Below are 56,812 nucleotides of genomic sequence, written 5' to 3' on the forward strand. Positions count from 1 at the left end.
CGCAGCGTGCCATTCGCCACCGTCATCCTGCTCGCGGCGATGCAGGGGGTTCCCGAGACCGTCTACGAGGCGGCCCGAATTGACGGGGCGGGCGAGATACGGCAGTTCACGTTCATCACGGTGCCGCTGATCCGCGGGTCGATATCATTTGTCGGCGTCATCTCGATCATCCACGCGTTCCAGGCTTTTGACATGGTCTACGTCCTCAACGGCGCGAATGGCGGGCCCGAAACCGCCACGTACGTCCTGGGCATCATGCTGTTCCAGCACGCGTTCTCGTTCCTGGAATTCGGGTACGCGTCCGCACTGGCGTGGGTGATGTTCGCCATCTTGCTGGTGCTGACCGTGGTGCAGCTGCGAATCACTCGGCAACGGTCCTGGGAGACTTCTCGTGGCCTCAGCTGAGCGCTTGTTCACGCGCAACGTCGTCCGGGGAGTCCTGGTCTACACCGCGCTGATCGCCATCGCCTGGTGCTGGTTGTTCCCGATCGCCTGGGCGGTATCGGGCTCGTTGAAGCGGGAAGGTGAGATCACCGAGCCGAAGCTGTTGCCTGCGCATCCGCGGTGGTCGAACTACACCGAGGTGTTCTCGTTGATGCCCTTCGCGCGGATGTTCTTCAACACCGTGCTGTACGCCGGGTGTGTGACCGCCGGGCAGGTCTTCTTTTGCTCGTTGGCCGGGTACGCGTTCGCGCGATTGGAGTTTCGCGGACGCGATACGCTGTTCGTGCTGTATCTGGGCACGCTGATGGTGCCGCTGACCGTGACGGTGATACCGCAGTTCATCCTGATGCGGACCGTCGGGTGGGTCGACACACCCTGGTCCATGATCGTGCCGGGCCTGTTCGGCAGCGCTTTCGGCACCTACCTGATGCGTCAGTTCTTTCGGACGCTCCCGACCGACCTGGAGGAGGCGGCGATACTCGACGGTTGTTCGCCATGGCAGATCTACTGGCGAATCCTGTTGCCCCACGCCCGTCCCGCGGTCATGGTGCTCGCGGTGCTCACCTGGGTCAACGTCTGGAACGATTTCCTGTGGCCGCTGCTGATGCTGCAGCGCAACAGCCTGGCCACGCTGACCCTCGGCCTCGTACGACTGCGGGGCGAATACGTCGCGCGCTGGCCGATCATCATGGCGACGTCGATGCTGATCATGCTGCCGTTGGTGCTCATCTATGCCCTCGCGCAGCGGTCCTTCGTCAGGGGCATCGCCGTCTCGGGACTCAACGGATAAGGCATGGCCTCAGTAACTTTCGAGCAAGCGACGCGGCGCTACGCCGGGACGGATCGCCCAGCATTGGACAGCCTCGATCTGGAAGTCGGCGACGGAGAGTTCGTCGTCCTGGTCGGCCCCTCCGGATGCGGCAAGACGACGTCCCTGCGGATGGTGGCCGGGCTGGAAACGCTGGACTCCGGTCGCATCAGGATCGGCGATCGCGACGTCACCACCGTCGATCCGAAGGACCGTGACGTGGCGATGGTCTTCCAGAACTATGCGCTCTACCCGCACATGACCGTCGCGCAGAACATGGGCTTCGCCCTGAAGATCGCCAAGACACCGAAGGCCGAAATTCGTGACCGCGTCCTGGACGCGGCCAAACTGCTTGACCTGCACCCGTATCTGGACCGCAAGCCCAAGGACCTTTCCGGTGGACAGCGCCAACGGGTGGCGATGGGGCGGGCGATCGTGCGCCGCCCGCAGGTCTTCCTGATGGATGAGCCGCTGTCGAACCTCGACGCCAAGTTGCGCGTGCAGACCCGCAACCAGATCGCGGCGCTGCAGCGGCGGCTGGGCACCACCACCGTCTACGTCACCCACGACCAGGTCGAGGCGATGACCATGGGGGACCGCGTCGCGGTTCTGCGCGATGGCGTGCTGCAACAGTTTGCCGCCCCACGCGAGCTGTACCGCAACCCGATCAACGTCTTCGTCGCGGGGTTCATCGGGTCGCCCGCGATGAACCTGTTCACGCTGCCGATCGTCGATTCCGCTGTGTCGTTGGGGGATTGGCACATCCCGATACCGCGGGAGCTCACCGATACCGCGAGTGAGGTCGTCGTGGGGGTGCGTCCCGAGCATTTCGAGCTGGGCGGTCAGGGCGTCGAGATGGAGGTCGACGTGGTCGAGGAGCTGGGAGCGGACGCCTACCTGTATGGCCGAATCACCGGTTCCGGTAAGGTCATCGACCAGCCCGTCGTGGCGCGCGCCGACGGGCGCCGGCCTCCGGAGAAGGGCAGCCGGGTGCGCCTGCACCCGGAACCGGGACACCTGCACTTCTTCGGGGTCGACGGTCGACGAATCAGCTAACGGGGCACGGCCATGGCCGACGTGAGCACATCCCGCGCCGATCTGGTTTGCGAAGGCGGTGGCGTCCGGGGCATCGGGCTGCTCGGGGCGGTGGACGCGCTGGCCCAGGCGGACCAGGAGTTTCTGCGGACGTGGAGCCACCCGGATTACCTGGCGGCGTGCAGCGGCCCGACGAAGGGCGCGCCTGCGCAGGGTCAAAACCCGCGGTGAGGGCTATCCCCGCGCGCAGCGGATCTCATTGAGCCGGTGTTCGACCCGCTCGACGTCGGCGGGCAGCGGCAACTGGTTGGTGACCCGGGTGATTTCCACGCCGATATCAACGGGATTGATCGGCCAGAATTGGCGCTTCATGAGTTTGCTTGCGATGGCGCGGATCTCGTCGTCGCACAGTCGTCGGCGAGCCAGGGCTGCCAAGGGGGAATATCCGGTCGTCGGCATGCCGGCGGGGTATCCGGCCCGCACAAAAGCCACGATGCTCGACACCCACAGGGCCAGGTCCATCATCCCACCTCGCTCACCGCCGCTTGAGAGTGAGCAGCAGTTCTTACGACTAGCAACGTACCATCGGCAACGCCATCAGCTCAGTAACGCCACACAGTTAAAACGCACTTTTTACACGTCCGCGAAAGTCGGCAGTGACGAGCGATCTTCGCCACGTTGCGCCCGGGCGCGCCGTAACGACGTTTGACCGCAAGGCTTTCTACTATTGCCGCGTGGCTGATCGCTATGGAACCGATGTCCTTGCCGCGGGCCGGCGCAAGCCCCGCTCGACCGAGCACCCAGCCGAGCTCGGCCTGGTGGTCGAGGACGCGCAGACGGGTTACGTCGGTGCGGTGGTGCGAGTCGAGTACGGACGGGTCGACCTGGAGGACCGGCGCGGGCACGTGCGCGGCTTTCCTTTGGGCCCTGGCTATTTGCTCGAGGGCAGGCCGGTGATTCTCACGGCGCCACGCCGTGCGGCGCCGGCGGGCCCGACACGAACGGCGTCGGGCTCGGTGGCCATGCCGGGCGCTCGCGCCCGGGTCGCTCGCGCCAGCCGGATCTACGTCGAGGGCCGCCACGACGCCGAGCTCATCGCGCAGGTGTGGGGCGAGGACCTGAAGATCGAGGGGGTCGTCGTCGAGCACCTCGGCGGCGTGGACGACTTGGTGGACATCGTGGCGGAATTCGACCCCGGTCCGGGCTGCCGGCTCGGGGTGCTCGTCGATCATCTCGTCGCGGGTTCGAAGGAGGCGCGGATCGCCGACGCCGTTCGACGGGGGCCGGGTGGCAGTCACACCCTGGTGGTCGGTCATCCCTACGTCGACATCTGGCAGGCCGTCAAGCCGCAGCGGCTGGGCCTGACGGTCTGGCCGGACGTGCCCCGCCACATCGAGTGGAAGCGCGGCGCATGTCACGCGCTCGGCTTGCCGCACGCGAACCAGGCGGACATCGCCAGGGCCTGGCGCCACATCCGTTCCCGGGTCCGCGATTGGAACGACCTCGAGCCGGAGCTGATCGGCCGGGTCGAGGAGCTGATCGACTTCGTGACGCAGCCGGCCCCATGACTGACCGGCGTCCGGCCCGAAGGCGACGCTGTCGTGGATTACCGCCGGCGGCAGCGGTCTTGGTCGTCGCCGCAGCGACCGCCTGCAGTCCGTCCGGCGGCAACGTGAGCCGCGCGGAAGCGGAGAAACCCCGCGACGCAAACGGCGTCAGGGTGACCCTGGCGAACCGGGGCGGCAAAGACGCCTGCGGGCTGGACCGCACGAACGTCGCCGCCGGCCCCGTGACATTCACGGTCGTCAACACGAGCGCGCCCGGCATCAGCGAAGTCGAGTTACTCAGCGCCGAGCGGATCGTCGGCGAGAAGGAGGACCTGGCCCCCGGGCTGGACCCGGTTTCGTTCACCGTGACCCTCGACGGCGGCACGTATCAACTGTATTGCCCCGGCGCGAGCGACGAATACCAGACGTTGACGGTCACCGGCAGGGCGGCGGTGGGGCCGACCGGCGGCGTGGCCGACGCCCTCAACCAGGGCACGAAGGACTACGCCGCGTACGTCGTCCAGCAGATCGGCCAGCTCGGCGGCGGCGTCAAGGCACTCGACGCGGCCGTGCGGGCGGGCAACGTCGACGCCGCGAAGGCTGCTTACGCCAGAGCGCGCGTCTTCTGGGAGCGTTCGGAGTCCGCCGTCGAGGGCTTCATCTTGATGGGCTTCGCGGTAGGCGACAATGCGGGGCGCCTCGACTACCTGATCGACATGCGGGAGTCCACTCCAGTCGATGCGAAGGTCGGCTGGAAGGGCTTCCACGCCATCGAACGCGACCTATGGCAGGGCGGGGGGATCACGCCTGGCACGAAGGCCCTCAGCTCCGAATTGGTCGGCAACGTGGGCAAGTTGACCGCCATCGTCGCCCTCCTGCAGTACAAGCCCGAGGACTTGGCCAACGGCGCCAGCGACCTCGTCGAGGAGATCCAGAACACCAAGATCACCGGAGAGGAAGAGGCCTTCAGCCACATCGACCTCGTCGACTTTGCCGCCAACGTGGAAGGCGCCCGGCAGGCCTACGCATCGCTGCGGCCGGGCCTGGAGAAGATCGACGCCAATCTCGTCGGCCAGATCGACCGCCAATTCCGCACGGTGCTGGCCACTTTGGATGGATATCGCGATCCGGCCGCGTTGGGTGGCTTCCGGGCTTACACCCCGGCGCTGCAAGCCGCCGACGCCGCCAAGCTGACCGCGGTCATCCAGCCGCTGCACCAGAGCCTGTCGGCGGTTGCCCCAAAAGTGGTGTCGGCGGGCTGACCGTGAGCGAGGCTGCGGCCAAACCCGATGGAGGCGAGCAGGTTTCGCGTCGGCGCATGATCGGTGGCGCCGTGTTGGCCGGGCTCACCGGCGCCGCCGGGGGAGGAGTGGCAGGTTACGCACTGGCGGCCGGACGCGATGGCGTCGGCGCGGCCGGCGGCGATGACGACAACGTCGACTTGCGCCGTAGCTACCCCTTCTACGGTCAGCCGCATCAGGGTGGAATCGCCACGCCGCCACAGCGTTATGCCGAGTTCATGTCCTTTGCGCTGGCCACGGGCGCCGGTCGCACCGAGCTGCAAACGCTACTGGCGCGCTGGTCGGCCGCGGCCGCGATCCTGCAGCAGGGTAAGCCCGTCGGCACCGTGCAGCCACGCGTCGACGTGCAGCCACCCATCGACACCGGGGAGGCGTTCGGACTGAGTCCGGCCGGCCTCACCGTCACCATCGGCTTGGGACCGTCGCTGTTCGGCGATCGGTTCGGGCTCGCCGGGCGGCGGCCCGCCGCGTTCACCGACTTGCCGCCGCTCAACGGGGACAACCTCGACCCCCGCCTGCGCGGCGGCGATCTGTCCGTCCAAGCGTGCGCCGACGACCCGCAAGTCTGCTACCACGCCGTGCGAAACCTGGCCCGACTGGGCCGCGACATCGTCTCGCCGTCCTGGGCGGTGCTGGGATTCGGGCGGGCCTCGGCCGGCCCGGGCCAGCACACCCCACGAAACCTGATGGGGTTCAAGGACGGAACCCGCAACGTCGTCACGGATGCCGAGTACGACCGATTCGTCTGGGTCCGGGACAGCGACCAGCCGTGGATGAACGGCGGAACGTATCAGGTGGTGCGCAAGATCCGGATGCTCCTCGAGACGTGGGACGTCGACCGCATCGGCAACCAGCAGCGCATCTTCGGCCGCACCAAAGAAGAGGGCGCACCACTGAGCGGCAGGGGCGAGTTCGATGCCCCCGACTTCGCAGCCAAGGGCGCCGACGGTAACCCGCTCATCGATCCGATGTCTCACGTCGCCCTGGTCGCCCGCGAGAACAACGACGGCATCATGATTCGGCGCCGGTCCTACAACTACACCGACGGCCTCGATACCAATGGTCAACTCGACGCCGGGCTGCTGTTCGTTTCGTATCAAAAAGATCCGCAAGATTTTATTCGGTTGCAGAACCGGTTGGGCGCCCACGATCTGCTGAACGAATACGTCCGCCACATCGGCTCAGCAATCTTCGCGGTGCCGCCCGCGCCCGCCGAAGGCCACTACGTCGGGCAAAGCCTCTTCGGCTAAGCAAATCTCGCCGAGCGCGAGCGGCCGTTCGACGGTGCCGCGTTTCGGCTGTGTGAGGAATCGTGTCGGTCAGGTAAAACAAAGCCGTCCGCCGTCACACATCGGCCGCCGCCGAGCACTAACTCCGTGAAGCCGCAAGATCAGCACAAACGGAGGGATCACATGACCGACGCGCTCGTCATCGACGCCGAAGGCCTCGACAAGCTGTCGTGTACCGCCAGGGCCAACCCGGCGACCGGCAAGAAGACCCTGAAAGCCAAGACGGTCTGCGAGACCGGGTTCCGCAACATGACCTACGTCCGCGACCTGGCGCCGATGCTAGTGGGCGAGCCGCCCGCGCTGCTCGGCGACGACTCGGCGCCCAACCCGTCCGAGACGGCCCTCGCCGCGCTGGGTTCGTGCGTGTCGGTGGGCTTGCTGGCGAATGCGACGCACCGCGGGGTGACCTTGACCAAGATCGAGGTCGAGATGGAAGGCGACATCGACATCTCCGCGGTGTGGGGCGTGGGTGACACCCCCGAGGGAAAGCACCTCGGCTTCAGCGCGGTCCGCTGCAAGGTGACGCTGGCCGGAGACGCCGACGAGGCGACCCTCAAGGAGATCCACGACAACGCCGTCGCCTGGTCACCCGTGGTTAACACGTTCCGCAACCCGGTCACCGTCGACTCGACGCTGGCCACGGAATAGGTATCGGGACGGGGAAGCTGCTGTGCCAACGGTATTGACGAAGACCGATCTCGCCCAGGTCGTCAGGGTGGCCCGCGCCAAGCGGGGCGTGAGCTGGGCGAAAATCGCCGAATCGATCGGCAAAGACCCGGTGTGGACGGTCGCGGCGCTGCTCGGGCAGCACCCGCTGACCGCCGGCGAGGCGTCAACGGTCGCATCGCTGCTCGACCTCGACGACGAGGCGGTCGCGGTCCTGCAGCTGATGCCGTATCGGGCCTCCGATGCGACCATGGCAACAGACCCGACAATCTACCGATTCCATGAGGCGCTGGCCGTCTACGGCCCGGCGATCAAGGAACTCATCCATGAGGAATTCGGGGACGGCATCATGAGCGCGATCAACTTTAAGCTGAGCGTGCAGCGGCGCCCGCACCCCGAAGGCGACAGGGTGGTCGTCACGTTCGACGGCAAGTTCCTCGACTACGCATGGAAGCACTCGGCCAAGGAGGTCTCATGACTGCCACGATGAACCCGGCGGCGGGCCAGTTGGATGTCGGACTGTTGGAGGACATCCGGGACCACGCGGGAGGGCTGGACCGCGGCGAGCATCAGTCCCGCCGCAGCTTCACCGCGTTGGGCGCGGCCGGTCTGCTCGGGATGGGCGCACCCGCCAACACCGACGGCAGCCTCCCCGAGATGGCCGAGGTGATCCGGCTGATCTCCGGGGAATGCATGAGTACCGGGTTCTCGTTATGGGCACACCGGATGGCGGTGGAATATTTGCTCACGGCGGCAACGCCTTTCGGTATCGGCGCCGCCGAGCCACTCCTCGCCGGCACCACACTGGGGGTAACCGGAATGGCGTCGGCGTTCAAGGAGGGGGCGGGATGCGGCAGCATCGAGTTGACGGCCACCGCGATCGACGGCGGCTACCGGGTGTCCGGTCCGATCAGGTGGGCCAGCAACCTTTACCCCGACTCGACCATGGTGACCGCGGTGCGCACCGATGCGGGTGAGCGGCTGATCGTCGCCCTGCCGCTCGATACGCCAGGCGTGGTGGTGGGAGACCACTTCGACCTGCTGGCAATGGGTAGCACCGCTTCGTCATACCTCAACCTGACCGACGCTTACGTCCCCTCGGCCCAAGTGTTGTCCGGCGATTTCGGGGGCTTCCTGCACGCGGTCCGCCCGACGTTCCTCATCCTGCAGTCGGCCATGTGCCTGGGCCTCACCAGGACCGCGGTGCAGCAGGCCAAAGACGGCCTCTCCGGCGTCAACTCGGTGTTCAGTGCCCAAGTTGACGACGTCGCCGAAAAGCTCGCCACCGCGGAGGCCAGACTCGCGGATCTGGCTGCTGCGGTGGGCGGGGATGAGTCGCCAACCAAGAGGGAGCTGTTGTCCCTGCGTCTCACCGCGGCCGAACTCTCCAGCGCCAGTGCGGATCTCGAGATCCGCACTGCCGGCGGTAAGGGTTATGCGAGCAGGACGTCGGCAAGTCGCCGCTACCGGGAGGCGGCGTTCATCCCCGTCCAGTCCCCATCCGAAGGGCAGCTGCGCTGGGAACTGGCCGCATGCGGTTGAGTGCGAGACGATGGTGACCCCGGTGGCGGTGCCGCCGGGGGGCACCGAATCGGAACCGGCGGTCGCAGGCATTCCGCTGGCCAGTCTGGTGCGCGACTTTCATCGGCCGATGGTCAATTTCGCCCGCACCATGGTGGATTCGCCGACGGTGGCGGAAGAGGCCGTCCAAGAAGCGTGGGTGCAGGTACTGCAGTCCGCGGATTCCTTCGAGGGCCGCTCGTCGGTCGGGACGTGGCTGTTCGGGATCGTCAAGAACACCGCCTCACGGCACCGGCGCCGCGAATCCCGTATCCGCGACCACGAGGTGCTGTCTGCCGACGACGTCGACCCCTTGGCGGGCCGCATGCATCCCGCCGGCCACCCCGATGCCGGACACTGGAGTTTTCCGCCCTCACGGCGCTTCCTGCCGGAGGACCGCGCCACGGAGAACGAGCTCGTCGGTTACGTCCGTACGGCGCTGGACGCGCTGCCGGAGCGGCAACGGCAACTGGTCATCCTGCGTGACATCGTCGGCACCTCGGCCGAAGAGGCGGCCGAACTTCTCGAACTGACCGCCGAAGGGCAGCGCGCGCTGCTCTACCGCGCCCGGGGAAATCTTCGCAACGAATTGGAAAAGCGGTATCGCCGATGACCGTCCACGACAACACAGTTCCCGCCATCGACTGCGTCGACTTCGTCCGACTGGTCGACGAACTCGTCGATTCCGACCCCCGACAGTGGGGCCCCATCGTCGCCAAGCACCTCGACGAGTGCCCCCCATGCCTGGTCTACCTGCAACAGATGCTCGATCTCAAGATTCTGCTCAACCACGCCTTCGAGGGGGAGCGGCTCAGCGAGGAGCACATCTCCGGGGTCATCAACGCGATCAACGCTTTACGGAAGGGCGAACACCGATGACGATCAACGCGCAAGCGCCGCAACTGGATGGCGAGGCGGCCCCACCAAACGTCTTCACGGACTTGCCTTCTGACGCCACACCGAAGGTTCCCGACGATCCCTTCGAGCCGCTCAGCGTGGGCGCCATGGTGGACAGGGTGGCCGCCATGGCGGTCGAGAAGGCGACGCACCCGTGGGCGTTCCTGGTGCGCTCCCTGGTCGGCGGTGCGATGGTCGCGTTCGGAGCGCTGCTGGCACTGATGGTGAGCACCGGGGTAAAGACCCCCGGCGTCGCGAGTTTGTTGATGGGCCTGGCATTCGGCATGTCCTTCGTGCTGATCCTGGTGTCGGGCATGTCATTGATCACCGCCGACATGGCTGCGGGATTCCTCGCCGTCCTGAACCGGGCCATGAGCGTCGGTAGCTATGCCTTCCTGGTCGTCGTGGGCCTCGTCGGCAACGTGTTGGGGGCGCTGCTGTTCGTCACCGTCTGCGGCGCCGCCGGAGGGCCGTACCTGGGCGCCTTCGCCGAGCGGGCGGCCACCGTGGGCACCCAGAAGGCCGGCCAGCCGTTCTGGACCGCACTGCTCCTTGCCGTGGTGTGCACGTGGTTCCTGCAGACCTCGATGTGCATGTTCTTCAAGGCGCGTAGCGACGTCGCCCGAATGACATTCGCGTTCTACGGTCCGTTCGCGTTTGTCATCGGCGGCACCCAGCACGTGATCGCCAACGTCGGCTTTCTCGGTCTTCCCCTGCTGCTCAACCTGTTTCACCCGATCGCGCCCCGCGGAACGATCGGTTGGGGATTCGGCGACCACGGCTTGCTTACCAACCTCGGCGTCACCACCGTGGGCAACCTGATCGGCGGCACACTGTTTGTGGCGTTGCCGTTTTGGATCATCGCCCAGTTGCAGCGCCGCCGGATCTAGCCGGCGAGTGAAGACAGCGTTACGGGCGCCTTAACGCGCGCCGGTAACAGCCCTCCGTCCCGTTGGTTAGGGACTTAAGCCTCACGACCGACGGTGGCGCGTGTTTATAGCGTCGTCCGTGATGGAGGGAGAACGAAATGTCAGCACCTGATCAACGGCGCGGCATCGTCGTCGCGGTCGACGGCTCGCCGGCGTCGGATGCCGCGGCACGTTGGGCCGCGGACGAGGCGGCCATGCGGAAAGTCCCACTGACCGTCGTGCACGCGGTGACGACGCCGACCGCCACCTGGCCGCCGGTGCCCTACCCCGACTCGCTAGCGGTGCAGCTGGAAGACGAGGGCAAGAAGGCGATCATGCACGCGATCAAACTCGCCGAGGAGACGCTGCCGGCGGACCGCGAGGTCACCATCAACAGGGAGCTCGTGTATTCCAGCCCCGCGCTGGCCCTGATCAAGATGTCGGACCAAGCGGAGATGGTCGTGGTGGGCACGGCCGGGCGGGGATTGCTGGCCCGCGGCGTGCTGGGCTCGGTCAGTGCGACGGTGGTGCGGCACGCGAGTTGTCCCGTCGCCGTCATCCATGGCGATGATCCGTCGGACAAGCGGGACGCTCCCGTCCTGGTGGGAATCGACGGCTCGCCGGCTTCCGAGCTCGCGACCGCCGTCGCGTTCGACGAGGCTTCCCGCCGCGGAGTCGATCTGATGGCCTTGCACGCATGGAGTGACATCGCGATCAGCGAACTCCCCGAAGCGGATTGGTCGTCACTGGAAGAGGAGGCGCAGCGCAGCCTCGCCGAGAACCTGGCGGGTTGGCAGGAGCGCTACCCCGATGTGACGGTGCAGCGGCTGGTCGAGCGTGACGGGCCGGCCCGGCAGCTCACCGAGAAGTCGGAATTCGCACAGCTTCTCGTCGTGGGCAGTCACGGCCGAGGTGGCCTGTCCGGCATACTCTTGGGATCGGTCAGCAACGCGGTCTTGCACTCGGTGCGGATACCCGTCATCGTCGCCCGGCCGTCCGCATCAGGCTGACTTTGACCGGGCGACAGGACGGTCGCGGTCCACGCACAAAGGGCGGGGAGGTCGCGTCCGGCGCGCGCCACCGTGCGGTCGGGGCGCACCAGCGCGGCGATGACGCGCCCTCCTCGCAGCCACGCCCTTAGTGCGCTGCCGGGTTCGGCGACCAGCACGGTGACGTCGCGCTGAAGCAGCGCCGCCTCGTCGGCCGCACTGGGGCGGGCGGTGCTGATCAGCGCAAAACCGGTGCCAAGGACGTCGTCCAACCGTCGACCCTGGCCGAACGGCGCATTCGGGCAGAGCGTGCCGCCGAGCCCACGCCGTCGCCGGGACGTGCACACCAATGCCGAAGGGTGCAGTGCCGGCGTCCTGGAGTCGACCACCTTTTCGCGCAGGCCCGGGATGAGCCGCAGCCTCGGCAGCACAGCCCGGCGCGCCACATTGCCCAGGCGGCCGCCACCGGTCATCGCCCAACCGACACCCAGCGCCAGCCGGATCATGGAAAGGGTATGCGGTTTGCGTTCCCGCTCATAGCTTTCCAACACCTCCGGGGCCAGGGTGCCGTGGTGGACCGCGGCGATCTTCCACGCGAGATTGTCCGCGTCGCGCAGCCCCGCTCCCATGCCCTGGCCGATGAACGGGGGAGTGAGGTGCGCCGCGTCGCCGAGGATGAAGGCGTTCCCACGGCGCCAGCGGTCGGCGATCTGCGCGCGGAAGGTGTACTCGGCGACGCGCACCAGTGTCAGCTCACCGACGGGCACAGTGCTGGTCCACGGGCTGATCAACGGGCGCAACGCGTCCAGGGAGTCGAAGTCGTTCGCCGTCTCACCGGCGAGCAACTGGAATTCCCACCGGTAGCGGGCCGGCCCGATGCGCATGTAGGTTCCGGCGCGTTGCGGGTCGCAGACCTGGTGCACCCCGTCCCACTGGCCCAGATCCGCGTCGCTGGCGATGTCGACGACCAGCCAGCGTTGCTGAAAGTTTAAGTCCCGCATGGTCGAACCGATCCGTGCGCGCACCAGGCTGTTGGCGCCGTCGCAACCCAGCAGGTAGTCGGCCTCGACCTGATGCAGCCCGCCGTCGGTGCGGTCGGTGAACGTGACGTGGATGCGTGTTCCGTCCGTTACGACCTCGGTGACTTCGGCGTTGCCGCGCAGTTGGGCGTTGGGCTGGCGCTTGAGGTTGGCCCGCAGCAGGGCCTCCAATTCCGGCTGGTCGAACATGTTGGCCTGCGGGAATCCGTGCACACTGTGCTCGGGGTCGCGGTTGAACTCGGCCAGGGTGCGCAGCCGGCGGTCCACCAACCGCAAACCCAGTGTCGGCCGCGATATCGCGGCGAACTCGTGGGCCAACCCGAGGCGGGCGATGATGCGATAGATCTCGTCGTCCAGGTGCACGGCTCGTGGCTGGGGGTACACGCCGGGCCAGCGGTCGAGCACAAGGCAATCCACGCCGTGCTGCGAAAGCCGCGTCGCCGCCGTGACGCCGGTCGGTCCGGCGCCGACGATGACCACGGGAACCCGCTGAGTCGTCACGCGAATCGGACTGCGGTGCGCTGCGTTCCGAGATCGATCGCCCCGTCGTCGGTGGCCACCGACGCCTCCACGATGTCACCGTCGTGTAGATAATTGCGGTTAGCGGCCTGCCGCGAGAAGAACATCTTCCATTTCAGGGCCGGCGGCAAGAGGTTTCCGACGAACTGCACCGGCTTCGGCGGGGCGCTCAGCGCGGTGCCGGCCGGGGTGCCCGTGAGGACCAGGTCACCCGGGGCGAGTTCTTGAAACTGAGTGAGCGACTGAAGCGCCTGCAGGGGCCGGTACAGCATGTCGCCCTCGACGAGCGCGTTCTGTCGTTCGTGGCCATTGACGCTGAGCCGCAATCGGAGGTCGCCGAAGCGCTTGAGTTCGTCGGCGGTGAGCAGCACGAGTTCCGGGCCGACCGGGGTGAACGTCGGATACGACTTTGCTTCGTAGAACTGGGTTTGCGGGAGTTGGATGTCGCGCGCGGAGACGTCGTTGGTGACCACCAACCCGGCGACGAAATCGCCGAGGTTGGCGTCGGAGATGGTGGTGCCGACCGGGACGGCGCGGCCGATCACCAAGCCGATCTCGACTTCGTAGTCGAGCAGTCTCACGTGTGCGGGCTTGACGATGTCGTCATAAGGCCCGGTGATGGAGGCGGACGCCTTGCGGAAGAAGGTGAGGGGGATGGACGCCGGGTCCATGCCGGCGTCTTTGACGTGCGACTCGTAGTTGGTCATCTGAGCTATCACTCGGCATGGGCGGGTCACCGGTGAGACCAAGTCGAGGGTGTCCAGGGCAACCGCTTCGGTTTTCGTTGCCGCACTTTCGATGGCGGTCCGGTCGGCCAGCAACGCGGCGGTGCTGGTGGCGGTGGTGTCGATCTTGACGGCGCCCTCGGCGGTCTTGAGCCACCAGGCGTGGCCGGTCTCAGAGGCGGTGTGCAGCACGGAAAGGGTCATGAGGTGGGAACTTTCAGTAGGCCGACCAGGCGGTTGAAATCAAATTCGTTGTTCGAGCGGAGCGCGGTGATCATCGAAACCAGTTCGCGGCGTGCCGCCTTGGGGTCCGTTCCGAGGAAATCCCTGGTTGCCGGCGGCCCCCACTGGGCCAACCCGGATGCGGCGAAGGGCGCCCAGCCCGGCTCGAGTGTGTTGTCGAACAGGTCGCCATCGGTGAAGTGTTCGAACAAGTCGCCATCGGGGTCGCGCCAGTAGTCGAAGATCTGACTGCCCTGGATGTGTCTGCCGATGCCCCAGGACCGGGAATAGCCTCGCGCGCCGAGGTATTCGCCGCCGGCGGCCAGCGCGTCGAGATCGCTGACCTGATACGCCGAGTGGACGTAACGGTTGGCCGGCCCCAGGGCCATCGCCAGTGTGTGATGGTCGGCCGGCATCGACCCGCGGTCGCAGCGGATGAAACTCATACTCGGACCGCGGTGCCGCTGGCCGGGGAAGTACAGAAAGTCACTGACGATCATGCCGAGGGTGTCGAGATACCAGTTCAGGGTCTCGAGGTACTTGGTCGACTGCACCACCAGGTGCCCCAGGCGCTCCACCCGGGCGGGCACCCGCGCGGGACGCTGGCCGGCATTGGTACGCCGCACCTCCGGGCCGAAGTTGAAGACGTGGGCCTGTTGGCCGGGCAGATCCGGGAGCTCGTGCATGCCGGCGACGACCCGAACCAACATGCCGCTCGGGTCGCACAAGTCGACCGACACCCCGCCGATGGCATCCGGCAGCCGTCGCATCGGCGCGCCTGTGTTGCTCGCCAGCCGAAGCACGTCGGCCTCGTCACCGGCCCGAAACGCGGCGCCGGTGAACCGGCTTCGCCGGCCGCGACGCAGAATTACGCACGGCGTACCCGCCCGGGTGCCGCGCAACTGCACCTCGTCCGCGCCGTGCTCGGCAATGTGGAAGCCAAATGCCCGGGCGAACGCCTCGGCGCGCGTCAGGTCTGGCCGCTCGAACTCCAGCCACGCGATGTCGGCGACCCTGATGACGGGGTTGCGGGACCGCCCGGGATGCTCCCCGCGCAGCGCGCCCTGCTCGCTGTGTGCCTCCGGACGTGCACTTTCGGTCAAATTCATCGGTACTCCCATACTAACTGACGAAATCGTCACATACGAGAGAACGTTCAGTCAAGAGGCTGACGAAATCCTCATGAGTGATGCATACTGCGGGGGTGAGCGCGATGGTGGACCCGGCCAACCGGCTGGAGCGGCGCAAGCGGCGCACCCGCGCGGCGCTGGTCAAGGCCGCGCAGCGACTGATCGCCGAGGGCAAGGTGAACGTGCCGGTCTTGGAGATCACCCAGGCCGCCGACGTCGGCATGGGCTCCTTCTACAACCATTTCGACAGCAAGGAGCAGCTGTTCGAGGCCGCGGTCGCCGACGTGCTCGACGCCTATGGGGCGATGCTTGACCGGCTCACCGAGTCCATCGAGGACCCGGCAGAGATCTTCGCAACCAGCTTTCGGCTGACCGGCCGGCTGTTTCGTCGCCGTCCACAAGAGAGTCGGATCCTGTTGGCCAACGGGCTGCAGCTGCTGTCGTCGGAACGCGGTTTAGCGCCGCGCGCCCTGCGTGATATCCAAGCCGGCGTCGCGGCCGGTCGGTTCGACGTCGAGGATCCCGAGTTGGCCCTTGCCATGGCCGGCGGCGCGCTGCTGGGGCTCGGAAACCTATTGCGGGACAACCCCGATCGCGACGATGCGGGCGCCGCCGACCTGGTAACCGAGAACGTCCTGCGGCTGTTCGGGCTCAGCGCCGACGAGGCGCGGGCGATTTGCCAACGGCCGCTACCCGAGGACGGATTCCTTGAGGAGATCAGCGGTTCCCCACGGTGACCACGGCGCCGACCGAGAATGCGACGTTCCTGCCGACGCCGCCGTCGTCCCCTGGGGCACCGCGAATTGTCCACCGCACGTGTGCGGTTCCGGTGACGTGCAAACTGGCGCCCGTATCGAAATCCAGGAAGAGCAAGGCGGCCTCGTCGTCGACGGCCAGGTTGCCGTAGCTGTTGAACATGTTGTTGCCCGGAAAGTCCGGCCACCAGAGGCGGTCGGGGGCGTCGACTCGGACGAATCCGGGTGGGCCGCCGCGGTGTGACGCGTCACTACCCCGGGTGGGATGGGTTGTGCCCAGAAAGAAGGTGTCGGACCTCGCGATCATCGCCTGATCGGACGGGTCCAGCGCTGCGTGTCTCGCGCGCAATGAGTGCGGCGCGGCGAGGGCGGCGGTATCTATGGCATGGTGGTGAATGTACTTGGGGCAGTTGCCGTATGACTGGTCGACACGGATGGTCAAGCCCGCGAGGTCCGAGCCGACGAGCTCGCCATTCACCCGTAGCCGGCGGCGGGTGGCGAAGTCGATGGCGATCAGTCCGATCTGCTGGCCGGCCGGGAGCTGGTGCAGCGGGTCACCCTCGCGGGGAGAGGTCGCGACGTGCAACACGCCGTCCCGGCCGCGGAGGAAACCCGGCGGGGCGGTCACGGGCGAAACCCACAGCACCCCGTCGTCGTCGCGTCCGGTCAGGGCGGCGAATCGCTGTGACGCGAGAAATGTTGCGGCGCCGTGGGACAGGCCCGACGAATCGAGCATGCCCTCGAGCCGCTTGGCCTCGGCTTCCACACCCGCTCGGCGCTGTGTCGCGGTCTCTCCTTCGTGGAAGCCCGACACAGTCATGCCTGAGGGAACAACGTGACCACCGGAAAGCTTCCGGGGTATCCGCCGGCGCCGTTCCTACGCGACCGACACGATGCGGGCTACCAGCTTGCCGCCGCGGACGACCTCGATCGTCTGCCCTGCCGCGACCTCATCGAAGTAGCGCCCCGCGCGCTTGCGTAGCTCGCCGAGCTCGATCGCGCCTTGGGGGTCCGCCGGAGTGCGGCTGCTCGCGCTCTCCCCGGCGGACACGATCTGCGCCAATAACCTGCCGCCCCGCACGACGTTTAGCGTTTCCCCGGCCGCCACCCGGTCGAAGCACCGGCCGGCGCGAGTGCGCAGTTCGTCGAGGCCGACCCAACCACCGGCCTCGGGCCCGGTGGGTTTCACCGACCGCGCCGGGATCGGGGCCACCCGCCAGTCACCCACGGGCAGGATCCGCGCCACCAGCTTGCCGCGACGGATGACGTCGATCGCCTCCCCGGCGGCGACCCGCTCGAGATACGTGCAGGCGTCACTTCGAAGTTGGCCAAGGCCAATGGCTTCCGGCATGTCACTCCAATCTCTACCGGCTGGCCGGCGGCGCCAGCATGTCCTTCCAGCCGTCGTCTCCGGTCTTGCTCGAGTTTTCGACCGCGTACTTGACTCCGTCGGGCCCCACCAGTTCGCCGCTCTGGGGGAGGTAGACCGCCGGAGGAGGGCCGCCGGGCGTGTAGACGCACGGATTTGGTTGCTGCCCATTGCAATTGACGGTGCCCGATCCCGGCCGTTGCAGCGGATCGCTGGTAGGTGGCGGCGTCCCGGCGACCCTGTCGGCGGGCGCCGGGTTCAGGCCGTTGTCGACCGACGGCGCCGGCATCACGAGCCCCGGTTTCACGGGCTGGTCGCAGCGCGCCGCCGGCGCCGGGCAGGTCACGATCTGGTTGGGATCGCCGTACCACGGGTTGGTGCCCAACGGGACGTACGGTTTGGGGTCGCGGCACTCCCGTGGCGTCGCGGCGCGTTTACCCGGGACGTCGACGCACGGCAGATTGCGTGCACCGCGCACGGCGTTGGAGGGGGTGTCTTGCGGGATCTTGCAGTAGGTTCCGGACGGCATCGGCGCGAGGCTGGTGTCCGCGGGAGACCGCCACTCGGGTGCCGGGAGAAACCCGGTCAGACAGGGCGGGGGCTGGTTGATCGTCAGCGAGGTGCCGAGTGACGCGTAGCCCGGGAAGGCCGACGTCACGGTTTGGCCCTCCGAGGCGCCCTGCGGGTAGGCGACCAGGAGTTGCTCGACGCCCTTGTGGTAGCGCTTGAGCATGTCCAGCACGATCTCGAGATTTGCCAGTGTCTGCGGCAGCGACTCGCGGATGTCGCCGAACACCGCGTTGACCTGATCGGCGGTTGGCGCCGCCTGCGTCAGGATGCTCTGCACGTGCCGGTCGTTTTCTGCGCTCTCCGCGGCCAGGATGTTCAGGTTGTGCGACCAGCGCTCGATCGAGTCGGCGGAGTTGACCTGGCTGTCGATGACCGGCCCGGAGTTTTGCACGATGTCGTTGATGTCGGAGATGTTGGTTTTGAAGTCGCCGGCGATGGCCTGCGTCGCGTCGACCAGGCGTTGCAGCGCGGGGCCCAAACCGCCTACGGCTTGGGCTGTTTCGTCGAGCAGCGAGGCGATCTTGTCCTTCGGCAGCACGGCCAGCCCGCGGTTGGCCGCGTCCAGCGCCGGGCCGATCTCGGTGGGTATGGTCCCCTTCGTGATGGTCTGACCCGGGGAGAAGTATTGGCCCGGGTTCCCCACCGACACCAGGTCCAGATACTGCTCACCGACCGCCGACACCGAATGCACGTTCGCCGACGCGTCAATCGGGATCCGGTAGCGGTCGCCGATGCTCATGATCACCCGCGCGCCCGTCGCGGTCGGCTCGACAGCGGTGACCGTGCCGATGGTTTCACCTCGATAGGTCACGTTGGAGGTCTTGTACAGCCCGCCCGACGCGGGCAGGTCCGCCTTGAGCGTGTACTGCCCGATCCCTACCGCGCTGGGAATCTGCAAGTAGTACCCGCCCAGCGCGACCGCCGTGATCGCGGTCAGGATGGTGAACGCGACCAGCTGACGCTTGATGAAGCGGGTCAGCATTGCCGGTCCGCCCTTTCGACCAGCGGGCCGCCCGGAACGTCGTTGGGGTTCGGCGTGTACCGGACGTCGGGGATCATCGTTTCGGGGTCGCGGCCCCACGATTGCTCGAGCGCGCGCAGCGCTCCGGAGAAGCCGGTCCCGGTGAGGACCGCATTGTCGACGGCGCTCATGGTCAGGTCGAGCGTCAGCGACAGGTTGAAGTAGTCGCCGCGGAACGCCTTGGGCACGGCGTCGATGTCGAACGGCCGGACGAGGATCAGCTTGAGTGCGCGAATCAGGTATGGCGCCGACCGGCCGAGCTCCCGCAGCGGGCACTGCAGCGACAGCAGGTCTTGGTGGATGTCGCCGCGAGCGGCCGACAGGTATTGGTCGGCGACCCCGCTGAGCCGTCCCGTCGCGTCGACCGCGTCGATCAGAAGGTTTTGTTTGTCGGCGAAATGCTTGAGCAGTGGCGGGAACTCAGTGAGGACCCGATCAAGCACATCGGAGCGGGGGCCGACATACGCCAGCAGCCGGTTGGTGGAATCGATGGCTCGGGTGATGTCGGCACGCTGCTCGTCGAGCCGGGCGGTGAACGTGTCCAGCTTGCCGAGGAAGGCGCGGATCTGGTCGGCCCGCCCGTTCACGATGTTGTAGACCTCGTTCTGCAGCACTTCGAGGTTGGGGATGCCACCTCCGTGCAGCACGAGGGCGAGACTGGCGAGCGTCTGCTCGGTCGTGGGATAGGTGGACGCATTTTTCAGCGGGATGGTGTCGCCGTCCCGCAGCGGTTCGGGGGAGGGGTTGGGCGGCGCCGCCAGCTCGACGTGCTGGGAACCCAAGAGGCTGGTCTGGCCGATCTTGGCGGTGGCGTTCCTGGGCAGCTTGACGTTCTTGCCCAGCCGCAGCGTCAGTGTCGCGACCCAGTTCTTGAGTTCGATCGCGCGCACCGTGCCGACGAAGACATCGGCCACCCGTACCCGGCTGTTGTCGTTGAGGGCCAAGGTGTCGGGCATCTGGACGTAGACGGTGTAGGAGCCGGGCCCCGAGCCCGGACCGCCGGGCATCGGCACATTGGCTATTCCGTGCCACTTCGCGCACGACGTCAGCACCGCCGCGGTGCTCACCACAGCGAGGCCCTTCCAGGTCAGGTGTCGGACACGAATAGCCAAGGCGCGCATCACGATCCCCCTCCCGTAGCGGCGGCCGCGGGCGTCGGCGCAACCGGACCCGGCACTACAGCGGGCCCCGGCGGCGGTGGCGGGATCGGCACCTGCGGCGCCCGCAGGCCGATCGGTGGCACCACCGGGTTCTCGTCGTAGGCGTTCGGCGGGCCCGGCGGTGTTTGCAAGCCCGGGGGAGGCGGCGGCGCGTCGGGGCCGCCCATGAGTTCGGCCAGGGATTCGGGGGTCATCAGGCCCCCGGTCACCGGCCCCACCTGAGTACCTTGCATGCCCGGCGCGGCCACCCAGCCGGGCTGCGTGTTGCGGTGCGAGAACGGGGTGTCGGGCACCCAGATCCCGGGTACCGTCGTGTCCTTGTACCCGTTGGGCGGTTGCAGCCGGGGTTCGGAGTAGGCGATTTCCTTGGGCAATGCCTCGGCGGTGCTGAACAGGTTCAGCCCGAACGGCAGGTAGTTGAACTTGATCGCATCGAGGATCGGCGCCAGATACTGCGCACACAGTTCGGCGGATTCCTGGTAGCCAAGCCGGCTGCCGGCCTGAATCATGCTGCACATGAACTGCATTGGGTTGGCGAAGTTCGGGATCGCCGGGATGGACATGACGGCGCCGTGGGACGGGTGGTAGATCTGACTGAGATTCGTCTCCAGGGTCGGCAGGACGTGCAGTGCGGTCTCCAGGCCGTTCAGCGGGTCGGGCTGGACCAGCGTGGTGGTGAGCGTGTCGAGGTTTCCGATGTCGTGGGCGAGCACCTCGCGGTTCTTGTCCAAGAACGGTCGCAACGTGGAAAGCAGGCTGTCGAACTGCTGGATCGCGCTGGACAGGTCGTGGTCTGACCCGGTCAACTTGTCGGTGAACTGGGCGAGGTTCTTGTTCAGCGCGACGAACTGCTGGTCGTCTTTGTGCAGGGCGTTGACGAACTGCGCCAGGCTGCGCACCACCGCGAAGAAGTCGCCCCGGCCTTCGTTCAGGGCGGTGAGCGACCGCGACAGGCTGTTCAGTGTGGTGTTGATCTGCTTGCCCTTGCCGGACAACCCATCCGCGAACGACTCGATGGCCTCCCCGAACGGGCCCTTGGGTTGTTCGGGCGTGGGGCCGAGCTTGGAGATGATGTTGGCGACGCTTTCGCGTAGTTCGTCCCACTCCGTCGGCATCTGCGTGCGCTCGATCGGGATCACCGCGTTGTTGCCCATTACCGGGCCCCCCTTGTAGGGGGGCTCGAGCTGAATGCTTCGCGACGCCACCAGGGTTGGGTTGACGACCACGGCGGACGCGTTGGCGGGCACCTTGTATTTGTTGTCGTAGTGAAACGTCACCTTCATCTTGTCGCCGGCCGGCTCGATCTTGTCGACTGAGCCCACCCGCACGCCCATGATCTGAACCTTGTCCCCGGAATAGAGCGCGTTCGCGGTTGGCAGGTAGGCGATTACGGTGTTGGTGGTCAGCTTCTGGTAGAGCTGCCAGCCGACGATCCCCGCGACCAGGGCGACCAGCACCACCACCGCCCCGACGACCGTGCGGCGCTGCGGTTTGCGGATCTTAAAGGCGCTGCTCAATTCTGGCTACCTCCGGTGATACCGCTGCCACCCGTGCCACCGGGGTTGATGAATGGCGCCGGCAATTGCTGCCCGGGTCCCGGTGGCGCCGCCGGCCCCGGCGGGAGTCCGGGAGCGAACGCCGACGGTGGCGGGACGGGGCCCGCGGGTTGCAGGTTCTCGGTGCGCGCGCCCGGCGGTGCTTGAGTGGGCAGCGGCACCGGTACGCCGGGGACATCGGGAGGCGGGTCGCCCGGCCGCGCGGCGATCGGGATCCCCGGCGTCGGCGGCAGGCCGTTCGGGTTCGGCGGTGACGCCGCGACGTCGATCGGTGCCGGGAAACTGCCGCCGAAGGCGCCGACGTCAACACCCGCGCAGGGCAACGGGTTCCACGGTCGCGGCAGCGCATCGGCCGGCGGCGTGTACGAGCACGCAGTTCCCGGCGGCACAGCCGGTCCCGGATGATCAGGGGTGCCTTCCAGCACCGGGGGTGCGGGCGGCGGCGCTCCGTTGGGGAACCGGGTGCCATTGGGGTCGGGCCAACGGAACTCGGGAAGCCCCGCGCTGCGCCAGAAGTCCTCCGGATCGATACCGCGCTTCTTGAACGCGGCGTCGACGAATGGTTGCAAAATCCAGTACGGCAGCAGGTTGGACAGGACAATCTTGAAATAGGGTCCCGACGCGACCGATTCGCCCAGCGAGGCAGCGAATTGGCTGACGTACGTGAGGGTTTGAGCCAGGTCGTCCTTGCGGGTCACCAGTACGTCGCTGATGGCGCGCAACTGCTCCAGCACGGGATTGAGGTTCGGGTTGTCGTTGATGAAGCCCTGCACCTGGGCCGAGAAGGCGGAGATGTTCTGCAGTAGCGTGCCGATGGCGCGGCTGCGTTCGTTGAACGCGACCAGCAGCGTCTTCGCGTTCACCAGCAGCCGGTTGATCTGTTCGCTGCGGTCACCGAGCACGCTGGCCACCTGATGGGCCTGAGCCAGTAGGTGCTTGACCTCTTCGTCGCGTTTACCGATCGTGTCGGAGAATCTGGTCAGACCGTCGAGTGTGGCACTCAGGTGCGGGTAGGTCTGGTCGATCGTCTGCGACAAGACATTCAGCGACTGCTTGACGGTGTCGATGTCCCAGCCGGTGGCGGCCTTGGTGGCATCGAAGGCGGCGTCGTAGAGCTGATAGGGGGTGGTGCTTTGGCCCAGCGGTAACACGGCCCCCGGCCGCAACGTCTGCGTTCCACGGGGCTCGATCTCGAGCACCTTCTTGCCGAGGATGGTGTCGGTCTTGATCGCGAGCCGGCTCTCGCTGCCAATTGTGTTGGCGCCGATGTTGAACTTGATCAGGACGTGGTCGCCGTCGATATCGAACGACTCCACCTTGCCGACGTTCACCCCGGAGATGCGCACCTTGTCGCCCTTGATGAGTTGACCGGTGTCGCTGAATTGCCCGTAATAGCTCGGGCTGGCGAACATCATCGGGATGCTGGTGAAGCTTTGGCCGACGGCCACGACGAGCACCAGTACGGTGATGCCCATCAGCCCGACCCGGTTGCGGTTGAATTCCGTCAGCGTTCTCATTGCGGCGTGCACCTACCGGTGGGCTGCTGCCAGATCCGGACCGTGCGGACCGGGCCACCGGGCTGCAAGCCGTTCCACCTGATGCTGAGGTCGCAGAGGTAGAAGTTCACCCAGTCGCCGTAGAGGCCGATGCTGCGTCCGATCAGGTTGAGGGCGGTCGGCGTCTTGTGGATGAGATCGCCGAGCTGATCGCGTTGCTCGACGAGCGGCTGCTGCAGTGCCTGCAGGTAGTTGATCGCCTTGTGCAGCAGAGCGCGGTTGTCCGCGAGGAGGTCGGCCACCGTTCCGGCGGCATTGCTGATGTTCGCGGTCCCGGCCGCCAGCGGGTCCGCGTGATTCTGCAGGCCGGTGATCAGTCTTTCGAAATTGTCGACGGTATGGTCGAACTCCTTGCGATGCCTGACCGTCGTGTCCAGCACGACGTTCAGGTTCTTGATCACCTCGCCGATCGCCTGGTCGCGTTCAGCGATGTGTGCGGTCAGCTGCGCGGTCTGGTCCAGGATGTCGTTGATGGTGCCGCCCTGGCCCTGGAAAACGGTGATGATGGCCGACGCGATGGTGTTGACCTTTTCGGGATCGAGCGCCCGGAACAGTGGCTTGAATCCACCGATCAGGGCGTCGAGATCGAGCGCGGGCGCCGTTCGAGACAGGGGGATGAACCCGCCGGGCGGCAGCACCCTGTCGCTGCCGTCGCCCTCGCCGCGCTTGAGCTCCAGGTAGCGGTCGGCGAACAGGTTGAGATAGCGGATCTGTGCGGTTGTCGTCTGGTAGAGCGGTATCGAACGGTCGACGTTGAAGTCCACCATCACCCGCTGGCCGCCGTCGATCAGCCGCACCGCTTTGACCTTGCCGATCTCCACTCCGGCAGCGCGGACGAACTGGCCGTTTTTGAGCCCGGTGGCGTTCTTGAACTCCGCGGAATAGCTGTTGGTGCTGTTGAAGCGCATCTGGGCGAACACCACGACGATCGACACGGTGATCAGCAGCAGCACCAGCGAGACGATGCCGAGCTTGATGGCGGAGCCGGTGACTTTCATGAATTCATCGCTGTCATGGGTTGATCGTGTTGTCCCCGACTTGGCGGCCCCAGACGTACTCGATGGCGTACGGTGAGCCGGTTTCCAGATGGTTGTAGGGTGCGAGGCTGGCGCCGGTGTCGACCACCAGACTCGGTGCCGGCCACAGGTCATGAGTGATGGCCTGCCAGCAACCGGGCGCGCCGCCCGGTCCGCCGCGGGCGTTCACGCGGGGCAGATTGTCCGGGTACACAAAGGGATTCGGCGCGCCGCCGACCAACCCGGCCAGCGTGAGGAGCCCCATGGTGGCCGCGGTGCCGGCCAGCCCAGGGAGCGTCAACATGCCGCCCAACCCCGACGTCAGCTCGGTCATGGTTCTCAGCGCATAGCCGTTGCCGCCGCCGGTGGTCGCATAGGCCGCCGGTTCTTCGTCGTAGTAATTGCGGATAGTGCAGAAGATCTCGGGGCTGTAGGTGTCGAACAGCTGGGCGGTGGGCACCAGATCGGCGGCGCCGCGCTGCAGGTAGGGGCCGCCGCGCTTGAAGATGTCTTCGCCGGTGTTGCCCAACCCGGCTGCGGACAACAGCGCGGAATCCAGGTCGGCTTCCTGCCGGTGCAGGGTGCGTGCCGTAACGACGGCGTTGTTCAGGGAGTCGAGCAGATCCGGCGCGGCGTTGGCGTAGACGTCGCCCAGCGCCGCGAGCTGTTGGATGTCATGCCGGATCTGCGGCATTTGCGGGTTGATGTCGTCGAGGATGGCGTTGGCGTTCTCGATCGATTGCCCGAATTTGTCGCCCAACCCGGTCAACGCCTGCGCGGCTGCGGCAAGTGTCAGGTTGACCTTGACCGGATCCAGTTTCTCGGTGATCGACGTGAGCGTCTCGAACAGCGTGTTGAATTCCGTTGTCACCGACCTCGCATCGATCACGCTCTGCGATGTGATCCGTTGCGGTGTAGGCTTTTTCGGCGACGTCAACGACACATATTTGTTACCGAAAACGGTGGTCGCCTTGATATTGGCGTCCACGTTGGCCGGAATCAGTTCGGTCCATTTCGGGTTCACGTTCAAGACGAACTTGGCGGCCGGTATGCCGTCCCGCTCGATCTCCGAAATGCTGGCCACCCGGCCGATTTCCACGCCGTTGTAAGTGACCTTCGAGCCCGGATCCATCACCAAGCCGGCCCGGGGAGCCAACATCGTCAAGTGTGTCGTCGGCGTGAGTTGACCCCGAAACTGCAACCACACGAAACCCAACACCACCGCCGAGACGATCAGGAACACCAGTGCAGTCGTCCGGTACGGCGGAATGCGTTGCGGGTTCTCCTTCACCGGTGTCGTCATGGGCGGCTACACGGTGAGGTTGAAGTTGGGGGTCTTGCCGTAGACCGCCATCGCGGTCAGTACCACCACCACGACGATCGTGATCAACGACAGCCGCATCGACCGGCCGACCGCTTCGCCGACGCCGACCGGCCCGCCGGTGGCGGTGTAGCCGTAGTAGCAGTGGGTGGTCATCACGACCACCGCGACCAGGATGACCTCCGCGAACGACCAGCCCACGTCGTTGAGGCGCAGGAAGGTGTGGAAGTAGTGGTTGTATGTGCCGACGGACTGCCCGTACAACAAGACGGTGGTGACCTGTTGGGACAGGAACGCCATGGTCATCGCCAGCCCGTAGAGCGGGACGATGACGATCAGGCCGGCCACCACGCGGGTGGACGCGAGGAAGGGGACCGACCGGATGCTCATCACCTCGAGCGCGTCGATTTCCTCGCTGATGCGCATGGCGCCCAATTCGGCCGTGGCGCCCGCGCCGACCGTGGCGGCGAGCGCCTGACCGGCGGCCACCGGCGCCACAAACCGGACATTCACCAGTGCGGCCAAGAAGCCGGTGAATGCCTCGACACCGATGTTGCCGAGCGTCGCGTAGCCCTGAATGGCGACCAGCGAGCCCGCGGACAGGGTGATGAAACCGACGATGGCGGCGGTGCCACCGACCACCGCCATCGCGCCGGTGCCCATTCCCATCTGGGCAACCATGCGGAGCAGCTCCGTGCGATAGCGGTGCACGGCGAAGGGGATCTGGCCGACCGCGCTCAGTGCGAACCAGACCATCTGCCCGATCTCGACCAATGGGCGGGACGGCACGTCCCCGTAGCGGATGACGAAGGCGCTCGTCCGCGGGAAGCGGACGCGCAGCGCTGCGGCCGTGGACATGTCAGCGCCCCGTCCCGAACCGAACGCCGATGGTGGTGAGGGCCGCGTTGACCGCAAACAGCGCGATGAAGCACAGCACCACCGTCTCGTTGACGGCGGTCCCGAGGCCCTTGGATCCGCCGCGGACGATCAGCCCGCGGTAACAGCCGACCAGGCCGGCGATCAGTCCAAATGTCGCGGCCTTGATAAACGCGATCACCACCTCGGGCAGGCCGGTGAGCGCCGTCAACGTCGAGAGGTAGGCGCCGCTCGAGACGTTCTGCAGGTACACGCTGAACAGGTAGCCGCCCCCGAGGCCGACGGCGACCACGAGGCCGTTGAGCAGCACCGCGACGAGGGTGGAGGCGACGACCCGGGGCACCACCAGGCGGTGGATCGGGTCGATGCCGAGCACCTCGAGCGCGTCGATTTCCTCGCGGATGGTGCGTGCGCCGAGGTCGGCACAGATGGCGGTGCCGCCCGCGCCGGCGACCACCAGCACCGTCACGATCGGGCCGAGCTGGGTGACCGCGCCGATCGCGGCACCAGCCCCGGACACGTCGGCGGCGCCGATCTCCGCCAGCAGGAGGTTGAGGGTAAAGATGAGCAGCACCGTTTCCGGGATGGACACGGCGATGGTGGGCAGCAGCGATACCCGCATCAGGAACCAGCCATTCCAGATGAACTCGCGCCATTCGAACGGCTGTCGCAGGGCCTTACCGGTCAGCACGCACATGCGGAAGAACCCGCCGGCCACTTCCGTCCCCGGCCGAATCCTGCTGCCCAATTTGCTGGCGGTCAGGTGCGAGGTAGTCATTCGCGCCACCCCGGGCGTAACCGCGGTGCGAGGCGTCTCGGTTCCATCGCTTCGTCGAGCGGTCGATGCACCATCGCGGGACGAACCTCGCGACGGTGACGGTGACCCTTATTGGCAGGCCGGCTCGCAGCGCGGAAGGCTGGCGCAAAACGCTGCACTACAAAGTGTTTCGACTGAGAAGGGCCGGGGCGGCATTCCTGACTTCCCCGCACCAAGTCGTGACGCAATGCCGGGGGCTGCCACTGGTGGCACGCCACACCGGCTGATTCCCAACACCAGTCGAACCGCCGACCGACACTCTGAGATCCCACCCTTCGGCTCCATGCCGCCCTAGTTTGCGCCACGCACCACTATGGCATTAGACCGTACGGTCAGTCAATAACCGACACGTTGATGAACCTTCACCGCGCAGTCGTCCGGGCATCACCTCGCGCGGACTTGGAGTCATTTCGGTAATTACCAGGAGTTTTGACGGATCTGGCGTAGGTCGGGTGCATGTTGCCGGCTGTAGGCGATGCGAGCCCTCTCGGCGCGAAACCGACCCGGCGTACAGTGTGCTGCCTTGCTATTCGCCGATCGATGAGCGCCAGCCGGGCATGACCTGGCGCATCAAACCAGAAGTGGTGAGGGGCTGAATTAGCGCCCCGTGCAAAGGTGTTCGGGCTATTGGGCCGGGCCCGTGGCCGCGGCTAGGCATTCGTGCACCACGGAGACGACGTTTGCGGACGGGTTTGCCCACTTGCTGAGCCCTAGGCGGTCGAGCAGGAGCCCGCCGAGGAACACGTCGACGAAGGCAGCCCCGACCTGTTCAGGTGTCCGTGGATCGGCGGGGTCGAACCAGACCCACATCCACTGCAGCGATCCCCACAGCTGCAGTGCCGCCAATTCGACGTCGACGCTGCGGAAGACACCGCTCTCTATCCCACTGCGAATCTCGTCGATCGCCAGCGTTTGCAATTGATCCCGCAACTTGCGTACTTGCTGCATCGCCGGGTCATCGGACAACTGAACCACCTCGCGCTGGCTTGCCACCGTCGCGTCGCGAGCGACCACCTGTAGCAGCGCGGAAGTGAAAATAATTGCGGCGATGCGTTCCTGCGGCGCGCTCAGCCGGGACCATGCCATCTGCACTACATCCAGTTGGTGGGCGAGATGGGTTTCCTCGAGCTCTCGCAGCATCTGCGCTTTGGTTCCGAAGTGATGAACGATGGTGCCCTTCGACATGCCGAGCTCATCGGCGATGTCGCCCATATTCGTTCTGTCGTAGCCGCGTTCGGCGACATACCGCACGAACGCGTCGAAGATCTCGCCACGCCTACCAGGTCGAGGCATCGTCCACCCTTCGGCTCAAACTAACCGTACGAACGGTCCATCATAAGCCTGGCGATGTCAAGATGCCGAAGGCCGCACCACCGGGCGGCAGGCATTTTTCGACCGGGCCCGACATGAGCCCGGCGCGTCAGGACCCGCAAGGTCCTTCGGGTCGGGGTGTCTAGAGTGCCCTGTGTCCGTTCAACCGATCGGGTGCGGTTATGACATAGGTGTTCGCCTTGGCTGCCGGCTTGATCTCACCGGCGGTGTACACGGTCATGAGGTCTCTGCCGTCGCTATCCACGACACAGACATAGGTGTCCGTCTCGGCGTCGTAGTCGAAACTGTCCCAGGCCAATAGGAACGCCAAGCAGTTGCCGTCGCGGTCGGCGACGACGAGCTTGTGCACCCCGGACTCCCTGAGCAGCTCGGCATCCTGCGCGCGCTGAGGGGCATGGCTGGTGTGGAGTGTGGCGTGTGACATCTGTGTACTCCCTTAGCGAGGGTGTCTCCGACTAGCCTAGGCTCAACTGCTCAAGTAATCCGAGCCTTGCGGGAAACGTTTCTCCGCGCATATCACGCTGCCCAGGGCACTAGGGCCCCATCTCAAGGGGCCGTAAGTCGCTTAGCCGGGGGGACGGTGTCGCGGGTCCTTGGCCGCACCGCCACCAACAGGACACCGGCGGCGAAGACGGCCGCGGTCGGCCACGAGAACCGCCCGTTCGGGGCGAAGCCGCCCTGCGCCAACAGATGCAGCCCGGCGGCGGCCAGGACGGCGCCCGTGAGCATGATCGCCTCGGCCCAGCGGTCGCCGAGCGGCAGCCCGAACGTCGGCAGCGGAACCGCGAAGACCCGGCGCTGCCACCACAGCAGCAGCAGTACGGCAGCGGTCACCACGCTGAGGATCGCGATCCACTCCAGCCGGACCAGCCACCACGCCACCGAACCCTCGTGCGGTTGCGGGATCAGCCCGGCCGGATAGGCGACGATCGCGACGATGACCACCGGAACCATGTGCCAAAGGTAAAGAGCCATCACGTTGGCGTTGGCGGTGGACAACACGCGGTGCACCGATCGGTGGTGCAGGACCCGGTCCAGTGCCGCGGCCAATGCCATCGCCAGCCCCGCTTGCGTGCACCCGAAGGCCATCATCGCTACCGTCGGCGGCGTCGTGTTCTCGATCGCTTCGCCCGGAACGCCGATCATGCTCACCGGATAGGGCCCCACCCGGATCAACAGCACCAGAGCGACGGCCGAACCGGCAGCGAGCAACACCGGTCGCCGGCCGGTCAGCAGGCCACCCTGCCAGGCGATCCCGAGCTGGTAGAGCAGGCCCCAGCACAGCAGATAATTCAGCGTGCCGATATACGCGACGTGGCCCGCGAGCGAGACGGTGTCGACGAGCACGACTCCCGCGGCCAGCGCCAACGGGACCAGGAGACCCCAACGCCTATGCGCCGCAACGGCAATCGGCGTCAGTGACACGACAAGCACGTAGACGGCGAGGAACCACAGGTGCATGGCCACCGCCCAACCCGCGTATTCCAACACCGTGCCCGGCAGGCGCCGAGCCTGAAGGATCACGACGATCACCGAAACCAGCGCCACGTAGACCGTGGTCGGTCCCAGCACCCGAGCGAGTCGGTGCCGGATCCAGGCCTGGCGCGAGAAGCTTTCGGCGCCGCGGCGGTGATCCCATGACACCGCCCCGGCGTAGCCCGCCACGAAGAAGAACACGGGAACCGCTTGGAAAATCCAGGTCAGCCACTGGGTCCATGGCATGTCGAGCAGCGGGTTCTCGCGGCCGAATTGCCCGTCGCGGTAAGTCACCGAACCGGCCAGCCAATGGCCCAGCACGATGAGGACCACGCCTGATGCACGGTAGTAGTCGACCGCCAGGTTGCGGGCCGGTCGAGCGGTTTCTACGTCGTCCATCGGATCGCGGCGAGATCGATGCGGTGCACTCGCGCAACGGTACCCGCCCCGTCCGGTGAAGTCGCCGGGCGCACAATGACCCGATGAAACAAGCTCGCCTTGCCGACTTGGAGGTCGGCCGCCTTGGCCTGGGCGCGATGGGGATGTCCGTGGCGTACGCCGGAGCCGGCACCGATGACGAAGAGTCGATCCGTACCGTTCAGCGCGCCATCGATCTGGGCGTGACACTGATCGACACCGCCGAGGTCTACGGCCCGTATGTCAACGAGGAACTCCTGGCTCGCGCGCTGCAGGGGCGACGGGATCAGGTTGTGTTGGCTACGAAGTTCGGCATGATCTCCCACACCGGCCGCCGCGGACTGGACAGCAGCCCCGCCAACATCCGCATTGCGGTGGACGGTTCGCTGCACAGGCTCCGAACCGACCGCATCGATCTCTACTATCAGCACCGCCTCGACCCGGAGACCCCGATCGAAGACACGGTCGGGGCGCTGGCGGAACTCGTCGCGGCCGGGAAGATCCGGCACATCGGCCTTTCGGAGGTCGGTGTGAACACCATCCGGCGCGCGCACGCGGTCCATCGGATCACCGCCGTGCAATCGGAATACTCGCTGTGGACGCGTGATCAAGAAGGCGAGATCCTGCCGCTGCTGCGCGAACTGGGGATCGGGTTCGTCGCCTACTCCCCGTTGGGGCGTGGCTTCCTCACCGGTGCGATTCGCTCCACCGAGGGATTGCCCGACACCGACTACCGAAAGACCAATCCGCGCTTCTTCGACGAGAACTTCCAGCACAACTTGAACAGCGCGGACGAACTGCGCGGCATCAGCGCCGACATCGGTGCCACCCCCGCTCAGGTGGCCCTCGCCTGGCTGTTGGCGAAAGGTCGCGACATCGTGCCGATTCCGGGAACCAAGCGCGTGGCGCGCCTCGAAGAAAACGTCGGCGCCGACGGCGTCGAACTGTCGGCGGAGCAGCTGTCCCGGCTCGACCGACTCACCCCGGCCATCGGAGGCCATCACGCGGAAGCCCAGATGAAGTGGATCGACCGTTAGTGGCCGCCGCATGCAAATTGGTCATCGGGGCGGGCGGCTTCCCGGGCTCGCATGTCACCCGGCAACCGGTCGCCACGGGCGCTGACGCGCGAGTCATGTTGTGGCGCAACAGCAATTCCGCCGCCTTCTCCGCGTCCCTGGAAATAGCTTGATGGTGGCGACCCGTTCCCCAGCTCCGCGGGGGTGGCCCCCAGCGCCCGGCTACGCCGCGCTTGCGATCACCACTAGTCGACGCCGGCGAGCGCAGCGGCGCCGTATTTCCTTTCGATCAGCGACCACGGGTCGGCGTATGGCCCGCGCCCCTCGAGCCGACGCTGCACCATCAGGACGGCACGCAGGGCCGGACGCAATATCGGGCTCAGCAGCCGCAGCACCGTCCGCATCCGGCCCTGCGTCTCGGCGATCCACGCCAGGGTCTCGAACCAGTCATGCTCCTGGAAGTCCAGCAGCGCTTGGGCTTCGGTGGTGTCGTACCAACCGGTGAAGCTCCAGCCGCGGTCGTCGGCGGGGTCGCCTGGCAGGCTGGCGGACGGGCCTAACCCTCCCAGACCGACGGCGTCCATGAGTCCGTCCTCGAGGTCGCGTTGGGTGAGCACATACGACTCGTTGCCGCCGATGAGTATCACCTTGCCCGCGATGATCGACCCCCGGTCGACGCCGTTGGCGAAGGCGAGCGCGACGTCGCGCGCATCCACCGCGTGCATGCGGTTGTCGCCGGGCATCGACCGCATCAGGAGCAGCGAGTCGCTGTTGACGGTCGTGTGGGTATCCGGCGAGATGACCCCGCCGAGGCGGAACAGCGCGTACGGCAGGCCGCTGGCGCGGATCGCCGCCTCGGCAAGGACCTTGTCCTGACCGTATTGATCGATGGGGTTCACGGGCGTGTCCGGGGTGATTCGCTCCGGCTGGCGGTAGGGGTTGCGCGATCCGTATACGGCGGCGCTGGAGGCCATCAGGAACAACGGTGGGCGGGGGAGCGCGGCGCAGGCCGCCAAGAGGTTTTCGGTACCACCCACGTTCACCTTGCGGGCGAAATCGGGCCTGCGATACGACAGCGGGGAGACGACCGCGGCGAGGTGGACGACCGCTTCGGGCTGATGGGTCCCGACGAGCTCACGCACCGCCTCGGCGTCCAGCAGGTCGGTGTAGGCCGGAATGAGCGTCCCCGGATACCGGCCGGTGGCCAGCTCGCGTTCGACGGCGACGGTGTTGTCGTTGCGCAGGTCCATCGCGATGACGGTGCGTCCCCGCTCGAGTAGGATCTGCGTGCAACGCTTGCCGATTTGGCCGAACGCACCGGTGACCAGAACCGTGGATGCGGTCACCCCATCACCCTCTTCGCGGCCCGCCCGATCGCCCGGCGGATCCGGTCGGAGACATAAAGCGAAAACATGGGCGTGACGATATCCTCTCGCAGCCGAGTTAGCTTGGAGCTCTTGATGAACCACTGGCCGGCGACGTTCTCGTAGGTCTCGTGGTAGTGCCCGTAACCCATCAACGTCACGCCCGCCCCGAATCGGACGACGTCTTGTAGCGCCCACACGCCGTGGGCGGTGGTCGCCGACGTGAGCGTGATTTCAGGGGCGTGCACCTGGTGCGCGGTGGCCTGGCCCGGCCGCCCGAGGGCCTTGCGCGTGAACCTCACGAACTCGTCCGCGCCCTCGATTACCTTGCCGCCCGCCTCGGCCGTGTCGCTGACGAAGTCATCGGTGAAGAGCGTTCGCCACGCGGCCCAGTCCTTGCCGTCGAGGTACCGGCAGTAGCGGGCCTTGAGCTGCTTGATGGATTCGATCTCCAGCAGTGTGTCGGCGATCGTGCCCTGCGCGCGCTGTGTCATAGCGGCTCAATTCTTTCGGTATGCGCCCCGGCGTGACGTTTCACTGGCGAAGTGTAAACCTGTCAGCCTTTGAAGTAGACGACCTGATGCGTGCTTGCGAGCAGGGTGCCCTCGCGGGTCCACAGCTGAGCGCTCTGGTCGAAATACCCTCGGGTGAATCGGTTGGCGTGGGCGGTGCACAGGACGAAGTCGTTGCCCAGGGCGTCGAGTTGGTGCTGATCGGCGTGGAAGTACGTCGTCAACGAGATGGTCCCCGACGGGATGACGCCGCCGCGGCGCAGGAACACCCGCGGATAGAAGACGTCGCTCAGGGCCGCCAGCGCCGGATAGTCGACGGGGCGGTGGGCACCGTCACGCACCCACAGTGTGGTCGTCGAGGATTCGCTCGGTTGCCCGTGTTGCGCGGGAATCGGTCCCTCGACATACCGCATGTCGTAAAGGCTGGTCCATCGAACGATGCCGGGATCGGTGGGCGGCAGCCGCTCCGGGTCCGGTGCGCTCGGCGGGCGGGTTTCGGTGTCGCCCCAGCTGTCGCGGCGCAAGGCGAACAACGCGGTCGCCGTTGTCTTGACGTCACCGTCCTGGCTGAGTTCGGCGATCCAGTGCTGGTTGCTGCGGTTGGTGCGCGCGGCCCGCAGTGAGATGTCGAAGTCGCCGTCGGCGATGGGGGCGGCGTAGTTGACCGTCAACGCCAGCGGTTCGCCGATGCGATCGGGGTGCGATTCGATCGCGTGCAGCATCGTCGCGGCGGTGATGCCACCGAAGGGCCCCACCATGTTGGCCCATTCCGGATGCGTCCGGCCCCGCCTGGTGTGGGCGTCTACGGTTTCCAGCCGGATGGCGTCGTCGAAGGGATGCGTATCGGTCATGCTGAGTACTGCAGACTACGGGCCTGCGACCGCGGCGTCGGACACGGGGCGGTCGAGCGACAACATCGGAAGGGCGAGCCACGATGGCCAACTCCCAGGACAAATCTCCCGCTGAACTGATCGACGCCAGGATCAAGGAGTTAGGGGATTGGCGCGGCAAGATCCTCGCCCGCATCAGGGAACTCATCAAGGACGCCGACCCCGACGTGGTCGAGGAGTGGAAATGGCGCGGCGTCCCGGTTTGGTATCACGACGGGATGATCTGCACGGGCGAGACCTATAAGAACGTCGTGAAGATGACGTTCGCCAAGGGCGCCTCGCTGAAGGATCCGTCGGGTCTGTTCAACTCCAGTCTCGACGGCAATACCAGGCGCGCCATCGATTTTCACGAGGGCGACACTCTCGATGAGAAGGCATTGAAGGCGCTGATCCTGGCCGCGGTGGAGCTGAACCGCTCATAGGGCGTCAACCTGTACAGTCGCCGGAGCGGTGCTGTACAGTCGCCCAGCACAAGGTCGACGCTCGAATGAGAGGCCATCCGGTGACTTCCGAGTCGGTCGCAGATTTCCGGAGCCGGGCCAAGGCTTGGCTGGCCGCAAACCTCCCGCGGCTTGATTCCGAAGACGCGATGGCTCTGCGGCGCGACGAGCTGCCCTCCTGGCGGCGCGCGCGTGAACTGCAGAGGAAGCTCTACGACGGCGGATTCGCCGGGATCTGCTTCCCGCGCGAGTACGGCGGCCTCGGGTTGGGCTACGAGTACAAGAAGGCGTTCGACGCCGAGGCCCTGGCCTACGAGATGCCGCTCATGCTCAACGTCCCGTCCTTCGCCATCTGCTGCGCGACGATCCTCGACATGGGCAGCGAGGAACAGAAGCGCACTCACATCGCGGCCGCGCTCCGCGGCGATGAAGTGCTGGTGCAGTTGCTGTCCGAACCCAGCGGGGGATCGGATCTTGCGGGCGTCCTCACCCGCGCCGACCGCAGGGACGGACGGTGGATTATCAACGGCGCCAAGACGTGGAGCACGTGGGCATTCGCCGCCGACTACGGCCTGTGCCTGGCCCGGACCGACTGGAACGCGCCCAAACACGAAGGGCTGACGATGTTCCTGGTGCCGCTTCGGCATCCCGGCGTCACGATCAACCGCATCAAGCAGGTCAACGGCTCGGTCGAATTCTGTGAGGAGTTCTTCGACGACGTCGACGTCGGTGACGACGCCGTCGTGGGGGAGCCGGGGAAGGGTTGGGAGGTCGCGTCGCGACAGCTCTACCACGAACGCCGCAGCATGGGCGACGGGTCGGAGTACACCAGCGGACCGGGGATTGCCGAGGCCGAGGACGTCTCGGTCGACCTGCTGTGGGTGGTCGAGAAGGCGAAACAGGCAGGGAGCAAACGGGTTCGGGAGCTGGCCGGGCGAGCTCTGGTGCACCGGGTGGTGCACGGACAACTCGCCGAGCACGTCTTCCACGCCGTGGGTAACGGATCGCTGCCACCCGCCGCGGGATCGATCATCCGGCTCGACATGGCCGAGGTGCACGACGTCGAAATCGACACCGCGCTGGCGATAGCGGGACCGGCGGTCGCGGTCGACCACGAGGCGCGGTTGCTCGACATCGGCACGCGCTACCTGGGCCGCCAGATCGCCAGCATCGGTGGCGGCACCACCGAGATGGCGCGCAACGTGATCGGGGAGCGGGTGCTGAACTTCCCGCGCGAGTATGCCGCCGACCGCGGCGTGCCGTTCAACCAGGTGCGGCACGGAAAAGCCTGAAGGAGGCCGGAATTGAGCGATCAGCTTCGTGACATCCGAGAGCTGGCGGGCGACTCGGAGGCCTACCGCGACGAACTGTATCGGCGCTGGACCGGGCTGCTCAGCTACCGCTACATCGGCCGGAAGCACTCGTCAATGGACCTCGGTGAGGTCGACGACACCGTCACCATTCGCCGTGACATGCGCAACGAGGCCGGGGGAATCATGGTGGCGCCGTTGGCCATTTCGTCCCCCGAAGGATGCCAGACCGACATGGTCGCGGTGCCCAACCCGGTCATCGCGTCGGTGCAGATCATCGACCCCGGCTACGACGTCAAGCGGGTCGAGATCGTCGGCTCCGGCATCGTCCACCAGGGCCGCACCATGGGTTACGGGCGGTGCAAGATCGTCGACGCCGACAACCCGGACCGGGTGATCGCCTTCAACGAGGGACAGGGAGCGATCATCGGCATCCCGCCGGAAGGGCTTGGCCGAATGGATGTTTCGGGCACGGAGCTGGTGATCGAGGACTCGCCGGACCTGCCGCCGCTGTGGCAGGCGTTCGGTGCCAGCCGGCGCGCTGACGGCCATTGGGTGCTGCCCGAGCTCAGCACCGAACTCGCTTCGCCGGACGCCGCGCTGCACATCGGCCCGCAGCACGTCGTCCTGGAAACCGCGGCGATCGACCTGGCCGCCGGCGTCGCCGGGACGCGGAAGCTGCAGGTGGTCAGCTGGCACGTCATGTTCATGTCACGCGGCAAGGTCGGCCCCTTCCGCGTCGAGGGCACCGCGCATCCGGGCCGGCCCGGGCGCGTCGGCGTCCGCATGCTGCTGCACGACGAGGGAAACGCGGACAAGGCCGTCACCTCCGCCGCGGCCGTCTTCGACGTCGTGGGCTAGGCCGACGTGGGTTTGCGTGCTGCGGGCTTACAGATTGGTACGGACTTCAGTGACCAGGCGTACGACGTCGCGCTCGCTATGACGGCCGGGGCATACGCCGACAGATGAGGTGGCCCTGCGCCGAGCCCGCGATCTCCGGAACCGAAAATAGCCAAAGTTCGATTGCCTTATTGCAACAGAACACGGGTGCAGCGACCGCCGGGCCCCTATTTTCCGTGCAGAGCCTGTTCGTCTCCCGGCCATGAATATCCTACTAATGCAGCGATGAGGTGGTCCGCCACGGGGACGAACAGCACAGCGAGAAGCGCGTTGATGAGAAATATCGGTAGATAGATGGCCGCTACCTTGAACGGGAAGTCACTGCGAACGAGAAACTCACTGAATTTAGCAGCTACGCCTACGATCTCACCGGCCATAGCGCTTGCCGTCACACGGGCGACTCGTTGTGCTGGACCGACATCTCCCAGGATGAAATAGCCCACCACGCCCGCCACCACACCGACCAGACCCTCAGGAAGGTCGCGGCTGAAGAAGGTGGAGAATCCGATGCTCGGCAAGTCGTGCGTGCAGGCGCTGCCGATGGTTCCGGCAATGAGTCCTGCGAGCGCTCCATATCGGATACCCAATGCCGGGACGACGGCGAGGGCAAAGCCGAGGTCAATAAGCGCGGTGGAGGGGAAGGAGACAACGAAGACATGGAGCGATGCATAGAGAGCGGCGCCGATAAGGCCAGAAGCGAGTGCGCGCGTGATGACAGTCCATGGTTTCGTTGGCGAATCGGTCCGCACATAAGGTCGCATACGTGGTTCTCCTTTGCTGTTCGAGTGAGCACGCCACGGCGTGATGGGTATGCCGTCGAAGGGTGCCGGCCCGCTGGTCTGATGTGGTCAAGCGCCGGGAGGCACACCACTCGGATGCAGCTGGTGCCCATCGTCCTTGCAGCGCAGTGTGATTGCCAGGACGTATTTGCTTTCGGACGAAAGTCTGAGACTCTTAAGGCCTTGACTGTCGTGGCTCGAAGAGTCGGTCTATCACCGAGCGGTGTCAGACGGTCGTCCAGCCCCCTCAATCGTGGCTGGAGGAGGAGGCTATCGCGCGGTAGGTGTCTGGTCATGGCAAACCCGCATCATTGACCGGAAGAATTGCGGTATGACAGATACCCTTGCGACGCAGCACCGCCACATCAACGAGCAGATAGTGGCCCGCGCCCACGCTTTGCGCTCGGTGCTTGAGGAGAATGTGGCCACCGGGGAGGAGCTGCGCCGCTCACCAGACGTCGTCAACGACGCACTGGAGCGTAACGGAATGTTTCGGCTGTTCACGCCGACATGCTTTGGCGGCTACGCGGTGGGAGTTACCACGGCGATCGAGGTAGTGGCCGCGCTCGCCGAGGGGGATGCCTCGGCGAGCTGGATGATCGGGATCGCCGCCGTCGGTAGCTGGATTGCCGCCCAGAGCTCGCCGCAATTGCAGGACGAGATCTTCGCTTCCAATCCGGACGCTCGGCTTGCCGGGTCCCTCACTCCAGTGCCGGCCCAGCGAGTCAAAGGTGGTTGGCGCGTGACGGGTTCGTGGACTTTCGCATCCGGTGCCCACCATGCGGAGTGGGCATTGTTGTCCCTGAGCGTTGTCGGCGGGCGCGGGGCTGACGAAGAGATTTTGTTGTGCTTTGTCCCCGCCAGGGAAGTGACGTTGCAACGATCGTGGTACACGGTCGGAATGCGGGCGACCGGGAGTGACAGTTGGGTCGCCGAAGACGTTTTTGTTCCCGACTATCGGACGATGTCCGTTCGTCAATTGATCATGGGAACGCAGACGACGCGTCACGACGAGCCGATCTTTCGGGTTCCGCTGGCGCCGGCAGCGCCGCTGTTTGGATTGGGAACGCTGTTGGGCACTGGTAAGGCTGCTTTAGATTTTGTTGCTGCGCGGGCACGGACTAAGCCGCTGCACAACACGTGTTTTGCTCGACAATCTGATTCGGCCGGCGTGCGGATTCAGGTCGGCGAGGCTGCGGTGAAGATCGCTACTGCACGGCTACACGCGTATGACATCGCTAATGCCCTTGATGAAGCTGCAGCGGATAATCGACCAATCTCGTACGCTGATCGCGCTGCGTGGAAGGCACGGTGCGGCTACGCGGCGCAGCAGATCGTTGAAGCCTTAAACATGCTATTGAATGTCCACGGGGCGAGCAGTTTTGCAGAATCCAATCGCCTGCAACAGTATTGGCGGGATGCAAACACGTTGGCACGGCATTCAACGATGCAGATGGTCGTAGGCTACGAAGTCTTCGGCGAGTCCCTACTGGGAGTTGACAAGCGAATCACGACACACGTTTAAGGCATGTCGGGATCGGGTCGATAGGCGCGATGTTGCCCACGTCGCGGATGGAAACCACACTCGTGCCACGGTGGTCGCGAGGAAGGTATGTCACCGTTAGCCTGCGGCCCTGGTTTCGTTCTGGGTTTGCTTGCCCGCCAGCGTAGTTACCAATCCGAGCACCGTCATTCGTGGCGAATTCGGGTGACCAGCGAGTGAGTGGAGGATCAACGGTGTGGGCGGCGCAAATTGATCTGCCTTTTGTCAGAATCGACCTGTCTCAGAAGAGGTTTCGCCTATTACCGTCGTACAGGTGCGAGACAGTCAGAACTCGGATGGTAGCGGCCATTTTGGCAGAGATCGCGGTGTTGCGGCGACGTTGTCTCGCGCTGGCCGCCCGATGGTTCTCGGGTGTGCTAATGGGATCGGGGATGCGCGGCTTCATCGCTCGGTTCGAGAGGTGCAGGGTTGTGTCGGAATCCCCTAGAACGCTTGACTTGCGGCAGCTCCGTTATTTTCTGATGGTGGCAGAGGAACTCAACTTTGGCCGCGCCGCACAGCGGTTGATGATTGCGGGTCCTTCGCTGTCTCAACAGATTAAGGCACTTGAGCGTGATCTTAAGGTACAACTCTTCGAACGTAACCATCATTCGGTGGCGCTCACCCCGACCGGCATCACCTTGCTTCCCCACGTGCGCGCGTTGGTCGACCAAGCCGATGATCTGCGTCGGCGGGCTCGCGGCTTCGCCTGCAGTAGGCCGATTCGAATCGGCCTGGTCAACAGGTGTCCGCCGGGTTGGGCGGAGCTGGCTCGCGGCGTAGCCCCGGTCATCTTCGACACCTGGGTGATGCCGTCGCCCGCCCAGGCCGCTCGCGTGGCGGTCGGCAATCTCGATTTGGCGCTTTGCCATTTGGCAACAGCTGAGTTGGATGCGGCAGGGCTTATCGGTCGACTTGCCGGGGTAGAGCGTCTGCATGCGATCTGTGCCGGCTCGGATGCTCGCCCAGTTAATGCGAAGGATATCGCCGTCCTGGTTGAGGCGGATGCCTTCAGCTGGTCGTCGTGGAACAGCTACGCGCGCAAGTTCGCCGAGAAGACGGGCGCACAGCCCGTGAGTATCGAGGATGGCGGTCTTACGGGTGGTGCGTTCTTCGATCATGTGCGGCGGTTGCGTCGTCCGGTGCTTAACGCCCCCAAGGGGCCCTCGGCACCGCTTCCCCAGGACATGACTCTCCGGCCCGTAGTTGATCCGGTGCCATTGTGGACGTGGTCGCTTGTTCGGCGCACCAGTGACGAGAGGCCCGTGGTCGCCGCGGTGCTAGATGCCTTCACCAAAGGCGTTGCGAGTCTGGATCTCATGGGTGGAGCGCGGTGGGTGCCGGATGATGATCCTCACTACCCCCAGAGCCTGTCGTCCTGACGCGATTCGAGATTGGTACACGGGATTCACCTTCGCCCTTTGTGATCGTCCGCCATAATTCCCGCCGCCGCGCGGCTTATGGCGTCGCGCACCAACGTCTTGTTGTTGCTATGGCTGCCAGTTTGCGATCAAGCCGAGGCGGTACCCCGTCCCGTGTAGCGCAGCTCGCGAACTTGGGCTAGCGCGATCTCAGCGCTTTGCGCAGGATCTTGCGCGTTGTGAGAATAAAATGTTCTTGATAGCTGTCACTGCTGCGATTTCGTCGCGGTGACAAAGCGGTAGGTGAAGGGCCTTCGATGGGTTCGAGGGGCGCGGCCCAAGCGCACCGCCTCTTGGCGGGCCCCGGTGATGTTCGTCGTCCACTGGTGCGTGGCGAACCACTCCGCGCAATCGGGCCGCCCTTCGTCGTCAAACCACAGTGATGAGGTGTCGAATCCACTGGCGCTGACGTGGCGCTGCCGGCTGGCCGAAGTGTTTTCTGAAGTCAGTTTGTTTTGAGGACGTTTCGCTTCACCATCGACGCCGAATATCTCGACGGCCGCCCGGCTGCCCGCGCGGCTCAGCTGGTCGATGGCGGTGAACATCGTTGAGTGCGCCTTTGCGGGGAGGAACGGCATAAGCCCCTCAGCCAGCCAAACCGCTGGACGGCTCACGTCAAAGCCGCTGTCGCGTAACGTCTGCGGCCAGTTGTGGCGGAGGTCGGCGGCTACCGGGCGCAGATCCGCAGTTGGACTAACACCGTGACGGGCAAGGGTCGTGGCTTTGTACTCAAGGACCTTGGGGAGGTCGATTTCGAAGATAATGGTCGCGGGCGCCCACTGCAGCCGGTATGCGCGTGAATCGAGTCCGGCGGCCAAATTCACCACTTGGTGGATGCCGGCGGCGGATGCATCGAGTAGGTAGGCGTCGAAGAAGTGGGTACGCACCGCTTGGTAGTTGATCATGTTTTGCCGATGGGTGGGATTGGGGTTGCTCGTGGTTGCTGAGTCGCTGGCCGGCCCATTCCAATCGGCTGCCGCCTGTGCGCGGACATGCTCGAGCTCATCGGCGGACACCAGCAGCTCAGCGTAGGGGTCTTGAATGAGCGGGTTGGCGCTTGCCGTTTCTGCGGCGCGTGCCAGCGCGACCATCACGGCGGTGGCGCCAACGCCGCTGGCGATATCCCATGAATCGTCTGCGGTGCGCGCCATTACCGTTGCCTCACGGCTATGCGTTCGGCATCCGGGTGCTCGTCGTTGCCTGCTAAAAGGCAGTGCTTCTTTGGTGAGCGTCGGGTTGCGGCCTCAATGTTGATGTCCGACAGGCCCGATGCCGTGGCTACGCTTCTGGCTGTGTCGATGATCTGCTGCACATCACCGATTTTGCATCCACTGAGCGTCCGGTTAGAAGGGGTGCGCAAGCCGCTCGGTGATCGGATCTGGCCAAAGTGCTGCCTATTGGTGCCCGGCGTAATCGCACGGTCGCCGGGCCACGCATCCTCATAGCTGCTGCGGCTCAGCGTCCTTGGCTCTGACGGGAATGGCCGCGGAAACTCGCACGGTAGTGTTGCGGGCTAACGCCGACGATGCGATGAAACAGCGGTCTTAGCGATACTGCTTTGGATAGGCCGACCTGATGGGCGATCGCTTCGACGGTTAAGTCGGTGGTTTCAAGCAAGTGCTGGGCACGCAGTACGCGTTGGCGGAGAATCCATTGAATTGGGGACAATCCGGTCGCGGCCCGGAACTGACGGTCGAACGTGCGGCGACTGATATTGAATTGCTCTGCAATTCTGTCGATGTCGATGTGCTGGTCCAGATTTCGGACGAGGAACTCCATGATCTCACTCAAGTTGTTGCTGTCGCTGCCTGACTGGATCGCATCGGAAATGACTTGGGCTTGGGCTCCTGATCGCCGCGGCGGTATGGCCATACGCCGAGATATTGCGGAGGCGGCTTTGACACCCCAGAACCGCGCGACAATGTGGAGGCATGCGTCTAGGCCGGCTGCTGTCCCTGCGCTTGTGATGACGTCGCCGTCGTCGACGTAGAGCACGGCGGGATCGACTTGGATTTTGGGGTAGCGTGCGGCGAGTGCCGCCGCGAATAGCCAGTGTGTGGCCGCTCGGCGTCCGTCGAGCAACCCGGTGGCCGCGAGCACAAATGCACCTGTGGACAGGCCAACGACTATAGCGCCGTCGGCATGTGCAGCGCGGATCGCCCGTAGCGATCGTTTGGGCACGTCTTCGTCCGCTCCACGCCAACTCGGAATCATCACAATTCCCGCTTGTTCGAGGTCTTCGAGACCGTATGGTGCATGTATGCGGACCCCGCCGGTAGTGATCACCGGGTTGCATTCGGCGGCGACTGGCAGCAGCCTGAATTTGGGCGCGCCACTGTTGGTGCGGTCCATGCCGAAAACGCTGATTGGCACCGAGGTCTCGAACATTGGTACGCCGTCAAACATCAGCACGGCGATCGTGCTCATGTTGCGCGGCATATGACCTCCAGGCGAACGGTCCCGTGCGCCGGCGTCAGCTTGGAAAGCGAGCGCCAGCTGTCGTGTGCGACTTCGTTCATCTTAGGCAGGAGTACAATCGATCGTGCCGCGGTCACACAAATGGATGTGGCCTGCGAATAGGTTGCGGTTATCGTCGGTGGGGATCGATGAATGCACCTTAATGACAAACAACTGACTCGTTCCTGTTGTGCGGTTCCAGGTTGACAGTCCTGTCGATCTACCAGGTTGTACTTCGCGGATCGTTGGGCTGCCGGCCCGCCCGTGGGTCACCGTCGAGCCGGCGAGCCCGGTTGTGCCGCAGGAGCGTCGGTTGGACCCGTCCATCAAGGGTCTTTCGGTGACGACACCATGACCGGGACGTACCGGTTCTTGGCGTCGGCGATGTCTTCGTATTTACCGCACGGACCGGGAGCATCCTTGGCCCGCTGAAACAGGCTGTCACGTTCATCGCCGTAAATCTCCGGGGTCGCAAAGCTTTCGTTGAAGCCGCGGCCATAGAGCTCGACGATTGGATCAGCTTTGAGGTTGCAATACCAGCCGGGGTTTTTGGCGGCGCCGAAGTTTGTCGCGATGAGTACCACACGACCACCGTCCGTGAAGTACACCAGCGCACTGGTCCGCTTCTCATCGGACTTGGCACTTCTGTGAGTCGTTTGGAGGGTGGGGAACGGCCAGACACACGAGACGCGCCCGCGAGTGAGGGTAATGAGCGCCGGATCTATCCGATCGCCCACATCACGAACGAAGCGGAGCCCCCAGGGGCTTAGCGCTACCCGGCTGACAAATCGATGAGCAACCGAGGTGCCGAGGCTGATGACGGGGATTGACATACGTTGCCTTGCTGCTGCTTTCGGAATCGAGTCGGGTACTTGAGTTCGGTTACCGTGGAATGGATCGGGCTGCGGGCTAAGCTGTAAATCGGCCTTAAGGGTTCCGATGGGCCGACAATCGAGGCCAGATATGTTCTTCCGACAAGTATGGAGCGTCCAACGTACCCGGCGGCAGTCGCAAATCAGCAAGTTTGCGATCGTATTTGGCCATCTTGATCTTGATCGGCACGTACATACCGTTTGACGCTTGAATCTGAGGTGTGGCGACGGGATGTTTGGGTTTCGAAAATCCCTGTGTACCAATCGATTCCCCCGTGCGATGCCTACGCGGGCGAATCGCGCGCAGCCACTATTGGCTGTTGGCCTTCGGCGCGATCCAGTCGCGTCGTGAATTTCATGCGCCTTGATTCTAGTTGGTTAAAGACTTCTGCGGCGCCGGTATAGCGACTATCGAATGGCGCCACAGGCGATGTCGGTTACTTGTCCCGGTGTCAGGACGAGCAGACGATCTGCAAGACCGCGGCGCGCGAACGCCTCGGGCACCACGGCGGAATCCTGTGTGAGGTGCTGCCATCCGTCGACGTGCATCGGGATCACGACGGGCGCCGCAAGGATTTCGGCTGCTTCAGCTGCCTGAGCAGCGCTGAACGTCAAGTAAGCCTCCATTAAAGGGCTTCGGGCGCGCCCGGCAAAGAGGACGGCGATATCGATTGGGCCTGCGTGATCCGCGATGTCGCGCACCACGCTAAGAGATGCGTTGTCACCGCTGATGTAGACGGTGGGTAGGTCGTCGCCGGAAATGACGAATCCGCGGACTTCACCGGTGAGGTGCTCGGTGCCTGCCGGGCCGTGTTGTGCGGGTACACCAGTGATCTTCAGTTCGCGGCCGTCAGGGCGCGTCATAGCGTGGTGGCGCCAGGCGGGCAGCGCGTGCACCGTGCCGCCCAGAGTTTCAGCCGCAGTTGCTGTGCTGAGCACCAACGGCACCCGGTCTAGCAACTTTTTGCCTTCCGCGTCCAGGTTGTCTGGATGTTGGTGGTGGGAGAGCAATACAGCGTCGATCGCGCCGAGGTCGTGAATGGACACCGCTGGGCTTCCCGTTTTGACGAGGTTCCGCGCGCCGATGTGGTGGTCGCCAGGGGGGTCGAATGTTGGGTCGGTGAGGAGGCGCAGTCCACCGATTTCAAACACCGCGGTCGGGCCTCCGATGAGTTGGGCCGTCATCGCGACTGTAGACAAATCAGGGGCAGCGAAAGGTCTCGACATGGTCACGTAAATGAGTTTGACGCGCACGGACGGCGAGTGTGAGTATGCGTCCGGCTGGCTAGCGATCGGATTCGGCCAGGCTGTGAATTATCGGTGATCGGATCTCGCTGGTGGCAGGCCGGTCGCGCCCTCGTCGTGGAGTTGGTGTGCGATGGCAAGGTGTGCGGCGTGTTGGGCCTGGCATCGCAAGCGGTACTGCATTGGGCTGATGCCGAGGTACCGGCGAAAGTGGCGTCGTAGCGCGAGAGAGTTGGCGAAGCCCGCGCTGCGGGCGATGTCCTCGATGGACTTGTGAGTGTCTTCCAGCAACCGTTGGGCGCGAAAAATTCGCTGCTGAAGCAGCCACCGCATTGCCGACGTCCCGGCGACCTCGCGGAAGTGACGATCGAAAGTGCGCCGGCTCATCATGGCCCTGTTTGCGAGATCATTGACGTCGAACGGCTCGGCGATGTGTTCGACTGCAAATGACATGACCTCGGCGAATGTCGGCGAGGGCGGGGTCGTGACCGGGACGATATCGATGACTTGCGCGCGTGCACCAGTGCGGTGTGGGGGCATCGTAATGCTACGGGCGATAGCGCCCGCCGCCTTTACTCCCCACAGTCGGCGAACCAGCTGCAGGCAGGCATCGAGGGCGGCGCCGGTGCCCGCGCCGGTGACGATGTCGCCATCATCGTTGAATAGCGCGTCGTGGTCGACACAGATGTTCGGGTACATGGCGGCCAGCGCGGGCGCATAGAACCAGTGCATGACGGCGCGCCGACCGTCGAGAAGCCCGGTTGCGGCTAGGACGAATCCGCCCAAGCAGAAACTCACTATGATCGCACCGTTGGCGTGCGCAGCACGGATTGCGGCGAGCGCTGGCTCGGGTGGGACTTCGCTGATCTCGCGCCAACTTGGCAGGACGACGATCGACGCCTCTTGCAATGCATCGAGCCCGAATGGTGCTTGCACCGCTAGACCGCCCGTCGTTGTCAGGGCACCGCTCTCGCCAGCAACGACAAGCAGGCGGAATTTCGGAACACTGCTATCGGAATGGTCCACTCCGAAGACGCTCATCGGCACCGATGTCTCGAGCATCGGCGCCCGATCAAAGACCACTACGGCAACAGTAACGGTATCTCGTTCCACTTTGAGCCTCAGTTCTGTCAACCCACCTAACATCCGCGCAAACGGCCTCTACCAAAGTGTGAAGCACCGAGGCGCCCTCGAGCCGGATCCGAGGAATCTGCTTTTAGGATGCCGGTTACCGTTGGTTACGACCGACCTCGAGAAGGCCAACCTGCGATCGTTTCGAGCCAGCATAGGGAGCGGCTTGGTATTCCATTGGGTTGTGCGAGCAGTTAACTGACTGTAGCGATGCGGGAATGGGTGAGGGTCTGCCAATGCGCTTGGAGGAACGCGATGAACGCCGACACGTCGGTCTTGACCCGTGCCATGATGGGCGGCCACTTTCGGAAACGAGGCCGGAGTGACTGTGAGGCCGGTACGGGTCTATGGCTCTACCGCGGCGAGATTTTCATCCGCTGACGGCGACCCACGTCCGATAGCAGCCCGATGCCTTCAGCCTCAAGTCGGCCCAGACCGTCTAGGGGTCAAGCTCGAGGCCAGCGAATTCACCCCGTATCCAGCGCTGCCGAATAGCGAACTTCTGGATCTTGCCGGATCCGGTCAGGGGGTAGCCGTCTACGGCATACCACTTCGTAGGCGTCTTCTGTGCGGAGAGATGGGCGCGGACGTAAGTGCGTAGGTCTGTGATCGTCGGCGCAACCTCTGGATCGCGGGGTCGAATGAAGGCCCCGACGACCTCGCCCCAGTGATCGTCAGGTAAGCCGACGACGGCCACTTCCGCGACTTCTGGATGTTGGTAGAGGAGGTCTTCGATCTCGACGGGAAAGAGATTCTCACCACCTCGAATGATGATGTCCTTCAGGCGCCCGACTATCCGGCAATATCCTCGCTCGTCCATGGTCGCCACGTCGCCGGTGCGCAGCCATCCATCCGCAAGCAACGTCTGAGCTGTTTCCTCTGGATCTTCGAAGTACCCAAGCATCGTGAAATACCCACGTGCCCATACTTCTCCAGACACTCCGAGGGGTACCGTCTGCAGCGACACCGGGTCGACGATGCGTAGCTCCGTGTGCGCCAACGGTGAACCGACCGTTTGACCTTTGTCCTCAGCACTATCCGAGGGCCCAGTGCTGGTGAGAACGGGTGAGCATTCTGTTTGGCCGTAGGTGACCATGACGTCGATACCCAGCGCATCCTCGATGCGCCGTACCAGCGCCTCAGGAACTGGAGCCCCACCTGACACCGTCGATCGCCATGACGACAGATCTCGGCGCGATGAGTCCGGATGCTCCATGGCGGCAATCAGCATGGTGGGAACGCCGCCGGCGAACCATAGTTTCTCCAACTCGATCAGCTCGAGGAAGAGACCGGGATCGAAGCTCGGCATAAGCACCAACTTGGCCCGTCTATCCAGTGCGCCAAGCACATTCATCACGCAACCGCTGGTGTGAAACAGAGGAGTCGCCTGCAGCCATCCAATACCGTCGGGGAGCTCCATGCGCTCGGTCCACGACCGCGCGTTGTTGACGATGCCGCCGTGCCGTAACACCACGCCCTTCGGAAATCCGGTTGTCCCGCTTGTGTACTGGATCTGCACCGGGTCGTCGAATCCCACCACGGGCAGGATGATCTCGTCACCGCCAGCGCCTGCAATGAGCTCCGCGAGGAGATCGAGACGCGATACACTACGCAGCTCAGGCAATTCGGAACGAATGGCCATTGCATGCGCCTCGAGCGGGTTGCCTCGCACCTGCGTCACGAGGAACAAGCCGGCCGTCCTTGACTGCGCGAGGATATATCTCGCCTCCTCGGCCTTAAGGCTCGGGTTGATCGTCACCAAGATCAGGCCAGCCAGCGCCGCACCATACTCGAGTATTACCCATTCGGGTATGTCGTTGGCCCAGACGGCGATGCGTTCACCCGGTTCGAAGCGACCGAGAAGATAACGAGCGCAACGTTCGGTGTCGGCGAGAAGCGTGGCGTAGGTCCAGCGTCGTGTCCGCGGCGAAACCAGCCCCTCGATCAGGGCAATTCGCTCGGGGACCTCGTTGGCGACCTCCCGCAAGCGGTCACCCACCGACGTGTCGATCAGCGCCGACTCGCCAGAAGGGGGAGTCCAATGCGAAGGCTTCACCTCATCGCCGCATCATCGCGAGCATCGTGGTGTGCGTTCATGCGGGGGTGATCAATTCGGCCGCAATTCGAACAGTGGGATGACGCGGGTGGTCTTGGCCTGGTATTCGCCGTAGTTGGGCGCCATCACGACCACCTTGTCGAAGAGTGCATCGCGCTCCTCGTCACGCACCTCGCGGACCGTCACTTCGTACTTGTGCGTGCCGATCTCCAACTGACCTTGGGGGTTTGCCCGCACGTTGTGTACCCACGCTGGATCCTTCGGAGCGCCGCCACGCGAACCGATGACGACCATCTTGCCGTCGATACTCAAGCTCACCAGCGGGGTCAACCGCGACAGCCCCGACCTGGCCCCCTTGGCGGTGAGTAGAACGACATCAAAACCCTCAAAGATTCCGCCTATCTTGCCGTGATTGGCGCGGAATTCCTCGAGGATGCCCGCGTTGAACTCCTTCAGTGCTTCGTCGTTTTCCATGAACTTTTCCGGATCGAATTCACTCATGTGTTGAATCTCCTTCTTGCAGAACCAAAGCCAAGTGCCGGGGTAGCGGCGACCCGGCGTGCAATGCATGCTCGCGGATTGGTGCGTCGAGGAACAGAAAACGATGTCGAGACTGGCGGTTGGGTTCGCCGGACGACGGTCATTCGTCGTCGAGTGAACGCAGGAGTGTCCGTGTTCGTGTGAGGGTCTCGTCGTCTTCTCCCATGGGCTGACCGACGAACTCATCCACGCCTGCAGCGCGTAGCTCCTCGATGCGGCTGCTCACGGACGATTCATCACCGATCAACGCACTGTCCTCGGGATTTGCGTAGCCTTCCCTGTCGAGCATGGCGCGATACGACGGTAAGGTGCCGTAGATCTCGAATTGCTTTGCCGCAGACTCTTTGACAGCCTTGGCATCGTCTGTGACGCATACGGGCAGCACGGCTACTACCTTGACGTCGTGTGCGGATCGACCTGCCGCGGAGGCCGCGTCGCGCAGGGTGGGGCCGATGTGGCCGGCCAGCGTCTTGGGTCCCGTCATCCAGGTCAAAGTGCCGGCCGCGCGGCCGCCGGCGAGTCGCAGCATCTGCGGGCCCAACGCGGCGATGTAGACCGGCGGCGTAGCGGCGTGCGGTATGTCCAGCGACCCGCGGGTGGTGACTAGCTCACCCGTCGAGTCGGCGGTATCCCCGGCGAGCAGAGGCAGTAACCCATCGAGGTACTCGCGCATGCGTCGGACGGGCTTCTCCCATGGGACGCCCCACAGCTTTTCGCTCATCTTCGGATGGTTGACGCCGAGTCCCAGACTGAAGCGATTGTCGGATAGCCGGCTCAGCGTCAAAGCACGTTGCGCAGTAAGCATCGGGTGCGCAACTTGGATAGGCAGAACCGATGCGCCGATCTCGATGTCTGGCACTTCGCGCAGTGCTACTGCAACCGTGCTGCTCAAATCCGGCTCCCAGGGCAGCTGTGGAGTCCAGACGCGGGAGAATCCCTCCTTGTGCGCTCGGGAAACCTGGTCGACGTAAACATCGATGAAGGATTTCCCCGCGCCGTTTCCGAGGAGTATCGACAAACTGATCTTCACGAAATCCTCTCCCATCTCTCGCGTCGCAAGGAACCGCCCGGTGCGGGGCTCCGTTGCAAATCGAACTCGTTTGCACCGCGGTGTTCAGAAACGTGGTGACCGGCGTGGGACATGGTCGCGGGATCACACCATCGGGCTGACCACTTCGTCCACGCCGAGCAGATCCTTGCCGTAGACCTCGGCGGCCACGGCGTAGTTCAGCCCGGCGTGACGGGCTGCGGTGCTCGCGTCACGCCAATACCGTTGCATCGGACTGGCTTCGGCGAAGCTCCCGGCGCCATGTACGTCGATCAGGATGTTGAGTGCCCCGATGGCCTGTCGAGACGCGTAGGCACACGTGGCCTTATATCTGGCCCGGTCGGAGTCGTCCGGCAGCGAGCCGGCGCCCATGAATTGGTCTAGTTCGTCGGCCACTTGATAGGACAACAGCCGTGCCGTGCGCAGCTTCAGCTCCGCTTCGCCGATTTGCATTTGGACGCCCACTGAATCTCGTTGATGCGCGAAGAACGTGTACTGGATTGGTTTGCTGCTGGCGGCATCCAGAGCCAGATCCAGTGCGGCACGCGCAGGCCCGAGGATGGCGGGCAGCAAAAGGACCGTTCCGACTGGAACGTAGGGCAGGGTGGAACCGGGTGGCTCGCCGCCGACACGTCCAGCCAACAGGGATGCCAAAAAGATCATTCGGTGCTCAGGCACGAACAAGTCGTCGCCGACCAAGGTGTTGCTGGCAGTGGCGCGCATGCCCACCGTGTGCCAGGTGTCTTCGAGCCGAACTTCCGACACCGGCGCGAGACAATAGTATGGGCCCGGTTCGGTGCCGTCGAGAACGTTGGCGGTCAGAGCGGCCCACTTGGCGTGAGAAGAACCCGAGGCCCACCCCCACCGGCCGCTCACTCGGATGCCGCCGTCGACTCGGCGTGCTGGGGCCGGAGTGAGCCCACCTGCCATGTACACGTCAGGTGATTGACCGAATACCTCTTGCTGGAGCTGCTCGGAGCCCTGGGCCACCGCAAACGCTCCGATCGCGCCGATCCCAAGCAACCAGCCAGCTGAGGCGTCGGCCGCGGCGACCGCTTCGCACACCTCGAAAGCCGTACGAAGGCCAGTCTGAAATCCGCCGAACCGCAAAGGTGTGAACATGCGGAAGAAGCCGGCAGAACCCATGGCCTCGATCACTTCGTCGGCTGCCCGGCGATTCGTCTCGGCCCATGCGGCATGCGCGCGCAGCAGGGGATGCAGATCCGTGGCCCTGTCGACAAGTTCCGCTCGGGTAGGGCCGACCATCTCATCCGTTGTGGTCATGATGACTTTAGCCTCCAAATGGGTGAGCCAACTGCACGTCGCCACCGACGACACTGCGTCCATCTTGAGCCCGAAACCATCCCTGTGGGAGGGTCTATTTCGGCCCCTGTGTGATCGATCTCGGCCAAATGCTCTCCAGCGGAATCAATCTTGCAAATTCCGCAGTTGGTGTGGACGTGCGGCCAGAAGTTGACACGGCAATCGAGAGCCGACCCACGCCATGTGATCTCGGCAGCAGTCAGCCAAAAGGTATGGCACATATGGACGCCGCGCACACGCCATACCCGATGGACTGTGCGCTGCCGACGCCAACCTATGACAGAAGCCGAGCACCCGAGGGGGAGCGCAATGTGAGACACATGCGAAGCCCACGCACGCCGCCGACGACCTGCGGTGGGAGCACGCAACTTCGACATCGGAGCCGCCCGGTCGTGGCCGCATGCGCCGGCTACCTTGAACATATTGGTGTGCAACAGAATTCATTGCTGACCCGCGGCGAACACGATCGGGCGTTTGCTCAGCGGGTCGCCGAGAATCAGGCTTTGCTGACCTCGAGGCTACAAACCCACTACGACTTCATCGTCTGCGGGGCCGGAACTGCAGGCTCAGTGGTCGCACGGCGCCTTGCCGAGAATAGCGATACCAAGGTCCTGCTAGTGGAAGCCGGTGAGTCCGATGAAATCCCCAGTGTCGCCGACCCGCGCCTATGGCTGACCAACATAGGCGGCCCGGCCGACTGGGCGTTTTCCGTCGAACCTAACGAGCAACTCAACAACCGCGCACTGGTGTCCTCAATGGGTAAGATCCTCGGCGGCGGATCCAGCATCAACGCAATGATCTGGGCACGTGGGCACCAAGCAGATTGGGATCACTTCGCCACCGTGGCCGGCAACGAATCGTGGAACTACTCTTCGGTTCTCGAGGTTTACCGCGGTATCGAAGACTGGCAGGGGCCCGCAGACCCCGACTACCGGGGAGTGGGTGGCCCCCTTTGTGTCCAGCCCTCGCCGACATCAAACGCGATCGGTTCAACGCTCGTCGAAGCTGCGGCGGCCACTGGATTCAAGACCTTCGACAGTCCCAACGGCGCCATGATGGAAGGCGCAGGAGGCGCCGCCATCACCGACATGTTGATATCCAACGGTGTACGTCGGTCGGTATTTCGTTCCTACACCTATCCCTATATGGACCGCCCCAACCTCACCGTGCTTACCGGCGCATACATGCGGCGGGTGATTATCGAGGGCAAAGTCGCCGCCGGAATAGAGGTTGACTATCGTGGAGACCCACACCGGTTCTACGTCCGGGGAGAAGTTGTACTCGCCTTGGGCGCCATCCACACCGCGAAAGTGCTGATGTTGTCAGGCATTGGTGATCAGTCGCAGCTGGACCGCTTCGCCATCCCAGTCGTGCAGCACCTACCAGGAGTAGGTCGCAACCTTCAGGACCACGTCGGGATTACGTGTGTATGGGAATACCCCAACCCTCACCCCCGAACGAATACCGCTGACGCCGCAATGTTCTGGTCAAGTGCTGGTGATTATCCGGACTTCTTCGCGTGTCACGGACCTGTCGCCTTGGCGAGTCGGGAAAATATCGTGCGCTATGGGCTGCCAGACCAGCCGTCAATTATTCACGGCGCCGTCAGCCACCCAGAAAGCCGCGGGTACGTCGAACTAACCGGCCCCGCGCCCGATGATCCCGTGCGCATCGTCGACAATGCCTTATCCCGTGACACCGACCTGACCAAGGCCATCCAGTGCGTCGAAATGATGCGTGAGGTGGGCAACTCGAACGTCCTCGCAGAATTCGTCAAGCGCGAAGTGATGCCAGGCAGCCTCAAGGGCGCCGACCTTATTCACTATATTCGCGACGCTGCAGTTTCCTACTGGCACCAAGTCGGCACAGCCAGCATGGGCCACGACGCATTATCGGTTGTCGACGACTATTTGAGGGTGCACGGCGTCGCTAACCTGCGCGTCGCCGATGGGTCAATCATGCCGCGAATCACTAGCGGAAACACAATGGCACCCTGCGTGGTCATCGGTGAGCGGGCCTCCGCAGAATTGAAAAACGCTCATGGCCTGTAACCGCTCCTACGCGGAAGTGATCCCTTGCGACGAATCGGTTACGTGGTGAGCATCCCAATGTCGATGCCGCCGGTGATCAGCGAAACCCTCGTTCGCCGCTTGCACACCGTCTAGGGGCGAGCGCTGCACTGTTGAGGCCACGTTCGTCGCCACCTGGCGACCAGTTGAGGAGGACCATTTATGCGGACAATTGCGCTCGAGGAAGCGTTCTGGACCGACTCGCTCCAAACAGCGGGCGCATACCGCGATCCATGGGCAAGTCAAGAACTCGCAAGACTGATGGCTCCGGAGATGCTCGCGCATGTTGGTGAGCGGATCGGCGACGTTGCGGAGTTGCGATTAGCAGATATGGACGCTGCTGGCGTTGATATCCAAGTTCTGTCACTGACCGCACCTGGGATTCAGGGTCAGCCAGACGTTAAAGTCGCGATCGACGATGCGCGCCGCGCCAACGACTTCCTGGCTGAGGCGATTGCCTCTCATCCGACGCGTTTTGCCGGACTGGCAGCACTTCCTTTGCAGGATCCGGACGCAGCGGTCAAGGAACTTCAACGAGCAGCTGCCCTCGGCCTCCACGGCGCCCTCGTGAACGGGCCCACGCTCGGGCACTACTTAGACGATCGACAGTACGATCCCGTCTGGGCGATGCTTGAACAACTAGATGCCCCGCTGTACCTACATCCCACCCTGGGCGCTGAAGACGATCGTTGGGCAGTCCTTGAGGGTCATCCGGAACTTCAAGCCGCGATGTACCGGTGGGCGTCCGACACCGGCGGACACGCAATGCGCGTAATTTTTGGCGGCGTTTTTGACCGCTTCCCGGGTGCGCGCCTCATTCTCGGCCACATGGGGGAATACCTGCCGTTTCAACTTGCCCGGTTCGACTCCATGGCCGAAAAGACCCGGCTGCCTTTCGAACTGAGGAAACCGCCATCGCGATATGTGCAGGACAATATCCTGATCACAACCAGTGGAGTGTGTTCGACCGCCGCCTTGTTGGGGGCGGTTTATGCGATCGGAATCGACAATGTCATGTTCGCCATCGATTATCCGTACGAGCATAGCGGTCCGGCAGTCGACTTCTTGCGGAGGTTACCGCTAGCGCCTGCAGATCTGGCCAAGATCGCGCACGGCAACGCTGAAAGGGTGCTCAAAATTCGGCCCGAGGGCCGGTAGTGGGGTCGGTATGGCAAGCTCAGCTTGTGCGGGGCGGTAGAAATGAGCACGCAAGCAATTCCCGACACAGCGACACTGGTGGCCGCGCAGGTGCAATCCGGACAACTTGACCCGGCCGCTGTGAATTCTGCGGCCTTAGACCGCATCTCGCGAGAACGCCGAGACCGTCACCAGCACCGGCAGCATCGCCTCCTGACCGTAGCCCACCGAAACCTTGGGCGCCGGGAACCACAGATCACGCTGGATTGCCCGTCCCGGCGGACACTGCAGACGATCCTATTTTTCAGCCGTCGCGACTTCGCCTTCGGTGCCTGAGAAGAGGGCGGCTGGGCGCCACGGCGGCATCACGCTGCTCGTGCCATCTTGGGCATCACGCAACACACACCCCAGGGCGTAATCGGCCTCATTGTGATCGATATCGGCCAAATGCCCTGCCATGCAGGACGATTCTCTGGGATAACGCGTTGATTTATGTACTGCTCCACGGCGCCAAGCCGGTGCGCCTTTCCGCACTGAGACGATCGACCGCCGCCAGCCGAGGTGGTTGCACAACCCAACGGGCCGGCTGGTCACGGCGAGTCCCTACCGGCGGTTCACCATTGCCACCTGCTGTGCAAGCAGACTTCTACCACGTTGGAGAAACCACGTCGTGGTCTCGGGCGGCTTCTGTCGTCAGTCTTATTGCAGGACCGATCACACAGTAACCGGCGCCGAGAAGAGGGTTTGACATGAGAGACGGCGTATCTCACCATCGGGTGCTGATCCGAATAGTCACTGCGGCCGCGATCGTTGCCGCGGTATCTGCAGGTGATGCTGCACCTGTGAAAGCGCAGTCGAGTCTTTCCGCCCGGCCGGCGGCAAGAACGGGTTCAGAGGTCAAGCAAACCGACACAACGATGCGCTGGGCTCGCGTGACCGTTGATCCCATACCGCCGGAGCTCGCTTCACCGGTGACCGACGATCAGACGCAAACACCTCAAGCACTGGCCTTCAGCGGCAATGACACTGGGGGCCATGGCAATTCGGACGCTGCCATTACACCGCCAACTTGGCGGATAATTCTCCAGTACCCAGCGCTGGCGCTCGTTGCGTGTCTCATCGCCTGGCGCATCGGGCTATCTCACAAGCGTGCAGTCAGCCGATCCTCGGTCGGGAGAAAGCCCCTGCCCAGCAACGGCTCTCAGAAGCATCCAGTGGCTCGTGCAACCGTCCCCGTTGCAGCCACGCAGACGCGTGCCCCAATGCAAATCCGCAGGCTCCACTTTTCGGCCCCGGAACACGATGACGATGAATCGGCGTCTGTCGTCGACGATCCGCGAGCCGGCATGGGCGTCCTCTGCTCCGAAACGCACAGCAAGACAGAGCACGTCCTCGCAGTGGCAACCTCGCAGGATAAGGAGGTGCCGCAATAAATCACCTCACCACAGCGATCGCTGATTGTATGTAGGACAGCTCTAGCAAAGAGATCGGAACGGGGAAGCATGCACAAGAATTACACGCAACGGTCGCAAATCGCACAGGCCCCTCGTGATTTGACGCCGCCGCCCCTTCCAGAAAGACCGTTCTCCATCGACCAGGCCCTGACCCACGTTCGTAATTCACCCCGTCGGTACTCACGCAAACCGATCTCGACGAGATGAACCGGACGCACAACGAATTGGTGCGGTCCGGTGCGATCCTCAAAGCCCTGCACGTTGGGGACTTCGCTCCCGATTTCAACTTGCCCGATGCCGACGCCAACGAAGTCGCGTTACACCTGCTCCCGCACACGGCTGTGATCATCACCTTTTATCGCGGACCGTGGTGTCGGTACTGCGATCTCGAACTGCGCACCTATCAACAGCAGCTGCACCGTATACACGCCGCTGGCGTCGCACTCGTCGCTATTTCACCACAGCTCGCTGAAAAGAGCAGGTGCACAGTGGATATGCACAAGATGAAGCACATGGTCCTGAGTGATGTCGGATGTAAGGTCGGCACAACCCTCGGAATCACCTATGCCGTACCGCTATATCTCGCTCGCAACTACGAGCGAAAAAACGCAGACCCCATCGACTTCAAGGGCCCGGGCGAGATCCGCCTTCCGATACGGCCACGTTCGTCCTCGACGGTCATGGGATTGTGCGATTCGCCGGCCTCAACGAGGACTACACGCAGCGACCCGCCGTCGAAGACGTTATCGCGGTGGCCGAGACGTTACGATGAAACTGCGATGTTGCCGACTGTATCAGCGTCCACTGAATGCTTATCGCACGTCATCGCCGCGTGGAGGCGGCGCAGTCGAACCCCGACGATGGACGGGGGTTACCGCCGCCCTCATGCTGGCGGGCGTGCCCCGGGCTATGGCCGAATGGCAACGACAGATCGCAAAATTGTCAGCAGATACATCAGATAAGGAATGCTAATGATCCGCACC

General features: G+C 64.5%; 55 protein-coding genes and 1 pseudogene (2 of these 56 only partly in view). 25 read left to right on the forward strand and 31 right to left on the reverse strand.

Annotated elements, in window-relative coordinates:
• From BRW65_RS07925 to BRW65_RS32200, 4 genes and pseudogenes are all read left to right on the forward strand, one after another.
• Positions 1-405: the end of a carbohydrate ABC transporter permease gene (locus BRW65_RS07925; RefSeq protein ID WP_073873274.1), read on the forward strand. The gene continues 543 nt to the left of window position 1, outside the view; 405 of the gene's 948 nt are visible here — the last part of the coding sequence; its start codon lies off the left edge, out of view; the stop codon is at positions 403-405.
• A complete protein-coding gene (locus BRW65_RS07930) occupies positions 392-1,234 on the forward strand; it encodes a carbohydrate ABC transporter permease (RefSeq protein WP_073873276.1) in 843 nt (280 codons plus the stop codon). Before BRW65_RS07925 ends, BRW65_RS07930 begins: the two co-directional genes overlap by 14 nt.
• A gap of 3 nt (positions 1,235-1,237) precedes the next feature.
• The gene (locus BRW65_RS07935) at positions 1,238-2,308 is read left to right on the forward strand and encodes an ABC transporter ATP-binding protein (RefSeq protein WP_073873278.1); all 1,071 of its coding nucleotides are present in this window, start codon (positions 1,238-1,240) and stop codon (positions 2,306-2,308) included.
• A 12-nt stretch (positions 2,309-2,320) separates the two neighbouring features.
• Positions 2,321-2,437, forward strand: a pseudogene (locus BRW65_RS32200) (patatin-like phospholipase family protein); the annotation flags it as partial.
• 84 nt (positions 2,438-2,521) lie between these two features.
• Here BRW65_RS32200 and BRW65_RS07945 read toward each other — a convergent pair.
• On the reverse strand, positions 2,522-2,809 hold the full coding sequence (locus BRW65_RS07945) for a DUF3349 domain-containing protein (protein WP_073873513.1): 288 nt from the start codon (positions 2,807-2,809) through the stop codon (positions 2,522-2,524).
• 212 nt (positions 2,810-3,021) lie between these two features.
• Between BRW65_RS07945 and BRW65_RS07950 the strand changes: the two genes are divergently transcribed.
• The 10 genes from BRW65_RS07950 to BRW65_RS07995 all read left to right on the forward strand — a co-directional run bounded on the left by BRW65_RS07950 (position 3,022) and on the right by BRW65_RS07995 (position 11,465).
• Positions 3,022-3,855 carry a DUF3097 domain-containing protein gene (locus tag BRW65_RS07950; protein WP_073873282.1) on the forward strand — a complete coding sequence of 278 codons (834 nt, stop codon included), beginning with the start codon at positions 3,022-3,024 and terminating at the stop codon, positions 3,853-3,855.
• A gap of 59 nt (positions 3,856-3,914) precedes the next feature.
• The gene (efeO, locus tag BRW65_RS07955; protein WP_244168026.1) at positions 3,915-5,096 is read left to right on the forward strand and encodes an iron uptake system protein EfeO; all 1,182 of its coding nucleotides are present in this window, start codon (positions 3,915-3,917) and stop codon (positions 5,094-5,096) included.
• Positions 5,093-6,385 (forward strand): iron uptake transporter deferrochelatase/peroxidase subunit, encoded by a 1,293-nt coding sequence (gene efeB, locus BRW65_RS07960; RefSeq protein ID WP_073873515.1) that lies wholly within the window; start codon positions 5,093-5,095, stop codon positions 6,383-6,385. Before efeO ends, efeB begins: the two co-directional genes overlap by 4 nt.
• Positions 6,386-6,547: 162 nt before the next feature.
• The gene (locus BRW65_RS07965; RefSeq protein ID WP_073873284.1) at positions 6,548-7,072 is read left to right on the forward strand and encodes an OsmC family protein; all 525 of its coding nucleotides are present in this window, start codon (positions 6,548-6,550) and stop codon (positions 7,070-7,072) included.
• A gap of 22 nt (positions 7,073-7,094) precedes the next feature.
• Complete coding sequence (gene cynS, locus BRW65_RS07970) at positions 7,095-7,568, forward strand: cyanase (protein ID WP_073873286.1); 474 nt, start codon at positions 7,095-7,097, stop codon at positions 7,566-7,568.
• On the forward strand, positions 7,565-8,632 hold the full coding sequence (locus BRW65_RS07975; RefSeq protein WP_073873288.1) for an acyl-CoA dehydrogenase family protein: 1,068 nt from the start codon (positions 7,565-7,567) through the stop codon (positions 8,630-8,632). Before cynS ends, BRW65_RS07975 begins: the two co-directional genes overlap by 4 nt.
• A 10-nt stretch (positions 8,633-8,642) precedes the next feature.
• Positions 8,643-9,263 carry an RNA polymerase sigma factor gene (locus BRW65_RS07980; protein ID WP_073873290.1) on the forward strand — a complete coding sequence of 207 codons (621 nt, stop codon included), beginning with the start codon at positions 8,643-8,645 and terminating at the stop codon, positions 9,261-9,263.
• The gene (locus BRW65_RS07985; protein ID WP_073873292.1) at positions 9,260-9,529 is read left to right on the forward strand and encodes a hypothetical protein; all 270 of its coding nucleotides are present in this window, start codon (positions 9,260-9,262) and stop codon (positions 9,527-9,529) included. Before BRW65_RS07980 ends, BRW65_RS07985 begins: the two co-directional genes overlap by 4 nt.
• Positions 9,526-10,437 carry a formate/nitrite transporter family protein gene (locus tag BRW65_RS07990; RefSeq protein WP_073873294.1) on the forward strand — a complete coding sequence of 304 codons (912 nt, stop codon included), beginning with the start codon at positions 9,526-9,528 and terminating at the stop codon, positions 10,435-10,437. The genes BRW65_RS07985 and BRW65_RS07990 overlap by 4 nt, the downstream gene beginning before the upstream one ends.
• Before the next feature lie 137 nt (positions 10,438-10,574).
• Positions 10,575-11,465 (forward strand): universal stress protein, encoded by an 891-nt coding sequence (locus BRW65_RS07995; RefSeq protein WP_073873296.1) that lies wholly within the window; start codon positions 10,575-10,577, stop codon positions 11,463-11,465.
• Here BRW65_RS07995 and BRW65_RS08000 read toward each other — a convergent pair.
• Genes BRW65_RS08000 through BRW65_RS08010 form a run of 3 tightly spaced genes read right to left on the reverse strand, consistent with a single transcriptional unit; the run spans position 11,357 to position 15,059 of the window.
• Complete coding sequence (locus BRW65_RS08000) at positions 11,357-12,985, reverse strand: bifunctional 3-(3-hydroxy-phenyl)propionate/3-hydroxycinnamic acid hydroxylase (RefSeq protein ID WP_073873298.1); 1,629 nt, start codon at positions 12,983-12,985, stop codon at positions 11,357-11,359. The genes BRW65_RS07995 and BRW65_RS08000 overlap by 109 nt on opposite strands.
• Complete coding sequence (locus BRW65_RS08005; RefSeq protein WP_073873300.1) at positions 12,982-13,932, reverse strand: fumarylacetoacetate hydrolase family protein; 951 nt, start codon at positions 13,930-13,932, stop codon at positions 12,982-12,984. Before BRW65_RS08005 ends, BRW65_RS08000 begins: the two co-directional genes overlap by 4 nt.
• A complete protein-coding gene (locus tag BRW65_RS08010; protein ID WP_073873302.1) occupies positions 13,929-15,059 on the reverse strand; it encodes a VOC family protein in 1,131 nt (376 codons plus the stop codon). Before BRW65_RS08010 ends, BRW65_RS08005 begins: the two co-directional genes overlap by 4 nt.
• A gap of 104 nt (positions 15,060-15,163) precedes the next feature.
• Between BRW65_RS08010 and BRW65_RS08015 the strand changes: the two genes are divergently transcribed.
• Complete coding sequence (locus BRW65_RS08015) at positions 15,164-15,817, forward strand: TetR/AcrR family transcriptional regulator (protein ID WP_432206404.1); 654 nt, start codon at positions 15,164-15,166, stop codon at positions 15,815-15,817.
• Here the strand turns inward: BRW65_RS08015 and BRW65_RS08020 are convergent.
• The 13 genes from BRW65_RS08020 to BRW65_RS08080 form a co-directional block, all read right to left on the reverse strand.
• Positions 15,798-16,655, reverse strand: coding sequence for a pyridoxamine 5'-phosphate oxidase family protein (locus BRW65_RS08020; RefSeq protein ID WP_073873306.1), 858 nt, complete (start codon positions 16,653-16,655; stop codon positions 15,798-15,800). The genes BRW65_RS08015 and BRW65_RS08020 overlap by 20 nt on opposite strands.
• Positions 16,656-16,712: 57 nt before the next feature.
• Positions 16,713-17,186, reverse strand: coding sequence for a type II toxin-antitoxin system Phd/YefM family antitoxin (locus tag BRW65_RS08025; RefSeq protein ID WP_073873308.1), 474 nt, complete (start codon positions 17,184-17,186; stop codon positions 16,713-16,715).
• Positions 17,187-17,199: 13 nt separating this feature from the next.
• On the reverse strand, positions 17,200-18,756 hold the full coding sequence (locus tag BRW65_RS08030) for an MCE family protein (RefSeq protein ID WP_073873310.1): 1,557 nt from the start codon (positions 18,754-18,756) through the stop codon (positions 17,200-17,202).
• Positions 18,750-19,919 (reverse strand): virulence factor Mce family protein, encoded by a 1,170-nt coding sequence (locus BRW65_RS08035; RefSeq protein WP_139272921.1) that lies wholly within the window; start codon positions 19,917-19,919, stop codon positions 18,750-18,752. The genes BRW65_RS08030 and BRW65_RS08035 overlap by 7 nt, the downstream gene beginning before the upstream one ends.
• Positions 19,916-21,472, reverse strand: a complete 1,557-nt coding sequence (locus BRW65_RS08040; protein WP_073873314.1) for a virulence factor Mce family protein — start codon at positions 21,470-21,472, stop codon at positions 19,916-19,918. Before BRW65_RS08040 ends, BRW65_RS08035 begins: the two co-directional genes overlap by 4 nt.
• Positions 21,469-23,028, reverse strand: a complete 1,560-nt coding sequence (locus tag BRW65_RS08045) for a virulence factor Mce family protein (protein WP_073873316.1) — start codon at positions 23,026-23,028, stop codon at positions 21,469-21,471. The genes BRW65_RS08040 and BRW65_RS08045 overlap by 4 nt, the downstream gene beginning before the upstream one ends.
• Positions 23,025-24,065 (reverse strand): virulence factor Mce family protein, encoded by a 1,041-nt coding sequence (locus tag BRW65_RS08050; protein ID WP_073873318.1) that lies wholly within the window; start codon positions 24,063-24,065, stop codon positions 23,025-23,027. The genes BRW65_RS08045 and BRW65_RS08050 overlap by 4 nt, the downstream gene beginning before the upstream one ends.
• 13 nt (positions 24,066-24,078) lie before the next feature.
• Positions 24,079-25,386 carry an MCE family protein gene (locus BRW65_RS08055; RefSeq protein ID WP_073873320.1) on the reverse strand — a complete coding sequence of 436 codons (1,308 nt, stop codon included), beginning with the start codon at positions 25,384-25,386 and terminating at the stop codon, positions 24,079-24,081.
• 6 nt (positions 25,387-25,392) lie between these two features.
• Positions 25,393-26,262, reverse strand: a complete 870-nt coding sequence (locus BRW65_RS08060; protein ID WP_073873322.1) for an ABC transporter permease — start codon at positions 26,260-26,262, stop codon at positions 25,393-25,395.
• A gap of 1 nt (position 26,263) precedes the next feature.
• Positions 26,264-26,977 carry an MlaE family ABC transporter permease gene (locus BRW65_RS08065; RefSeq protein ID WP_369804363.1) on the reverse strand — a complete coding sequence of 238 codons (714 nt, stop codon included), beginning with the start codon at positions 26,975-26,977 and terminating at the stop codon, positions 26,264-26,266.
• A gap of 744 nt (positions 26,978-27,721) precedes the next feature.
• Entirely contained in the window at positions 27,722-28,390 is a 669-nt protein-coding gene (locus tag BRW65_RS08070; protein WP_073873324.1) for a TetR/AcrR family transcriptional regulator, read from the reverse strand.
• 160 nt (positions 28,391-28,550) lie between these two features.
• Positions 28,551-28,853, reverse strand: a complete 303-nt coding sequence (locus BRW65_RS08075) for a hypothetical protein (protein WP_073873326.1) — start codon at positions 28,851-28,853, stop codon at positions 28,551-28,553.
• Positions 28,854-28,975: 122 nt separating this feature from the next.
• The gene (locus BRW65_RS08080) at positions 28,976-30,304 is read right to left on the reverse strand and encodes an acyltransferase family protein (RefSeq protein WP_073873328.1); all 1,329 of its coding nucleotides are present in this window, start codon (positions 30,302-30,304) and stop codon (positions 28,976-28,978) included.
• Between the two features lie 83 nt (positions 30,305-30,387).
• Between BRW65_RS08080 and BRW65_RS08085 the strand changes: the two genes are divergently transcribed.
• A complete protein-coding gene (locus BRW65_RS08085; RefSeq protein WP_073873330.1) occupies positions 30,388-31,359 on the forward strand; it encodes an aldo/keto reductase in 972 nt (323 codons plus the stop codon).
• Between the two features lie 224 nt (positions 31,360-31,583).
• Here BRW65_RS08085 and BRW65_RS08090 read toward each other — a convergent pair whose 3' ends face one another.
• The 3 genes from BRW65_RS08090 to BRW65_RS08100 form a co-directional block, all read right to left on the reverse strand.
• Complete coding sequence (locus BRW65_RS08090; protein WP_073873332.1) at positions 31,584-32,684, reverse strand: NAD-dependent epimerase/dehydratase family protein; 1,101 nt, start codon at positions 32,682-32,684, stop codon at positions 31,584-31,586.
• Positions 32,681-33,196: a nuclear transport factor 2 family protein gene (locus tag BRW65_RS08095; RefSeq protein ID WP_073873334.1), complete on the reverse strand. Its 516-nt coding sequence runs from the start codon at positions 33,194-33,196 to the stop codon at positions 32,681-32,683. The genes BRW65_RS08090 and BRW65_RS08095 overlap by 4 nt, the downstream gene beginning before the upstream one ends.
• A 62-nt stretch (positions 33,197-33,258) precedes the next feature.
• Positions 33,259-34,065: an acyl-CoA thioesterase gene (locus BRW65_RS08100; RefSeq protein WP_073873336.1), complete on the reverse strand. Its 807-nt coding sequence runs from the start codon at positions 34,063-34,065 to the stop codon at positions 33,259-33,261.
• Positions 34,066-34,148: 83 nt separating this feature from the next.
• Between BRW65_RS08100 and BRW65_RS08105 the strand changes: the two genes are divergently transcribed.
• From BRW65_RS08105 to BRW65_RS08115, 3 genes are all read left to right on the forward strand, one after another.
• The gene (locus tag BRW65_RS08105) at positions 34,149-34,526 is read left to right on the forward strand and encodes a DUF1801 domain-containing protein (RefSeq protein ID WP_073873338.1); all 378 of its coding nucleotides are present in this window, start codon (positions 34,149-34,151) and stop codon (positions 34,524-34,526) included.
• Positions 34,527-34,606: 80 nt separating this feature from the next.
• Complete coding sequence (locus tag BRW65_RS08110; RefSeq protein ID WP_073873340.1) at positions 34,607-35,836, forward strand: acyl-CoA dehydrogenase family protein; 1,230 nt, start codon at positions 34,607-34,609, stop codon at positions 35,834-35,836.
• A 12-nt stretch (positions 35,837-35,848) separates the two neighbouring features.
• The gene (locus BRW65_RS08115) at positions 35,849-36,715 is read left to right on the forward strand and encodes a hypothetical protein (RefSeq protein WP_073873342.1); all 867 of its coding nucleotides are present in this window, start codon (positions 35,849-35,851) and stop codon (positions 36,713-36,715) included.
• A gap of 206 nt (positions 36,716-36,921) precedes the next feature.
• On the opposite strand, the gene BRW65_RS08120 is transcribed toward BRW65_RS08115, so the two are convergent.
• On the reverse strand, positions 36,922-37,515 hold the full coding sequence (locus BRW65_RS08120) for a hypothetical protein (protein WP_139272922.1): 594 nt from the start codon (positions 37,513-37,515) through the stop codon (positions 36,922-36,924).
• A 349-nt stretch (positions 37,516-37,864) separates the two neighbouring features.
• Here BRW65_RS08120 and BRW65_RS08125 point away from each other — a divergent pair, with 349 nt between their 5' ends.
• Together BRW65_RS08125 and BRW65_RS08130 are read left to right on the forward strand one after the other, a co-directional pair.
• Complete coding sequence (locus tag BRW65_RS08125; protein ID WP_073873346.1) at positions 37,865-39,058, forward strand: acyl-CoA dehydrogenase family protein; 1,194 nt, start codon at positions 37,865-37,867, stop codon at positions 39,056-39,058.
• Positions 39,059-39,468: 410 nt separating this feature from the next.
• Positions 39,469-40,458 carry a LysR family transcriptional regulator gene (locus BRW65_RS08130; protein ID WP_073873521.1) on the forward strand — a complete coding sequence of 330 codons (990 nt, stop codon included), beginning with the start codon at positions 39,469-39,471 and terminating at the stop codon, positions 40,456-40,458.
• 245 nt (positions 40,459-40,703) lie between these two features.
• On the opposite strand, the gene BRW65_RS08135 is transcribed toward BRW65_RS08130, so the two are convergent.
• The 9 genes from BRW65_RS08135 to BRW65_RS08175 all read right to left on the reverse strand — a co-directional run bounded on the left by BRW65_RS08135 (position 40,704) and on the right by BRW65_RS08175 (position 51,130).
• Positions 40,704-41,648, reverse strand: coding sequence for an SAM-dependent methyltransferase (locus tag BRW65_RS08135; RefSeq protein ID WP_073873348.1), 945 nt, complete (start codon positions 41,646-41,648; stop codon positions 40,704-40,706).
• Positions 41,649-41,952: 304 nt separating this feature from the next.
• Positions 41,953-42,924, reverse strand: coding sequence for a GlxA family transcriptional regulator (locus BRW65_RS08140; RefSeq protein WP_167374012.1), 972 nt, complete (start codon positions 42,922-42,924; stop codon positions 41,953-41,955).
• Between the two features lie 356 nt (positions 42,925-43,280).
• Positions 43,281-43,787, reverse strand: coding sequence for a nitroreductase/quinone reductase family protein (locus BRW65_RS08145; RefSeq protein WP_084187758.1), 507 nt, complete (start codon positions 43,785-43,787; stop codon positions 43,281-43,283).
• A 447-nt stretch (positions 43,788-44,234) separates the two neighbouring features.
• Positions 44,235-45,080 carry an MBL fold metallo-hydrolase gene (locus BRW65_RS08150; protein WP_208611767.1) on the reverse strand — a complete coding sequence of 282 codons (846 nt, stop codon included), beginning with the start codon at positions 45,078-45,080 and terminating at the stop codon, positions 44,235-44,237.
• Between the two features lie 60 nt (positions 45,081-45,140).
• A complete protein-coding gene (locus tag BRW65_RS08155) occupies positions 45,141-46,217 on the reverse strand; it encodes a helix-turn-helix domain-containing protein (RefSeq protein ID WP_084187759.1) in 1,077 nt (358 codons plus the stop codon).
• A gap of 424 nt (positions 46,218-46,641) precedes the next feature.
• A complete protein-coding gene (locus BRW65_RS08160; protein WP_073873356.1) occupies positions 46,642-48,258 on the reverse strand; it encodes an AMP-binding protein in 1,617 nt (538 codons plus the stop codon).
• 51 nt (positions 48,259-48,309) lie between these two features.
• On the reverse strand, positions 48,310-48,759 hold the full coding sequence (locus BRW65_RS08165; RefSeq protein WP_073873525.1) for a nitroreductase family deazaflavin-dependent oxidoreductase: 450 nt from the start codon (positions 48,757-48,759) through the stop codon (positions 48,310-48,312).
• Between the two features lie 139 nt (positions 48,760-48,898).
• On the reverse strand, positions 48,899-49,843 hold the full coding sequence (locus tag BRW65_RS08170) for a TIGR03564 family F420-dependent LLM class oxidoreductase (RefSeq protein WP_139272923.1): 945 nt from the start codon (positions 49,841-49,843) through the stop codon (positions 48,899-48,901).
• Between the two features lie 108 nt (positions 49,844-49,951).
• Entirely contained in the window at positions 49,952-51,130 is a 1,179-nt protein-coding gene (locus tag BRW65_RS08175; RefSeq protein ID WP_073873529.1) for an acyl-CoA dehydrogenase family protein, read from the reverse strand.
• 542 nt (positions 51,131-51,672) lie between these two features.
• Here BRW65_RS08175 and BRW65_RS08180 point away from each other — a divergent pair.
• Together BRW65_RS08180 and BRW65_RS08185 are read left to right on the forward strand one after the other, a co-directional pair.
• Positions 51,673-53,220 carry a GMC family oxidoreductase gene (locus BRW65_RS08180; RefSeq protein ID WP_073873531.1) on the forward strand — a complete coding sequence of 516 codons (1,548 nt, stop codon included), beginning with the start codon at positions 51,673-51,675 and terminating at the stop codon, positions 53,218-53,220.
• A gap of 180 nt (positions 53,221-53,400) precedes the next feature.
• Positions 53,401-54,396 carry an amidohydrolase family protein gene (locus tag BRW65_RS08185; protein ID WP_073873358.1) on the forward strand — a complete coding sequence of 332 codons (996 nt, stop codon included), beginning with the start codon at positions 53,401-53,403 and terminating at the stop codon, positions 54,394-54,396.
• Positions 54,397-54,672: 276 nt separating this feature from the next.
• Here the strand turns inward: BRW65_RS08185 and BRW65_RS32010 are convergent, their stop codons facing one another.
• Positions 54,673-54,834 (reverse strand): hypothetical protein, encoded by a 162-nt coding sequence (locus BRW65_RS32010; protein WP_208611768.1) that lies wholly within the window; start codon positions 54,832-54,834, stop codon positions 54,673-54,675.
• Positions 54,835-56,032: 1,198 nt separating this feature from the next.
• On the opposite strand from BRW65_RS32010, the gene BRW65_RS32875 reads away from it, so the two are divergent.
• Both BRW65_RS32875 and BRW65_RS08200 read left to right on the forward strand, forming a co-directional pair.
• Entirely contained in the window at positions 56,033-56,791 is a 759-nt protein-coding gene (locus BRW65_RS32875; protein WP_073873360.1) for a peroxiredoxin-like family protein, read from the forward strand.
• A gap of 9 nt (positions 56,792-56,800) precedes the next feature.
• Positions 56,801-56,812, forward strand: partial view of a GNAT family N-acetyltransferase gene (locus BRW65_RS08200; protein WP_139272924.1) — the 5' portion only. The gene runs 843 nt beyond the window's last position; the window shows 12 of its 855 coding nt (coding positions 1-12); it begins with the start codon at positions 56,801-56,803; the stop codon falls past the right edge of the window.

Origin of the sequence: Mycobacterium paraffinicum (assembly GCF_001907675.1) — a bacterium.
Classification (GTDB): domain Bacteria; phylum Actinomycetota; class Actinomycetes; order Mycobacteriales; family Mycobacteriaceae; genus Mycobacterium; species Mycobacterium paraffinicum_A.

Excerpts from the sequence above, each read along its gene's own strand:
- BRW65_RS07935 (WP_073873278.1), top strand. The coding sequence starts at position 1,238 with ATGGCCTCAGTAACTTTCGAGCAAGCGACGCGGCGCTACGCCGGGACG.
- BRW65_RS07945 (WP_073873513.1), bottom strand. The coding sequence starts at position 2,809 with ATGGACCTGGCCCTGTGGGTGTCGAGCATCGTGGCTTTTGTGCGGGCC.
- BRW65_RS07965 (WP_073873284.1), top strand. The coding sequence starts at position 6,548 with ATGACCGACGCGCTCGTCATCGACGCCGAAGGCCTCGACAAGCTGTCG.
- BRW65_RS07975 (WP_073873288.1), top strand. The coding sequence starts at position 7,565 with ATGACTGCCACGATGAACCCGGCGGCGGGCCAGTTGGATGTCGGACTG.
- BRW65_RS07980 (WP_073873290.1), top strand. The coding sequence starts at position 8,643 with ATGGTGACCCCGGTGGCGGTGCCGCCGGGGGGCACCGAATCGGAACCG.
- BRW65_RS07985 (WP_073873292.1), top strand. The coding sequence starts at position 9,260 with ATGACCGTCCACGACAACACAGTTCCCGCCATCGACTGCGTCGACTTC.
- BRW65_RS07990 (WP_073873294.1), top strand. The coding sequence starts at position 9,526 with ATGACGATCAACGCGCAAGCGCCGCAACTGGATGGCGAGGCGGCCCCA.
- BRW65_RS07995 (WP_073873296.1), top strand. The coding sequence starts at position 10,575 with ATGTCAGCACCTGATCAACGGCGCGGCATCGTCGTCGCGGTCGACGGC.
- BRW65_RS08005 (WP_073873300.1), bottom strand. The coding sequence starts at position 13,932 with ATGACCCTTTCCGTGCTGCACACCGCCTCTGAGACCGGCCACGCCTGG.
- BRW65_RS08010 (WP_073873302.1), bottom strand. The coding sequence starts at position 15,059 with ATGAATTTGACCGAAAGTGCACGTCCGGAGGCACACAGCGAGCAGGGC.
- BRW65_RS08015 (WP_432206404.1), top strand. The coding sequence starts at position 15,164 with ATGGTGGACCCGGCCAACCGGCTGGAGCGGCGCAAGCGGCGCACCCGC.
- BRW65_RS08020 (WP_073873306.1), bottom strand. The coding sequence starts at position 16,655 with ATGACTGTGTCGGGCTTCCACGAAGGAGAGACCGCGACACAGCGCCGA.
- BRW65_RS08025 (WP_073873308.1), bottom strand. The coding sequence starts at position 17,186 with ATGCCGGAAGCCATTGGCCTTGGCCAACTTCGAAGTGACGCCTGCACG.
- BRW65_RS08030 (WP_073873310.1), bottom strand. The coding sequence starts at position 18,756 with ATGCTGACCCGCTTCATCAAGCGTCAGCTGGTCGCGTTCACCATCCTG.
- BRW65_RS08045 (WP_073873316.1), bottom strand. The coding sequence starts at position 23,028 with ATGAGAACGCTGACGGAATTCAACCGCAACCGGGTCGGGCTGATGGGC.
- BRW65_RS08050 (WP_073873318.1), bottom strand. The coding sequence starts at position 24,065 with ATGAAAGTCACCGGCTCCGCCATCAAGCTCGGCATCGTCTCGCTGGTG.
- BRW65_RS08055 (WP_073873320.1), bottom strand. The coding sequence starts at position 25,386 with ATGACGACACCGGTGAAGGAGAACCCGCAACGCATTCCGCCGTACCGG.
- BRW65_RS08060 (WP_073873322.1), bottom strand. The coding sequence starts at position 26,262 with ATGTCCACGGCCGCAGCGCTGCGCGTCCGCTTCCCGCGGACGAGCGCC.
- BRW65_RS08065 (WP_369804363.1), bottom strand. The coding sequence starts at position 26,977 with ATGTGCGTGCTGACCGGTAAGGCCCTGCGACAGCCGTTCGAATGGCGC.
- BRW65_RS08070 (WP_073873324.1), bottom strand. The coding sequence starts at position 28,390 with ATGCCTCGACCTGGTAGGCGTGGCGAGATCTTCGACGCGTTCGTGCGG.
- BRW65_RS08075 (WP_073873326.1), bottom strand. The coding sequence starts at position 28,853 with ATGTCACACGCCACACTCCACACCAGCCATGCCCCTCAGCGCGCGCAG.
- BRW65_RS08080 (WP_073873328.1), bottom strand. The coding sequence starts at position 30,304 with ATGGACGACGTAGAAACCGCTCGACCGGCCCGCAACCTGGCGGTCGAC.
- BRW65_RS08085 (WP_073873330.1), top strand. The coding sequence starts at position 30,388 with ATGAAACAAGCTCGCCTTGCCGACTTGGAGGTCGGCCGCCTTGGCCTG.
- BRW65_RS08095 (WP_073873334.1), bottom strand. The coding sequence starts at position 33,196 with ATGACACAGCGCGCGCAGGGCACGATCGCCGACACACTGCTGGAGATC.
- BRW65_RS08100 (WP_073873336.1), bottom strand. The coding sequence starts at position 34,065 with ATGACCGATACGCATCCCTTCGACGACGCCATCCGGCTGGAAACCGTA.
- BRW65_RS08105 (WP_073873338.1), top strand. The coding sequence starts at position 34,149 with ATGGCCAACTCCCAGGACAAATCTCCCGCTGAACTGATCGACGCCAGG.
- BRW65_RS08120 (WP_139272922.1), bottom strand. The coding sequence starts at position 37,515 with ATGCGACCTTATGTGCGGACCGATTCGCCAACGAAACCATGGACTGTC.
- BRW65_RS08125 (WP_073873346.1), top strand. The coding sequence starts at position 37,865 with ATGACAGATACCCTTGCGACGCAGCACCGCCACATCAACGAGCAGATA.
- BRW65_RS08130 (WP_073873521.1), top strand. The coding sequence starts at position 39,469 with ATGCGCGGCTTCATCGCTCGGTTCGAGAGGTGCAGGGTTGTGTCGGAA.
- BRW65_RS08135 (WP_073873348.1), bottom strand. The coding sequence starts at position 41,648 with ATGGCGCGCACCGCAGACGATTCATGGGATATCGCCAGCGGCGTTGGC.
- BRW65_RS08140 (WP_167374012.1), bottom strand. The coding sequence starts at position 42,924 with ATGAGCACGATCGCCGTGCTGATGTTTGACGGCGTACCAATGTTCGAG.
- BRW65_RS08145 (WP_084187758.1), bottom strand. The coding sequence starts at position 43,787 with ATGTCAATCCCCGTCATCAGCCTCGGCACCTCGGTTGCTCATCGATTT.
- BRW65_RS08155 (WP_084187759.1), bottom strand. The coding sequence starts at position 46,217 with ATGTTAGGTGGGTTGACAGAACTGAGGCTCAAAGTGGAACGAGATACC.
- BRW65_RS08165 (WP_073873525.1), bottom strand. The coding sequence starts at position 48,759 with ATGAGTGAATTCGATCCGGAAAAGTTCATGGAAAACGACGAAGCACTG.
- BRW65_RS08170 (WP_139272923.1), bottom strand. The coding sequence starts at position 49,843 with ATGGGAGAGGATTTCGTGAAGATCAGTTTGTCGATACTCCTCGGAAAC.
- BRW65_RS08175 (WP_073873529.1), bottom strand. The coding sequence starts at position 51,130 with ATGACCACAACGGATGAGATGGTCGGCCCTACCCGAGCGGAACTTGTC.
- BRW65_RS08185 (WP_073873358.1), top strand. The coding sequence starts at position 53,401 with ATGCGGACAATTGCGCTCGAGGAAGCGTTCTGGACCGACTCGCTCCAA.
- BRW65_RS32010 (WP_208611768.1), bottom strand. The coding sequence starts at position 54,834 with ATGGCAGGGCATTTGGCCGATATCGATCACAATGAGGCCGATTACGCC.
- BRW65_RS32875 (WP_073873360.1), top strand. The coding sequence starts at position 56,033 with ATGAACCGGACGCACAACGAATTGGTGCGGTCCGGTGCGATCCTCAAA.